The sequence below is a fragment of the Rhodococcus sp. NPDC058639 genome (assembly GCF_042717545.1).
Classification (GTDB): Bacteria; Actinomycetota; Actinomycetes; order Mycobacteriales; family Mycobacteriaceae; genus Rhodococcus.
The window spans coordinates 284496-342166 of record NZ_JBHXRF010000007.1 but is presented as its reverse complement, the minus strand read 5'-3'; the positions used below and the strand labels follow the sequence as shown (position 1 = coordinate 342166).

The 57671-nt window shown below is 66.8% G+C and carries 51 protein-coding genes and 1 tRNA gene (1 of these 52 only partly in view); 23 read left to right on the top strand and 29 right to left on the bottom strand.

Translation table 11 applies throughout. The features are described from left to right. The 6 genes from ACFWU2_RS16325 to ACFWU2_RS16300 all read left to right on the top strand — a co-directional run. Positions 1-441 carry the 3' portion of an FAD binding domain-containing protein gene (locus ACFWU2_RS16325; RefSeq protein WP_378607981.1) on the top strand. Its footprint begins 435 nt before the window's first position, so only the last 441 of its 876 coding nucleotides appear in the window; the start codon falls outside the window, past its left edge; it ends in the stop codon at positions 439-441. Next, on the top strand, positions 434-946 hold the full coding sequence (locus tag ACFWU2_RS16320; protein ID WP_378607979.1) for a (2Fe-2S)-binding protein: 513 nt from the start codon (positions 434-436) through the stop codon (positions 944-946). Before ACFWU2_RS16325 ends, ACFWU2_RS16320 begins: the two co-directional genes overlap by 8 nt. Positions 947-1014: 68 nt before the next feature. Beyond that, a complete protein-coding gene (locus tag ACFWU2_RS16315) occupies positions 1015-2379 on the top strand; it encodes a cytochrome P450 (protein ID WP_378607977.1) in 1365 nt (454 codons plus the stop codon). Positions 2380-2592: 213 nt separating this feature from the next. Further along, on the top strand, positions 2593-3615 hold the full coding sequence (locus tag ACFWU2_RS16310) for a DoxX family protein (RefSeq protein ID WP_378607975.1): 1023 nt from the start codon (positions 2593-2595) through the stop codon (positions 3613-3615). A gap of 191 nt (positions 3616-3806) precedes the next feature. Beyond that, positions 3807-6110 (top strand): HelD family protein, encoded by a 2304-nt coding sequence (locus ACFWU2_RS16305; RefSeq protein ID WP_378607973.1) that lies wholly within the window; start codon positions 3807-3809, stop codon positions 6108-6110. A gap of 145 nt (positions 6111-6255) precedes the next feature. Continuing rightward, positions 6256-6663, top strand: coding sequence for a DUF732 domain-containing protein (locus ACFWU2_RS16300; protein ID WP_378607970.1), 408 nt, complete (start codon positions 6256-6258; stop codon positions 6661-6663). A gap of 25 nt (positions 6664-6688) precedes the next feature. Here ACFWU2_RS16300 and ACFWU2_RS16295 read toward each other — a convergent pair whose 3' ends face one another. Beyond that, positions 6689-7141 (bottom strand): universal stress protein, encoded by a 453-nt coding sequence (locus ACFWU2_RS16295; RefSeq protein ID WP_378607968.1) that lies wholly within the window; start codon positions 7139-7141, stop codon positions 6689-6691. A 188-nt stretch (positions 7142-7329) separates the two neighbouring features. Beyond that, positions 7330-9489: an excinuclease ABC subunit UvrB gene (gene uvrB, locus ACFWU2_RS16290; protein ID WP_378607966.1), complete on the bottom strand. Its 2160-nt coding sequence runs from the start codon at positions 9487-9489 to the stop codon at positions 7330-7332. A gap of 101 nt (positions 9490-9590) precedes the next feature. On the opposite strand from uvrB, the gene ACFWU2_RS16285 reads away from it, so the two are divergent. Continuing rightward, on the top strand, positions 9591-10100 hold the full coding sequence (locus tag ACFWU2_RS16285) for a DUF402 domain-containing protein (RefSeq protein ID WP_378607964.1): 510 nt from the start codon (positions 9591-9593) through the stop codon (positions 10098-10100). Positions 10101-10118: 18 nt separating this feature from the next. Here ACFWU2_RS16285 and ACFWU2_RS16280 read toward each other — a convergent pair whose 3' ends face one another. Together ACFWU2_RS16280 and coaE are read right to left on the bottom strand one after the other, a co-directional pair. Further along, complete coding sequence (locus tag ACFWU2_RS16280) at positions 10119-11252, bottom strand: LLM class flavin-dependent oxidoreductase (RefSeq protein WP_378607962.1); 1134 nt, start codon at positions 11250-11252, stop codon at positions 10119-10121. 95 nt (positions 11253-11347) lie between these two features. Then, positions 11348-12565 carry a dephospho-CoA kinase gene (coaE, locus tag ACFWU2_RS16275; RefSeq protein ID WP_378607960.1) on the bottom strand — a complete coding sequence of 406 codons (1218 nt, stop codon included), beginning with the start codon at positions 12563-12565 and terminating at the stop codon, positions 11348-11350. 215 nt (positions 12566-12780) lie between these two features. Between coaE and ACFWU2_RS16270 the strand changes: the two genes are divergently transcribed. After that, positions 12781-12993, top strand: coding sequence for a hypothetical protein (locus ACFWU2_RS16270; RefSeq protein ID WP_378607958.1), 213 nt, complete (start codon positions 12781-12783; stop codon positions 12991-12993). A 196-nt stretch (positions 12994-13189) separates the two neighbouring features. Here the strand turns inward: ACFWU2_RS16270 and rpsA are convergent, their stop codons facing one another. After that, on the bottom strand, positions 13190-14650 hold the full coding sequence (gene rpsA, locus ACFWU2_RS16265; protein WP_072698949.1) for a 30S ribosomal protein S1: 1461 nt from the start codon (positions 14648-14650) through the stop codon (positions 13190-13192). Between the two features lie 232 nt (positions 14651-14882). Here rpsA and ACFWU2_RS16260 point away from each other — a divergent pair, with 232 nt between their 5' ends. Continuing rightward, positions 14883-15794 (top strand): class I SAM-dependent methyltransferase, encoded by a 912-nt coding sequence (locus tag ACFWU2_RS16260; RefSeq protein ID WP_378607956.1) that lies wholly within the window; start codon positions 14883-14885, stop codon positions 15792-15794. Between the two features lie 17 nt (positions 15795-15811). Here the strand turns inward: ACFWU2_RS16260 and ACFWU2_RS16255 are convergent, their stop codons facing one another. From ACFWU2_RS16255 to ACFWU2_RS16240, 4 genes are all read right to left on the bottom strand, one after another. Beyond that, a complete protein-coding gene (locus ACFWU2_RS16255) occupies positions 15812-16585 on the bottom strand; it encodes an amino acid ABC transporter ATP-binding protein (RefSeq protein ID WP_378607954.1) in 774 nt (257 codons plus the stop codon). Then, positions 16582-17550 carry an amino acid ABC transporter permease gene (locus tag ACFWU2_RS16250; RefSeq protein WP_378607952.1) on the bottom strand — a complete coding sequence of 323 codons (969 nt, stop codon included), beginning with the start codon at positions 17548-17550 and terminating at the stop codon, positions 16582-16584. Before ACFWU2_RS16250 ends, ACFWU2_RS16255 begins: the two co-directional genes overlap by 4 nt. A 10-nt stretch (positions 17551-17560) precedes the next feature. Continuing rightward, positions 17561-18433, bottom strand: coding sequence for an ABC transporter substrate-binding protein (locus tag ACFWU2_RS16245; protein WP_378608075.1), 873 nt, complete (start codon positions 18431-18433; stop codon positions 17561-17563). 171 nt (positions 18434-18604) lie between these two features. Continuing rightward, positions 18605-19714 (bottom strand): isocitrate/isopropylmalate dehydrogenase family protein, encoded by a 1110-nt coding sequence (locus tag ACFWU2_RS16240; protein ID WP_378608073.1) that lies wholly within the window; start codon positions 19712-19714, stop codon positions 18605-18607. Between the two features lie 37 nt (positions 19715-19751). Between ACFWU2_RS16240 and ACFWU2_RS16235 the strand changes: the two genes are divergently transcribed. From ACFWU2_RS16235 to trxA, 3 genes are all read left to right on the top strand, one after another. Further along, positions 19752-20270, top strand: a complete 519-nt coding sequence (locus ACFWU2_RS16235; RefSeq protein WP_378607950.1) for a 2'-5' RNA ligase family protein — start codon at positions 19752-19754, stop codon at positions 20268-20270. Positions 20271-20500: 230 nt separating this feature from the next. Next, positions 20501-21523: a GlxA family transcriptional regulator gene (locus ACFWU2_RS16230; protein WP_378607948.1), complete on the top strand. Its 1023-nt coding sequence runs from the start codon at positions 20501-20503 to the stop codon at positions 21521-21523. Between the two features lie 121 nt (positions 21524-21644). After that, the gene (trxA, locus tag ACFWU2_RS16225) at positions 21645-22016 is read left to right on the top strand and encodes a thioredoxin (RefSeq protein WP_378607946.1); all 372 of its coding nucleotides are present in this window, start codon (positions 21645-21647) and stop codon (positions 22014-22016) included. Positions 22017-22133: 117 nt separating this feature from the next. On the opposite strand, the gene polA is transcribed toward trxA, so the two are convergent. Then, a complete protein-coding gene (polA, locus tag ACFWU2_RS16220) occupies positions 22134-24857 on the bottom strand; it encodes a DNA polymerase I (RefSeq protein WP_378607944.1) in 2724 nt (907 codons plus the stop codon). Positions 24858-25146: 289 nt separating this feature from the next. On the opposite strand from polA, the gene ACFWU2_RS16215 reads away from it, so the two are divergent. The 4 genes from ACFWU2_RS16215 to ACFWU2_RS16200 are packed head-to-tail and all read left to right on the top strand — an operon-like array spanning position 25147 to position 29259. Next, entirely contained in the window at positions 25147-26442 is a 1296-nt protein-coding gene (locus ACFWU2_RS16215) for a branched-chain amino acid ABC transporter permease (RefSeq protein WP_378608071.1), read from the top strand. 3 nt (positions 26443-26445) lie between these two features. Beyond that, the gene (locus ACFWU2_RS16210; protein WP_378607942.1) at positions 26446-27435 is read left to right on the top strand and encodes a branched-chain amino acid ABC transporter permease; all 990 of its coding nucleotides are present in this window, start codon (positions 26446-26448) and stop codon (positions 27433-27435) included. Continuing rightward, positions 27428-28444: an ABC transporter ATP-binding protein gene (locus tag ACFWU2_RS16205; protein WP_378607940.1), complete on the top strand. Its 1017-nt coding sequence runs from the start codon at positions 27428-27430 to the stop codon at positions 28442-28444. The genes ACFWU2_RS16210 and ACFWU2_RS16205 overlap by 8 nt, the downstream gene beginning before the upstream one ends. Continuing rightward, entirely contained in the window at positions 28441-29259 is an 819-nt protein-coding gene (locus ACFWU2_RS16200; RefSeq protein ID WP_378607938.1) for an ABC transporter ATP-binding protein, read from the top strand. The genes ACFWU2_RS16205 and ACFWU2_RS16200 overlap by 4 nt, the downstream gene beginning before the upstream one ends. 75 nt (positions 29260-29334) lie before the next feature. Here ACFWU2_RS16200 and ACFWU2_RS16195 read toward each other — a convergent pair whose 3' ends face one another. Together ACFWU2_RS16195 and ACFWU2_RS16190 are read right to left on the bottom strand one after the other, a co-directional pair. After that, on the bottom strand, positions 29335-30663 hold the full coding sequence (locus ACFWU2_RS16195) for an ABC transporter substrate-binding protein (protein WP_378607936.1): 1329 nt from the start codon (positions 30661-30663) through the stop codon (positions 29335-29337). Positions 30664-30818: 155 nt separating this feature from the next. Then, positions 30819-31433, bottom strand: coding sequence for an ANTAR domain-containing response regulator (locus tag ACFWU2_RS16190; RefSeq protein WP_378607934.1), 615 nt, complete (start codon positions 31431-31433; stop codon positions 30819-30821). 111 nt (positions 31434-31544) lie between these two features. Between ACFWU2_RS16190 and ACFWU2_RS16185 the strand changes: the two genes are divergently transcribed. Together ACFWU2_RS16185 and lexA are read left to right on the top strand one after the other, a co-directional pair. Continuing rightward, positions 31545-31621: transfer RNA gene (locus ACFWU2_RS16185), tRNA-Leu, on the top strand. A gap of 118 nt (positions 31622-31739) precedes the next feature. After that, positions 31740-32378 carry a transcriptional repressor LexA gene (gene lexA, locus ACFWU2_RS16180; protein WP_378608069.1) on the top strand — a complete coding sequence of 213 codons (639 nt, stop codon included), beginning with the start codon at positions 31740-31742 and terminating at the stop codon, positions 32376-32378. A gap of 145 nt (positions 32379-32523) precedes the next feature. Here the strand turns inward: lexA and ACFWU2_RS16175 are convergent, their stop codons facing one another. Next, positions 32524-33102, bottom strand: a complete 579-nt coding sequence (locus ACFWU2_RS16175) for a dihydrofolate reductase family protein (RefSeq protein ID WP_378607932.1) — start codon at positions 33100-33102, stop codon at positions 32524-32526. A 177-nt stretch (positions 33103-33279) separates the two neighbouring features. Here ACFWU2_RS16175 and ACFWU2_RS16170 point away from each other — a divergent pair, with 177 nt between their 5' ends. The 4 genes from ACFWU2_RS16170 to ACFWU2_RS16155 all read left to right on the top strand — a co-directional run bounded on the left by ACFWU2_RS16170 (position 33280) and on the right by ACFWU2_RS16155 (position 36294). Beyond that, on the top strand, positions 33280-34524 hold the full coding sequence (locus ACFWU2_RS16170; RefSeq protein ID WP_378607930.1) for an MFS transporter: 1245 nt from the start codon (positions 33280-33282) through the stop codon (positions 34522-34524). Between the two features lie 3 nt (positions 34525-34527). Next, a complete protein-coding gene (locus tag ACFWU2_RS16165) occupies positions 34528-34893 on the top strand; it encodes an ArsR/SmtB family transcription factor (protein WP_378607928.1) in 366 nt (121 codons plus the stop codon). Between the two features lie 87 nt (positions 34894-34980). Then, a complete protein-coding gene (locus tag ACFWU2_RS16160; protein ID WP_378607926.1) occupies positions 34981-35472 on the top strand; it encodes a nitroreductase family deazaflavin-dependent oxidoreductase in 492 nt (163 codons plus the stop codon). A 315-nt stretch (positions 35473-35787) separates the two neighbouring features. Continuing rightward, positions 35788-36294, top strand: a complete 507-nt coding sequence (locus ACFWU2_RS16155; protein ID WP_378607924.1) for a hypothetical protein — start codon at positions 35788-35790, stop codon at positions 36292-36294. A gap of 93 nt (positions 36295-36387) precedes the next feature. Here ACFWU2_RS16155 and ACFWU2_RS16150 read toward each other — a convergent pair whose 3' ends face one another. Both ACFWU2_RS16150 and ACFWU2_RS16145 read right to left on the bottom strand, forming a co-directional pair. Next, complete coding sequence (locus ACFWU2_RS16150) at positions 36388-37599, bottom strand: NAD(P)/FAD-dependent oxidoreductase (RefSeq protein WP_378607922.1); 1212 nt, start codon at positions 37597-37599, stop codon at positions 36388-36390. 100 nt (positions 37600-37699) lie between these two features. Further along, positions 37700-38617, bottom strand: a complete 918-nt coding sequence (locus tag ACFWU2_RS16145; protein WP_378607920.1) for an RNA polymerase sigma-70 factor — start codon at positions 38615-38617, stop codon at positions 37700-37702. 206 nt (positions 38618-38823) lie between these two features. Between ACFWU2_RS16145 and ACFWU2_RS16140 the strand changes: the two genes are divergently transcribed. Further along, a complete protein-coding gene (locus tag ACFWU2_RS16140) occupies positions 38824-40995 on the top strand; it encodes a heavy metal translocating P-type ATPase (protein WP_378607918.1) in 2172 nt (723 codons plus the stop codon). Between the two features lie 42 nt (positions 40996-41037). Here the strand turns inward: ACFWU2_RS16140 and nuoN are convergent, their stop codons facing one another. From nuoN to ACFWU2_RS16070, 14 genes are all read right to left on the bottom strand, one after another. Beyond that, positions 41038-42639, bottom strand: coding sequence for an NADH-quinone oxidoreductase subunit NuoN (gene nuoN, locus ACFWU2_RS16135; RefSeq protein ID WP_378608067.1), 1602 nt, complete (start codon positions 42637-42639; stop codon positions 41038-41040). Next, complete coding sequence (locus tag ACFWU2_RS16130; protein WP_378607916.1) at positions 42639-44354, bottom strand: NADH-quinone oxidoreductase subunit M; 1716 nt, start codon at positions 44352-44354, stop codon at positions 42639-42641. The genes nuoN and ACFWU2_RS16130 overlap by 1 nt, the downstream gene beginning before the upstream one ends. Before the next feature lie 16 nt (positions 44355-44370). Continuing rightward, positions 44371-46263: an NADH-quinone oxidoreductase subunit L gene (gene nuoL, locus ACFWU2_RS16125; protein ID WP_378607914.1), complete on the bottom strand. Its 1893-nt coding sequence runs from the start codon at positions 46261-46263 to the stop codon at positions 44371-44373. 60 nt (positions 46264-46323) lie between these two features. After that, on the bottom strand, positions 46324-46623 hold the full coding sequence (nuoK, locus tag ACFWU2_RS16120) for an NADH-quinone oxidoreductase subunit NuoK (protein WP_378607912.1): 300 nt from the start codon (positions 46621-46623) through the stop codon (positions 46324-46326). Then, positions 46620-47441, bottom strand: coding sequence for an NADH-quinone oxidoreductase subunit J (locus tag ACFWU2_RS16115; protein WP_378607910.1), 822 nt, complete (start codon positions 47439-47441; stop codon positions 46620-46622). Before ACFWU2_RS16115 ends, nuoK begins: the two co-directional genes overlap by 4 nt. After that, positions 47441-47989, bottom strand: coding sequence for an NADH-quinone oxidoreductase subunit NuoI (gene nuoI, locus ACFWU2_RS16110; protein ID WP_378607908.1), 549 nt, complete (start codon positions 47987-47989; stop codon positions 47441-47443). Before nuoI ends, ACFWU2_RS16115 begins: the two co-directional genes overlap by 1 nt. Continuing rightward, a complete protein-coding gene (gene nuoH / locus ACFWU2_RS16105; RefSeq protein ID WP_378607906.1) occupies positions 47982-49298 on the bottom strand; it encodes an NADH-quinone oxidoreductase subunit NuoH in 1317 nt (438 codons plus the stop codon). The genes nuoI and nuoH overlap by 8 nt, the downstream gene beginning before the upstream one ends. Beyond that, positions 49295-51745, bottom strand: a complete 2451-nt coding sequence (locus tag ACFWU2_RS16100) for an NADH-quinone oxidoreductase subunit G (RefSeq protein ID WP_378607904.1) — start codon at positions 51743-51745, stop codon at positions 49295-49297. The genes nuoH and ACFWU2_RS16100 overlap by 4 nt, the downstream gene beginning before the upstream one ends. Next, on the bottom strand, positions 51742-53883 hold the full coding sequence (gene nuoF / locus ACFWU2_RS16095) for an NADH-quinone oxidoreductase subunit NuoF (RefSeq protein WP_378607902.1): 2142 nt from the start codon (positions 53881-53883) through the stop codon (positions 51742-51744). The genes ACFWU2_RS16100 and nuoF overlap by 4 nt, the downstream gene beginning before the upstream one ends. After that, positions 53880-55202, bottom strand: a complete 1323-nt coding sequence (gene nuoD / locus ACFWU2_RS16090) for an NADH dehydrogenase (quinone) subunit D (protein ID WP_378607900.1) — start codon at positions 55200-55202, stop codon at positions 53880-53882. Before nuoD ends, nuoF begins: the two co-directional genes overlap by 4 nt. Beyond that, entirely contained in the window at positions 55202-55921 is a 720-nt protein-coding gene (locus ACFWU2_RS16085) for an NADH-quinone oxidoreductase subunit C (RefSeq protein WP_378607898.1), read from the bottom strand. The genes nuoD and ACFWU2_RS16085 overlap by 1 nt, the downstream gene beginning before the upstream one ends. Next, on the bottom strand, positions 55918-56472 hold the full coding sequence (locus ACFWU2_RS16080; RefSeq protein WP_378607896.1) for a NuoB/complex I 20 kDa subunit family protein: 555 nt from the start codon (positions 56470-56472) through the stop codon (positions 55918-55920). Before ACFWU2_RS16080 ends, ACFWU2_RS16085 begins: the two co-directional genes overlap by 4 nt. A 92-nt stretch (positions 56473-56564) precedes the next feature. Next, positions 56565-56924 (bottom strand): NADH-quinone oxidoreductase subunit A, encoded by a 360-nt coding sequence (locus tag ACFWU2_RS16075; protein WP_169620050.1) that lies wholly within the window; start codon positions 56922-56924, stop codon positions 56565-56567. A 266-nt stretch (positions 56925-57190) separates the two neighbouring features. Next, entirely contained in the window at positions 57191-57610 is a 420-nt protein-coding gene (locus tag ACFWU2_RS16070) for a hypothetical protein (protein ID WP_378607894.1), read from the bottom strand. Positions 57611-57671 lie beyond the last annotated feature (61 nt).

Genomic DNA, 57671 nt, shown 5'->3' with positions numbered 1-57671 from the left:
ACGATCCCCGCCTCCGAGTTCTTCCAGGGAATGTGGACGACGGCGATGGAACCGGACGAACTGGTGACCGCCGTGACATTCCCGGTGTGGAGCGGCCGATGCGGTTGTGCGATCGAAGAATTCACCCGCCGCAACGGCGACTTCGCGGTAGCGGGTGCCGCGGTCGCGCTCCGCGTGGATGCGGACGAGCGGATCGAACGGTGCGCGGTCACGGTCTTCGGGATGGGCCCGACACCGATCCGCGCGCGAGCGGTCGAAACAGAACTGATCGGGCGCGGTGCATCGACGATCTCCGCCGAGGACGTCGGCCGCGACGCGACCGCACCTCTCGACGCGGTTCCGTCGGACGGTCACGGCACGGCCGGGTACCGACGCCGTGTCGGGTCCGCGATGGTAGCTCGCGCGTGGAACCGCGCTGTGAAGGAGGCACTCGATGACTGACGTCGACATCCGTGTCCGTATCAACGGCGCGCTCCGTCACGATCGCATACCGCCGCGCTTGACGCTGGCCGACTACCTGCGCGAGCGGTGCGGCCTGACCGGCACACATCTGGGATGCGAGCACGGCGTGTGCGGGGCGTGCACAGTCCTGTTCGACGGCGAGGCCGTGCGCGCGTGCCTGATCTTCGCGGTCCAGGCGGACGGAGCCGAACTGACGACCATCGAGGGCCTTGCCGGCGCCGACGGGGAATTGTCCCCCGTCCAGGCAGCCTTCCGGGACCAGCACGGACTCCAGTGCGGTTTCTGCACACCGGGATTCATCGTCTCGGCGACCGCATTCCTGCGCGAAAACCCGTCGCCGTCCGACGACGAGATCCGGGAAGCGATCTCGGGCAACCTGTGCCGCTGCACCGGCTACCAGGGCATCGTCCGCGCGGTACGCGCCGCGTCCGGCGACCGCGACTCCAGCGATGCGGCCGGCACCGTCCCCGCATCCGGCACCTGACGCAGACGACGAGAACACCGAGCGAACACGACCCCGCCCGAATATCCCTGTACCGCGAAGGAACAGTTGTGACCATCGATGACGCGCCCGTCGACCGGGACCGTAAGCACCCCCGGGCCCATTTCGACCGGCACACCCCGGAATACCGGCATCAGTTCGAGGAGATCACCCAGGATCTTCACGCCCGGTGCCCCCTCGCCTGGACCGACACCTATGACGGGCACTGGGTAGCCAGCGGAAGCGACGAGGTCTTCGAGCTCGCACGCAGTGCCGGCGTGTCGAACGACCACGATGTTCACGGCACTCGGCGCGGATACAAGGGGATTTCCATTCCCACCGCGCGGCGCGCGGTCATGGTGCGCGGCGGCATTCTCGAGATGGACGATCCCGAGCATCGCCTCTACCGGCAGGTCCTCAACCCTTACCTGTCCCCCGCCGCAGTGAAGCGGTGGGAACCGTTCATCGACGAAGCAGTCCACGCCGCACTCGACGAGAAGATCGAGTCCGGACGGATCGACTTCGTCGACGACCTGGCCAACATCGTGCCCGCCGTCCTCACCCTCGCCATGCTCGGCATCCCGATCGAGAAATGGTCCGTGTACAGCGAACCGGTGCACGCGTCGGTCTACACACCGGAGAATTCCCCGGACGCCGAGCGGGTGGCCGAGATGCACCGCGCCATGGGCATCGACCTGCTGTCGAATCTGGCCGACATCAAGGCGAACCCTCGTCCGGGACTCGTCAACGCGCTCGTCGAGTTGCGCATCGACGGCGAGCCGGCGCCCGACCTCGAACAGCTCGGCATGCTCGGGCTGCTGATCGGCGGGGGCTTCGATACGACGACGGCCCTCACGGCCCACTCCCTCGAGTGGCTGTCGTCGAATCCCGACCAGCGTGACGTGCTCATCCGCGACCGCGAACAGTTGCTCGATTCGGCCACCGAAGAGTTCCTGCGGTTCTTCACCCCTGCACCCGGCGACGGACGGACGGTTGCCGCAGACTGCCAGGTGGGCAGCACGGAACTGCGCGAAGGCGATCGACTGTGGCTGTCGTGGGCGATGGCCAACCGTGACTCGACGGTGTTCCCCGACCCGAACGATATCGTTCTGGATCGAAAAGGAAACCGTCACTTCAGTTTCGGACTCGGGATTCATCGTTGTGTCGGATCCAACGTCGCCCGGACCGTGTTCAAGTCGATGGTCACGGCGGTACTCGATCGCATGCCGGACTTCCGGTGCGATCCGGAAGGCACGGTGCATTACGACACCATCGGCGTGATCCAGGGAATGCGACATCTGCCCGCATCCTTCACCCCCGGCCCCCGCCGCGGACCCGGACTGGACGCCACGCTCGCCAAGCTGCAGCGGATTTGCGACGAGCAGCAACTTGCCGCTCCGGTCACCGCCCGGCCCGACATCGCTCGTATCGACTGACCCGAACGACCCTCCCCGGCATAGCGGGGGTTGTGCCCGTTGCGTATACGCAGCGGGTATTCGGGCTATCAGCGATTTCCGTCCGGTTCGAATACGGGCAAGGCGGAGAATCGGACACTCCGGTCAGGTCCGTGCGCGTCGGCGGGCATATTCCTGCCGGGGTCGGGGTACACGGGTCGCGGTGGCAACACACCCGACAACGGGAGGAATTACATGATCGTCCGGAGACTCGCGAGACCGATGCTCGCGTCCATTTTCATTGCCGGGGGCGTCGACGCCCTCCGCAATCCCGCTCCGCGGGCGAACGCGGCCCAACCCGGGCTGGATCAGGCGGTGAATGTACTGCCCGCCTCGGTCACCGATCGGCTCCCGAGCAATCCCGAGACGCTGATCCAGCTCAACGCAGCGGTTCAGATCGGCGCCGGCGCACTGTTCGCGCTGGGCAAGGCTCCTCGACTCTCGGCACTCGCCCTCGCCGGGACTCTCGTACCCAGCACTGCGGTCGGCCACGACTTCTGGAACGCACAGGACGCCGAAACGCGGTCCCGGCAGCGCACCGAGTTCATCAAGAGCGTCAGCCTTCTCGGCGGACTCCTCATCGCAGCCGTGGACACCGAAGGCAAGCCCTCACTCGGCTGGCGCGGTCGCCGCGCCGCTCGCAGCGCCCAGGCCTCGGTCGCCGCAGCACTCCCCCTGGCGGCATCCTCGGACCACGGTGCTGCGGACGCCTTCAACACCGTGGCCGAACGCGTGAAGTCCCTCACCGGAGACGCTGCCGAGCACGGCGGCCACCTTCTGGAGGTCGCGAAGGAGCGGGGTCCCGTATTCGCCGAGGTAGCCAAGGAACGCGGCAACGAGTTTCTCGAAGTCGCACGCGACCGCGGTCCGGTACTGGCCGAGCGCGCACGCCAGCGTGGCACCGGCCTGCTCGACGTCGCCAAGGAACGCGGCCCCGAGTTCGCGGACACCGCCCGTGAGCGCGGCACCGAACTCCTCGGCGTCGCCAAGGAACGCGGCCCGGAGATCGCCGAGGTCGCGCGGGTGCGCGGCACCAAGTTCCTCGACACCGCACGTGATCGCAGCAACGAATGGGCACAGCTTGCCGACGAGCGCTCGGCGGTGCTCAACGGCAAGGCCCTGAAGGCGGCAGAAAAGGCCCGGGCCAGCGCCGAGAAGGCACGCAAGCAGGCCGAGAAGGCACTCGAGAAGAACCGCAAGGCGCTCGAGAAGCGGTAACACCGGTCATCGGCACCACACCGAGCCGAGCGATTCGGCTCCAGCGGCAGGCACGCGTATCCACGGGATCCGCGTGCCTGCCGCGTTTGTGACCGGGTGTTCCCCGGCACCCGGAGCGATCCGACTAGACTTCTCGGGCACTTCCGTCGACGCCCCCACGCGTTCGATCTGTCCCTATCCGAGGAGTTCATGTGCCGGCCGATGGCGCGTCCCACCCAGACCTCGAGCCTGAGCAGGCATACGTCTCGATGCTCTACCGGCACCTCGACGACCTGCGCGACTACGCGAAGACGAGGCTGACCCGCGTGCTCCGGGAGTCGGGGGGCACCCCGCAAGCACGCTCCGAACGCGAATCGTTCACCCAGATGTACACCGAGGATCTCGCGAAGTACGACGCCGCAGAACACGGCCTGTGTTTCGGCCGCATCGACGTGCGGGACGACGAGGTCGACCACGACGGGGGCCTCGACAACCGATACATCGGACGCATAGGGATCCTGGACGAAGACAACGACTACGAGTCGCTTCTCCTCGACTGGCGGGCACCGCAGGCGCGGCCCTTCTATCTGGCCACCCCCGCAACACCCGACGGCGTGGTGCTGCGTCGCCACATCCGAAGTCGTGGACGTTCGGTGACCGCCCTGAACGACGAATACCTCGATCTCGACGCCGCGCAGGAGCACTCCGATACACCGGCGGCGGGCGGAGTCGCCGGCGAGTCCGCCCTGCTGGCGGCCCTCAACGCCGCCCGCACCGGGCAGATGCACGACATCGTGGCCACCATCCAGGCCCAGCAGGACGCGATCATCCGCTCCGAGCACCGAAGCGTGCTCGTGGTGCAGGGTGGACCGGGAACCGGGAAGACCGCGGTAGCGCTGCACCGCGCCGCATACCTGCTCTACACGTACCGTAAGCAACTCGCGAAGAGCGGCGTGCTGATCATCGGCCCGAATTCCACCTTCCTCGACTACATCGGTCAGGTGCTGCCCTCGCTCGGTGAGACGGGCGTGTTGCTGTCCACCATCGGCGATCTGTATCCGGGTGTGAAGGCCACGCTGGACGACAGCCGCGAGGCCGGTGAGCTCAAGGGCTCGTCGGCCATGGTCGACATCCTCAAGAAGGCGGTGCGGGACCGGCAGGAGGTCCCGAGTTCCCCGGTGCCCGTGTCGTTCGACACCTACCGCCTCACGCTCGACCGGAAATCGGTCTCGCGTGCACGCGGCCGGGCACGCTCGTCGCGTCGGCCACACAATCTTGCTCGTCCGATTTTCGTGTCCGCGGTCATCGAAGCGCTCGCAGACCAGCTCGCCTCCATCATCGGTACCGACTTGGTCAACGGCGGTAACCTGCTCAGCCGCGACGACATCGACGACATCCGGTCGGAGATGCGGGCGGACCGGGACATCGTCTCCGCGATCGACGCGTTGTGGCCGGAATTGACCCCGCAGCAGGTGCTCACGGATCTGCTCGCCTCACGGGAGCGTCTTGCCTCGGCCGCTCCCCACTTCTCGGAAGACCAGATCGAGGCGCTGTACCGCCCGGACAGAGCAGGACGTTTCAGCGCCGCCGATGCCCCGCTGCTCGACGAGATCGCCGAACTGCTCGGGGTCGACGACGCTGCGGAACGAGAACGCGCGTCCCGCAGGTGGCGCAGGCAGATCGCCGACGCCCAGGGCGCACTCGACATCCTCACCGGTTCGGCACCCCAAGATCTCGAGGACGACCTCGACCCCGAACTGCTCATGGCGTACGACCTCATCGACGCGTCCCAGCTCGCGGAGCGCCAGGACCACCGGGGTTACGAGACCACCGCGGAACGTGCTGCGGGTGACCGTACTTGGACCTACGGGCACGTGATCGTCGACGAAGCGCAGGAACTGTCGGAGATGGCGTGGCGGGCGCTGATGCGCCGAATCCCGAACCGGTGGATGACCCTCGTGGGCGACACCGCCCAGACCGGTGATCCGGCGGGCAGCACCTCGTGGCAGCGGGTCCTCGAGCCGTATGTCGCGAACCGGTGGAAGAAGGCCGAGCTCACCGTCAACTACCGGACGCCGGCGGAGATCATGCGGGTCGCGCACGCGGTACTCGCGGAGATCGACCCCGAACAACTCCCGCCGGAGTCGGTGCGCGAATCAGGCTACGAACCCTGGGCACGCTCGGTGGAGGCCGACAACTTGGTCGACGCGGTGCGCAGCGCACTGGACGAGGAGTCGGGACCGGGCACGACGGCCGTTCTGGTACCTGCCCGCCTGGTAGCGGAGTGGGCGCACCTCGCCTCGCCGTCGGTGACGGTGGCTGCCGTCAAGGACGTCAAGGGCCTCGAGTTCGACGCCGTGCTGCTGGTGGAGCCGTCCGAGATTTTGTCGGAATCTCCCCGCGGCATGAACGACCTCTATGTCGCGCTGACCCGAGCGACCCAGAGACTCGGCGTGCTGCACACCACCCCGCTCCCCCGGGTACTCGACGGACTCGCCGCCAAGGCGCGGTGTTGAGCAGGCGCGGTCTTGAAGTAGCAGTGTGGAAGCAGCACGATGTCGATCGGAACGATTCCGTTATGCCGGGAAGGTACGGTCCTGTGCACGGTGCCATCCGCCACGGCACCGCTGACAGAAACGTCCGGTTCGTCGACGGTGTGAGGTGAGGGTGATAGCACGGGGACGGTGGCCGATCGGCGTCGCGGCCCGGGTTCTGCTCGCCGGCGCGGCAGTACTCGCCGCTGCCGCATGCTCGGCCGGCACAGCCGACCCTGTCGAGGCGGTGGAAACACCCACGGCAGCGGCCGAGCCACCGGTGCTGGACGCGCGCGCGACACGCATGAAGGACGCGCTGGACGGTGCGGGACTGGTCGCGGATGTTCCGGACGAGACCCTGCTCGCGGTCGCGCGCGGACTGTGCGATCAGCTCGCAGCCGGAATGCCGGAGGAACGCATCCTGGAGACAGCGCGGCCGATTGCGTCGTACGCCGCGGCGGCAACGCATACGACGATGCCGGGCGGCGATGCCGCCCGGCACTATGTCGAGATCACGCGCGACACCTACTGCTGACCCCCGGGCGTTCGCGCGGGCTTTGTCAGCGGACGGTGTGCACGACCAGCACGTCGGAGGTCGCTTTCCGGGCGACGTCCGACGGCACCGAACCGAGGAGTCGGCCGGTGAGGGTGTTCAGTCCGCGGTTACCGATCACGATGAGATCGGCATCGACCTCTGCGACGAGGGCGAGGAGGGATTCCACAGGTGAACCGACAACGGGCCGTTCCACGATGTTCTTCGCGCCGGCCACGGTGGCCTTCTCCCGTGCCGTGCGGAGGATTTCGTAGGTCGGTGCAGATCCGGTGATCTGATATGCCTCGTCGCGCAGCACGTCCGCGGCGTGTGCCGTGTCCTTGGGATCGGCCGGGTAGTACGCACAGGCGATGACCAACTTGGCGCCGGCGTCTCCCGCGAGGGCAGCCGCTTTCTCCACCGCCTTGTACGACGACTCCGAACCGTCCGTCCCGACGACAATGGTCCGGTAGGCGCTCATTCGTTCCTCCATCGTGTATCCGGTCACCGGCGCGTGCCGCCGATGGTGCCGGTGGAAGAGATGCGAAACCCTCCGCCCGGCGCTGGCGTAGACAGTATCGGGACACCGGGCCACATGGGGGATTTGGGTCCCACGCCACAGGGACGCGTCCCGGAGCCGTCGCGGCCCACGGGAGCGGTTCTCCGGATCTACTTCAGACCGGCGGCGTCCATCCCCCGCAATTCCTTCTTGAGATCGGCGATCTCGTCGCGCAACCGTCCCGCCAGCTCGAACTGCAGATCACGTGCGGCCTGCATCATCTGGTCGGTGAGTTGCTGCACGAGATCGGCCAGTTCGGCTCGCGGCATCGTCGTGGTATCGCGGCCTTCGATGACGCCGGAACTCGTCGCCCGCCCGGACTCGCCCTGCGCCCGGCGTCCACGGGAGGCATTGCGGCCCGATCCGCCCACTTCGATGGCTTCGGTGTCTTCTGCTTCCTGATACACCTGGTCCATAATGTTGGCGATCTTCTTGCGCAACGGTTGCGGGTCGAGGCCGTGCTCCTTGTTGTAGGCGATCTGCTTCTCGCGCCGGCGGTCCGTCTCGTCGATGGCGCGCGCCATCGAGTCGGTGATCTTGTCGGCGTACATGTGCACCTCGCCGGAGACGTTGCGCGCCGCGCGTCCGATGGTCTGGATCAGCGACGTGCTCGAGCGGAGGAATCCCTCCTTGTCGGCGTCGAGAATGGCAACGAGGGAGACCTCGGGGAGGTCGAGGCCCTCGCGGAGCAGGTTGATGCCCACGAGTACGTCGTACTCCCCCAGGCGCAACTGCCGGAGCAGTTCGACGCGGCGCAACGTGTCGATGTCGGAGTGCAGATACCGCACCCGGATGCCGAGTTCGAGTAGGTAATCGGTGAGGTCCTCGGACATCTTCTTGGTGAGAGTAGTGACGAGCACGCGTTCGTCGCGGTCGGCCCGCTCCCGGATTTCGTGGATCAGATCGTCGATCTGGCCCTTGGTGGGTTTGACGACGACCTTCGGGTCCACCAGACCGGTCGGGCGGATGACCTGTTCGACGAACTCGCCGCCGGTCCGCCCGAGTTCGTACGGTCCGGGCGTCGCCGAGAGGTAGACGGTCTGCCCGATGCGGGAGACGAACTCCTCCCAGGTGAGCGGGCGGTTGTCGACCGCCGACGGAAGCCGGAATCCGAACTCGACGAGGTTGCGTTTGCGCGACATGTCGCCTTCGTACATCGCGCCGATCTGCGGCACCGTGACGTGGGACTCGTCGATGACCAGAAGGAAGTCCTCCGGGAAGTAGTCGATCAGCGTCGCGGGTGCGGTGCCGGCGGGCCGGCCGTCGATGTGCCGAGAGTAGTTCTCGATACCCGAACAGAAACCGACCTGGCGGATCATCTCGAGGTCGTACTGCGTGCGCATCCGCAGTCGCTGCGCCTCGAGGAGCTTGCCGCGGTTCTCGAGGTCGGCGAGGCGTTCCTCGAGTTCGGCTTCGATGTCCTTGACCGCGCGTTCCATCCGCTCGGGACCGGCCACGTAGTGGGTCGCCGGGAAGATCCGCAACGAATCGACCTTGCGGACGACGTCACCGGTGAGTGGGTGCAGGTAGTACAGCGCCTCGATCTCGTCGCCGAAGAATTCGATGCGGACCGCGAGTTCCTCGTACGCCGGAATGATGTCGACGGTGTCGCCCTTGACCCGGAACGAGCCGCGAGTGAAGGCGAGGTCGTTTCGGTTGTACTGCACGTCGACAAGCAGGCGGAGCAGGGCGTCGCGCGGAACTTCGAGTCCGACCTCGAGCTGGATCGAGCGGTCGAGGTAGGACTGCGGGGTGCCGAGGCCGTAGATGCAGGACACCGAGGCGACCACCACGACGTCGCGGCGGGAGAGCAGCGACGAGCTCGCGGAGTGCCGCAACCGCTCGACGTCGTCGTTGATCGACGAGTCCTTTTCGATGTAGGTATCGGTCTGCGCGATGTACGCCTCGGGCTGGTAGTAGTCGTAGTACGACACGAAGTACTCGACCGCGTTGTTGGGCAACATCTCCCGCAGCTCGTTGGCGAGCTGTGCGGCGAGGGTCTTGTTGGGTGCCATCACCAGGGTGGGACGTTGCAGCCGCTCGATGAGCCACGCGGTCGTGGCGGACTTGCCGGTACCGGTGGCACCGAGCAGGACGACGTCTTTCTCCCCTGCCTTCAGCCTGCGCTCGAGTTCGTCGATCGCGGCGGGCTGGTCGCCGGCGGGTTCGTATTCACTGACGACCTCGAACGGGGCGTCGGTGCGTTCGATCTCGCCCACCGGACGGAACTCGGAATGGGCGACTACAGGATGCTCACTTGCGAACGCCATGATTCCAGGGTAATTGGTCCCACCGACACGTGCGGCGGGCCGACGGGCCCGCCGATCCCCCGCCGAGGCGCAACGCCCCGCAAGGGCGGTAACGTGCGGTCATGCCGCCGCACCTTCACCCCATCAAAGTGGAACGCTTCGATGTTCCCGCGCAGACCAACACCGACCCGAAGGGCAATGTGCGACCGGTCGAGGTGTACCGGGTCGAGCCGTGGGGGCTGTACATGGCGCGGCCGGCGGACCACCACGAGTTCGGGTACGTGGAGTCCTGGATCCTGCCCTCCCGGCATCTCCGGGTGACGATCTTCCATTACCGTCCCGGGCACGAGCGCGACATGGATCGGTACGTCGATGTGGGCGAGTACTGGCGAGACGGTGACGTGTGGCATTCGCGCGATCACTACCTCGATCTTCTCGTCCGCACCGGCCGTGGCACCGCGGTAGAAGATGTCGACGAACTGTTCGCCGCCGTCGCTGCGGGTCTGCTCGACACGGACGAGGCCGAATTGGCAGTGCTGCGCGCGTTCGAAGCGGTCGACGGCATCGCCGCCCACGGTCACGACGTCGACGCGTGGCTGGCCTCGGTCGGATTGCCGATCAGCTGGCGGTGACGTCGGCACTTCCCTCGCTTATTTCCGGGCTCCGGCCCCGTCGGTCGAAGCCGGGGTGACGAGCCGGTGCGGTGACCCGGGGCCTTCGGCCACGAGCGACACGTGGGTGGGCGGATCGGACGGCACATGCGCGGGTCGCCGGCGTTCGAACTCGGTGCGGAGCACCGGCACCACCTCGCGACCCAGGATCTCGATCTGCTCGAGCACCATTTCGAGCGGCAGCCCGGCGTGGTCCACGAGGAAGAGCTGACGCTGGTAGTCGCCCGCGTAGTCGGCGAAGCCGAGGGTACGTTCGACGACCTGTTCGGGCGTGCCCACGGTCAGCGGTGTCGTCGTCGAGAATTCCTCGAGGGACGGGCCGTGGCCGTACACGGGCGCGTTGTCGAAGTACGGACGGAACACCCGCTTGGCCTCCGTTTCGGTGCTCGCCATGAACACCTGGCCGCCGAGTCCGACGACGGCCTGCTCGGCTGCGCCGTGTCCGTACTGCTCGAAGCGGTTCCGGTACAGCGAGACCATCTGCTGGGTGTGTTCCTTGTTCCAGAAGATGTTGTTGTGGAAGAACCCGTCGCCGTAGAACGCCGCCTGTTCGGCGATTTCCGGCGAACGGATCGAACCGTGCCACACGAACGGCGGGGTCTCGTCGAGCGGCATGGGCGTGGAACTGTAACCGCGCAGCGGGGTTCGGAACCTGCCTTCCCAGTCGACGACCTTCTCGCGCCACAGGCGCCGGAGCAGGTGGTAGTTCTCGATGGCCAGCGGGATGCCCTCCCGGATGTCCTTACCGAACCACGGGTAGACCGGCGCGGTGTTGCCGCGACCCATCATGAGGTCGACACGGCCACCGGACAGATGCTGGAGCATCGCGTAGTCCTCGGCGATCTTGACCGGGTCGTTGGTGGTGATCAACGTGGTTGCGGTGGAGAGGATGAGCTTCTCGGTTCGTGCGGCTACCCAGCCGAGCATGGTGGTCGGTGACGACGGCACGAACGGCGGGTTGTGGTGCTCGCCTGTGGCGAAGACGTCGAGCCCGACCTCCTCGGCTTTCAGTGCGATCTCGGTCATGGCGACGATTCGCTCGTGCTCGGTCGGGACGGCGCCGGTGGTGGGGTCCGGTGTGACGTCCCCGATGGTGAAAATGCCGAACTGCACGTCTGTACCTCCGTCAGTTAGTTGAAGTCTCAATCATCTTAACGGAGGCGGGTGCGCGGGAATTCCCGCGCATCCGTAGCCTGCAATGCCTTGGGCTATGCGCTCCAACCCGTTTCCTGCGCCCAGGACCAGGCGCGATGGTAGGCACGGTCGAACCACGGAGCCTTCGCCGCGCTGTATGCCGCGGCCGCCTCGAGCGGATCGCCGAATGCCGCCGCTGCGTCTGCTGCGGCACGCTTGACGTCGGCGTACTCGGCCGCTGCTGCCGCGTCGGCGCGCAGCCAATCGCGCAGCAACAACGCGAACTGCTGCCCGGGCCATCCGTCGACGCGCACCGCGACGCGCGCCGGCTGCCCCGGATCGGCGCTTCCGTGCAATCGCATCGCCCACATCGCCGGGTCCGTCTCGCCGCCGGCGCCGTACGAAGGTTTCGGCTGGTCGTGATCGACCTGCTCAATGCGCGGAAAACCTGCGACGGCCAGCGGCTCCGCGAGCGCGTCGGCGGCAGCGAGGTCCGGCACCGTGACCTGCAGATCGAGCGCGTCGACTGCGTCGAGCCCTGGCACTGCGGTCGACCCCACGTGGTCGATGCGCACCGCGCTGCCGCCACAGGCCACGGCGAGTCGAGCGATCAGTCGTTGCGCAGACCGATCCCATTCGAGGCGTGCCGGAACCAGTACCGGCTCCGGTGTCACCGCGGTGCGGGTGCGCACGTTGCGCTCGAACGGCACCAGACGGTCTGTCCACAGCGCCCGTACCCGGCTCACGACATCGTCCGGCTCGCCGGTGTTGTCGAGCCAGACATCGGCCACCGCGCGCCGCTGCTCTTCCGTGGCCTGCGCCGCGATCCGGGCACGAGCGTCGGACTCTGGCATTCCCCGTAGCTCCACCAGCCGGCGGAGTCGCTCGTCCTCCCCCGCGTGCACGACGGCCACCAGATGGAAGATCGGCGCCATTCCGCCTTCGACGAGCAAGGGGATGTCCTGCACCACAATCGCGTCCTCGGGTGCCGCGGCAACGAGTTCTGCGGTGCGGCGGCCGACCCTCGGATGGGTGATGGCATTGAGGACGGCTCGCGCGTCGTCGGTCGCGAACGCCTTGGCAGCGAGCGCGGGACGGTCCAACGACCCGTCGGGTAGGAGAATGTCCTCGCCGAACGCATCGACGAGTTCGGCGAGACCTTCCGAGCCCGGCTCGACGATTTCCCGCGCGATCGTGTCGGCGTCGACGAGCACCGCCCCGAGATTCACGAGTTCCTTGGCGACAGTGGACTTACCCGCGCCGATACCTCCGGTCAACCCCATTCGCAGCACGCCGCCCAGTGTTGCACCACACAACCGGAAGGGGTGAGCCGACCCGCCGCTATCACAGCACAGTCACGGAGCGGTCACAGGCAGGTCGCGAGAGCGCCCGTCCTGGGGAAACACGTCTCTCACCTGCAATAAATTCGCGGTACGCGGCTCGCCGTCGGTTATCGTCTTGTCCAAGCGTCCGACTCCGGATATCCGGTTCATCGAGAAGGCAGCCTATGCGTTCCTCCCCCTCACCTTCCGGTCGACATCGCCTCGGCATGGAACACAGTGTTCACTGCGTCCTCATCCCCGAGGTGGCCGCCGCGCTCGCCGAGCACCGGCGCAACTGGTTCACCACACTGCTGAGCAACGCGCGGCACAGTCACGCCGCCATGCGCAAGCGCGCCGCGGCGATTCCCGCGCAGTGGGCCACTCCCGCCGTGGGCTGATTCCCCCGCACAGTCGGACCGCTACGGTCACGCTCACGACGACGGCGACCCCTCCCGACGGGAGGCGGTCGCCGTCGTCGTCCGCCCTCCGAAGCAATGCCGACGCGACGTTAGGAACGGTACAGACGCCGAAATGCGGAAGACCCCGCACCGAATCGGTGCGGGGTCTTCCCTCGATCAGAGTCGATCAGATCTGTCAGGCGTTGCCGGACAGCTTCTCGCGCAGTGCAGCGAGCTGAGCATCGCTGGCCAGCGAGCCACCGGTCTGCTCGGCGGGCTCTTCGGCATCCGTCTCGGACGAGTAGTTGCTGCTGGACACGCCGGCAGCAGCCTCGGCAGCCTCGTCGGCAGCCATCTTCTCGATCTGAGCGGTGTGCATCTTGTGACGACGCTCGGCCTCCGCGTAGCGGGACTCCCACTCCTCGCGCTGCTTCTCGTAACCCTCGAGCCATTCGTTGGTCTCGGGATCGAAGCCCTCGGGGAAGATGTAGTTGCCCTGCTCGTCGTAGCTGTCGGCCATGCCGTACTTCGACGGGTCGAACTCGGCCGTGTAGTCCTCGTTCGCCTGCTTCAGCGACAGCGAGATACGACGACGCTCGAGGTCGATGTCGATGACCTTGACCATCGCGTCGTCGCCGACTGCGACAACCTGGTCCGGGACCTCCACGTGGCGCTCGGCCAGCTCGGAGATGTGCACGAGGCCTTCGATTCCCTCTTCGACGCGCACGAACGCACCGAACGGAACCAGCTTCGTGACCTTGCCCGGGACGATCTGGCCGATCGCGTGGGTCCGGGCGAACTGACGCCACGGATCTTCCTGCGTCGCCTTGAGCGACAGGGACACGCGCTCGCGGTCCAGGTCGACGTCGAGAACCTCGACGGTGACCTCGGTGCCGACCTCGACAACCTCGGACGGGTGATCGATGTGCTTCCAGGACAGCTCGGAGACGTGCACGAGGCCGTCGACACCGCCGAGATCGACGAAGGCGCCGAAGTTGACGATGGAGGACACGACGCCCTTGCGGACCTGGCCCTTCTGGAGCTGGTGCAGGAACTCGCTGCGGACCTCGGACTGGGTCTGCTCGAGCCATGCGCGGCGCGACAGGACCACGTTGTTGCGGTTCTTGTCGAGCTCGATGATCTTGGCCTCGATCTCCTTGCCGACGTACGGCTGGAGGTCGCGGACGCGACGCATCTCGACGAGCGACGCGGGCAGGAAGCCACGCAGGCCGATGTCGAGGATCAGGCCGCCCTTGACGACCTCGATGACGGTGCCCTTGACGGCCTCGTCCTTCTCCTTGAGCTCTTCGATCGTGCCCCAGGCGCGCTCGTACTGCGCACGCTTCTTGGACAGGATCAGGCGGCCTTCCTTGTCCTCCTTGGTGAGGACCAGAGCCTCGACCTCATCGCCCACGGACACGACCTCGTTGGGGTCGACGTCGTGCTTGATGGAGAGCTCACGGGAGGGGATGACGCCTTCGGTCTTGTAACCGATGTCGAGCAGCACCTCGTCGCGGTCGACCTTGACGATCGTGCCTTCGACGATGTCGCCATCGTTGAAGTACTTGATCGTGGCGTCGATGGCGGCGAGGAAATCCTCGGCGGAGCCGATGTCGTTAACGGCTACCTGCGGCGAGGTGACGGTGGTGGAGGCCATGTGTTGAGTTGCTCCGGACGGGTTGATAGTCGGTTGATGGAACTTCGGTCGGGCACGCGAATCGCACACTGCGATGAAGCGGTGATTGAATCACGGCGAGCGTCCCCGTCCGACCGATGAAGCCGAGCAGCGGACACTCGCGACCACCAGGCTACGCGCCCGCAGGGGAGCTGGGCAAACCAGGACGCCCCGCCCGCGTGCCCGCCCCCGCGAGACCTTTACGCTCGGATTCATGCCAAGCCCCGAAAACCCCTCCGGCACAGCATCTCACCAGCCCCAGCTGTCACCCGAGGAACGGCACGCATCCGCGAACGCGCTACTGGGCACCTCCAAGGTCGGGCGCCTCCGGCTCGGCTCCCGCGACAGCGAGCGCGCGAGCCGAGCGTGGTGGGATGCCGACGCCGAGGACTATCACCGCACGCACGGCGAGTTCCTCGGCGTCGACTCGGCCGCCGGCGAGTTCGTCTGGTGCCCCGAAGGACTCCACGAGGGCGATGTCCATCTGCTCGGCGACATCGTCGGGCGAGACGTGCTGGAGATCGGTTGCGGGTCCGCTCCGTGCGCGCGGTGGCTGGCCGAGCACGGCGCCCACCCCGTCGGACTGGACATCTCGATGGCGATGCTCGAGCGCGGACTTACCGCGATGGACGCCACGGACACACCCCCGGAGCGTCGCGTTCCGCTCGTGCAGGCCGGCGCCGAGAATCTCCCGTTCGCGGACGGGAGCTTCGACGTGGTGTGTTCGGCCTTCGGGGCCGTGCCCTTCGTTGCGGATTCGGCGCAGGTCATGCGGGAGGTCGCGCGGGTGCTGCGGCCGGGCGGCCGCTGGGTGTTCTCCGTCAACCATCCGATGCGGTGGATCTTCCCGGACGACCCGACCGAAAAGGGACTGGTCGCGATGTTCCCCTACTTCGACCGCACGCCCTACGTAGAACTCGACGACTCCGGCACCGCCACCTACGTCGAACACCACCGCACGATCGGCGACCGGGTGCGCGAACTCGTCGGGGCAGGACTCGAGGTGTACGACATCATCGAACCCGAGTGGCCCGAGCACCTCGACCGCGAATGGGGACAGTGGAGCCCTTTGCGTGGCGAGTACTTCCCGGGCACCGCGATCTTCTGCAGCCGCAAGCCCGGCTGAACCCGGCGCCGACGCGGCTACAGCAGGCGCGACAGGAACGCGCGGGTGCGCTCGTGCTGCGGATTCGACAGCACCTCGCTCGGGTTGCCGGCTTCGACGACGACACCGTCGTCCATGAACACGAGTTCGTCGGCGACCTCGCGCGCGAAACCCATCTCGTGGGTGACCACGACCATCGTCATCCCACCGGCGGCGAGATCCCGCATCACGGCGAGCACCTCACCCACCAGTTCCGGGTCGAGCGCCGAGGTGGGCTCGTCGAACAGCATGAGCTTGGGGTCCATCGCGAGGGCACGGGCAATGGCGACGCGCTGCTGCTGGCCCCCGGACAACTGCGCCGGGTAGGCGTCGGCCTTGTCGGACAGGCCCACGCGGGCAAGGAGTTCGCGCGCGCGCTCCACCGCCTCCGCGCGCTTGACCTTCTTCACCAGTATCGGAGCCTCGATGATGTTCTCGAGCGCCGTGCGGTGCGGGAACAGATTGAAGTGCTGGAACACCATGCCGATCTCGCGGCGCTGCCGGGCGGCGACCTTGGGCGCAAGCTCGTGGAGCTTGGAGCCGCGTTCGGCGTAACCGACGAGTTCACCGTCGACGTAGAGGCGCCCGGCGTCGACGCGTTCGAGGTGGTTGATGCATCGCAGGAAGGTGGACTTGCCGGACCCGGACGGTCCGATCATGCATGCGACCTGACCGCGTCCCACCTCGAGGGAGATGCCTTTGAGCACCTTGACGGCCCCGAAGTTCTTGCACACGCGGTCCGCACGAACCATCGGCGTTTCGGTCGAGGTCATGCGAGCCCACCTCCGGGGTGCTTCGGGGTCTTCGGCGCGGCGGCCGGCGTGTCCTGTGCGTCGGCGAGGGCCTGCAACTGGCGGTTCGTCAACTGGCGGCTCATCCCCTTCGAGTAGTGCCGTTCGATGAAGTACTGGCCCACCATCAGCACGCTGGTGATGGCGAGATACCAGGTCGCCGCGACGAGCAGCAGCGGGATGGGCTGGAAGTTCGCGCCTGAGATGTCTCGCGCTCGGCCGTACAACTCGAGGCTGTAGGGCACCGCCGCCACGAGCGAGGTGGTCTTGAGCATGCTGATCAGTTCGTTGCCCGTCGGCGGGATGATCACCCGCATGGCCTGGGGCAGTACGGTGCGTCGGATGGTCTGGGACCAGGACATCCCGAGCGCGGTCGACGCCTCGACCTGTCCTTCCGGAACCGACCCGATGCCGGCGCGAACGATCTCCGCCATATAGGCGGCTTCGTTGAGGGCGAGACCGACGACGGCGAACAGGAATGCGGCGTTGAGCCCCTGGACGTCGATGTGGACGAACTGGTGAACGAAGGGGATGCCGAGATCGATCTGCTTGTAGATCGACGGGAACAGGCCCCACAGGACGAGTTGCACGTAGACCGGGGTGCCACGGAAGACCCAGAGATACAGCCACGAGACCGACTTCAGCACCGGGTTCGGCGACAGTCGCATCACGGCGAGAAGGACACCGAGCAACACCGCGATGAGCATCGCGAGTGCCGTCAACTGCACCGTCTTCCAGGCGGCTGCGGTGATGCGGCTGTCGAAGAGATACTGGCCGTACACATCCCAGCGGTAGGCCTCATTGGTGGCTGCGCCCCACACGAACAGGCCCAGCCCGATCAGCACCAGTGCCCCGGAGATCCAGCGTCCTGGGTGCCGGAGAGGAACCGCCTGGATCGGTTCCGGTTCGGTCGCAGGCGCACCGCTCGGATGCGTGTGCTCGCTCATCGGTTCCCTCTCAGCTCGTTGCCGCATTGATCTGTGACGTGGTGATCGCCCCGACGGACATGTTCCAGCGCTCGAGGATCTCGGCGTAGACGCCGGAGTCGATGAGGTACTGGACAGCCTGTTGCAGTACGGGGCCCAGCGGTGATCCCTTCGCGACGACGAAGCCGTACGGCGCCGCGTCGAACAGCGGTCCCGCGGCCTCGAGTCGGCCCTCGCTCCGGGCGATGACGTACGCGGTGACCGGTGAGTCGGCGGACAGGGCGTCGACGCGTCCGAGGATGAGCGCATTCGCCGCTTCGTCCTGGCTGTCGTACTTGACCTTGTCGATCGGCGGGAGTCCTGCCGCGACACACGCCTCGCTCTTCGCGGGGATTTCTTCGATGTCCTCGACGGTGTTGGTCTGCACGGCGACATGCAGCCCGCAGGCGTTGTCGGGATCGACGTGCTCGCCGGTCCGTTGCGCCCACTGCACCCCTGCGTTGTAGTAGGTCACGAAGTCGACCGTTTCCTCGCGTTCCAGCGTGTCGGTGAACGACGAGGAACCCAGATCGAAGGTACGGGCCTGGACCGCCGGGATGATCCGGTCGAAGTCGGCCTCGTTGAAGACCGTCTGCACGCCCAGCACGTCGCCGATCGCCTGCGCGAGTTCGACACCGAAGCCGACGATCGTGCCGTCGTCGTCCCGGAACTCGTTGGGGGCATAGGGCACGTTGACGCCGATCTGGAGGTCGGGGTCGGAAGCCCAGTCGGGAAGCTGGGACGCGATGCTGTCGACGCGCTCGGCGCGGACACGGTCGCCCGCGGGCACGGTCGATTCCGAGTTGACGACACACCCCGTCGTGACACACAGCACCGCGAACAGGGATACAACCGCTGCCGTGATCCGTCGACCGCGGCGCGTTCCGCTCGCCTTGCGTCCGGAATATCCGGTGCTTTCGGTGGGATGTGTGTCGCCGGTGTGCCCCCTGCCGTGGGTGCGCACTGCTTCTTTCACAGAGAAACAGTATCCACTCCGGTGCCCGTGCGACCGAATCCCGCGCCGATCCCTCCGGGTTCAGAGGTCGCGCATGCGCTCGATCAGGGCGTCGGTGAACTCGGCGGTCGACGCCGTCCCACCGAGGTCGGCGGTGGCGATTCCGGAGCCGACCGTCGCATTCACGGCAGCTTCGATCCTGCGCGCGGCTGCGGCGAAGGAAGGATCGGACGTGTCCCCGAGCCTATCGAGAAGCATTGCAGCAGAAGATATCAGCGCGATCGGATTGGCCCGCCCGAGACCGGCGATGTCGGGCGCGGCACCGTGTGACGCCTGCGCCATCGTTCTGGTGCTCGAGGCGTTGACCGACGCTGCGGTGCCGAGCGAACCCGACAACTCGGCGGTCAGATCGGAGAGGATGTCGCCGAACATGTTTTCGGTCACGATGACGTCGTACCGGTCGCCGTGCCGGACCAGCAGCGCTGCCATCGCGTCGACGTGGGCGTCGTCGACCTCCACGCTCGGATAGTCGCGGCCTACTTCACGGCAGACGTCTCGGAACAGTCCTGTGGTCATCGACAGCACGTTTGCCTTGTGGACGATGGTGACGCGGCCGCGACGCTTCGACGCGAGGTCGAACGCGGTACGGGCGATCCGTTCACATGCAGCCCGTGTGACGACACCCACGGCGAGGGCGACGTCGGGGGTCGGCATGAATTCACCGCTTCCGACCGCCATGTTGCGGTCCGCGTAGAAGCCCTCCGTGTTCTCGCGCACGACCACCAGGTCCATCGCCGGTGAGACCGCCCGCACGCCGGTGAGTGCGCGGGCGGGCCGGATGTTGGCATAGAGGTCGAAGTGCTTGCGGATGCGTCCGCCCGGAGTCAGCTGCCTCCGGTACGGCTCCGGGTAGGACGCACTGTCGTGTGGACCCAGGATCCAGGCGTCGAGGCTCTCGAGCGCGTCGAGCGTCTCCTCGGGCAAGGGCGTGCCGTGCGTCTCTATCGCCTCGGCCCCGATCGGCAACGGGACCCACTCCACCCCGACTCCTCCGGCCGCGGCCACCGCCGCATCCACGACCTCCCGCGTCGCCGGGACGATCTCGTGGCCGATGCCGTCGCCTTCGAGAAGGCCGATGCGGTGTGGACGTGTTCCGGGGAGTACTGCCGGTGGTGTCGCCTCGCCGGGCATTGCGGTCTGGTCGGTCACCCGGTCATCATTGCTCACCATGGTGCAGTCGGTGGAACTGCTGCTCGACGAGAGCCTCGACGCGGCGGTGCGTGACGAGTGGACGCGCATGCTCGACGGTGGAATCGACAGTCAGGGGCGCGTCCGCTCCCCGACGAATCGGCCGCACGTGACCCTGTTCGTCTCGGCCGAGATCCCGTCCGAGGTCGAGGACGCGGTACGCGCGACCCTCACCGACACTCCCCTGGCTGTACGGCTCGGGGGTGTCGTCGTGTTCGGAGACCGGCACGCGACCCTCGCGCGCCTGGTCGTACCGTCGTCCGCGCTCCTCGATCTGCATGCGCGGGTCTTCGAACTGCTGAAAGCGTGCCCTGGGGTACCGGCACACATCCGGCCCGGCGAGTGGACCCCGCACGTGACCCTGGCCCGGCGGGTCCCCGCCGATCGCATCGGAGCGGCCCTCGTCGCGGCACGCATCGGAGGCCGCGACCTGAGCGGGACGAGCGCCGGGATCCGTCGGTGGGACGGCACGGCCAAACGCGAATGGTGGCTGGTCTGACCGCACCGCATCGGTGCTCAAAACTTGTAGTCTCCGAATTGCGTTGTCTCCAAATGGGTGTCGGGCGTTTTTCCCATGAGGGCGAGCACATCCAGAATCAGGAGTAAGACGAGGAGTAGAAGCATCAGCGAGATCATGGTTACCAGCGTCCCGCGCGCCGATACCGCGCAACAGTGGCAGAAACGACATGATTGCTCGCTTTCCTGCCACCCAGGGTGCAGACTGACGTCATGGCCGACAAACTCGAGACAGTGGTGGTCCCGGTCCTGCCCCGGACCGAGATGTTCGAACTCGGCGTCGCGTGCGAGGTCTTCGGTTTCGACCGATCCGACGACGGCCTGCCCACCTACAATTTCTCGTTGATCGCCGGGAGCCCGACTCCGTCCCGGACCCGCTTCGGGTTCACGGTCGACGCGCCCTACGACCTGGCGAAGATCGACGAGGCCGACCTGGTGGTGCTTCCCGCCGGCGGCACCGACACGGCCTCCCTCGACGATCCGTCCTTCCTCTGCGGGAATGGTGCCGACGCATCCGAACTCGAACCGCTGTTCGAGCGACTCCGTGCGGCAGTCGATCGCGGTGCCCGCGTTGCGAGCCTGTGTACCGGGGCATTCCTCCTGGGTGCGGCGGGGCTTCTCGACGGCCGGCGCTGCACCACCCACTGGCGACATGCCGATCGTCTCGCCGCCATGTACCCCGAGGCGCTGGTCGACCCCAACGTCCTCTACGTCGAGGACGGCCCGGTTCTCACCAGCGCGGGCACCGCCGCGGGCATCGACCTGTGCCTGCACATCGTCCGCACGGTGCAGGGCTCCCACGTCGCCAACACGATCGCCCGGCGCATGGTGGTCCCCCCTCACCGGGACGGTGGCCAGGCCCAGTACGTCGCGATGCCGCTCCCCGAGTACGAGTGCGAGACTTTGGGCCCGCTGCTCGACTGGATGACCGAACATCTGGAACAAGACCTGCCGGTTCCGGCCCTCGCCGCAAAAGTTCACATGTCGCCCCGCACCTTTGCGCGGCGCTTCACCGCCGAAACCGGCACCACCCCGGCACGCTGGCTGCGCGACCAGCGAGTTCTCGCTGCCCAGCGACTCCTCGAGGACTCCGACCTTCCGGTCGACGTGATCGCCGACCGTGTCGGGTTCGGTGCCGCCGCCGTGCTCCGGCAGCACTTCCTGCGGCTTCGGCAGACCACCCCCCAGGCCTATCGGCGTGCTTTCCGGGCCGCCGACGCCGTACCGGTGTCCTGACCGCCGGGCCCGATCGACGGGCCGACCACACCACACGGGCGGAACCCCTCGCGTAGCGTGGCGGGAAGAAAACGAGACGTCCGGATGTTGGACCCGTCGATACGCCGACGAAAGGATTTCCGTGGCAACCCAAGCTCTCACGCAGCAGAACTTCGATGAGGTCGTCACCAATAACGACATCGTGCTCGTCGATTTCTGGGCCGATTGGTGCGGCCCGTGCAAGCAGTTCGCCCCGACCTTCGAGGCATCGTCCGAGGAGCACCCCGACGTGGTGCACGCCAAAGTCGACACCGAGGCCGAGCAGGGCATCGCGGCGGCGGCGAACATCAGATCGATCCCGACGATCATGGCCTTCCGGGAAGGCATTCTCGTTTACAACCAGGCCGGCGCCCTTCCCCCGGCTGCGCTCTCCGATCTCGTGAGCCAGGTCAAGGCACTCGATATGGAAGATGTGCGCAAGCAGATCGCGGAAGCGCAGAACGCCCAGAACTGACCGACCCGGACCACGATCCGTCGCGGCCGCGTCTCCCCGTCACGACAACGTCCTCCCCACCCTTCGCGGGTAGGGAGGACGTTGTCGTCGTTGTCCGGTATCCGTATGTGCGGCCCGTCAGTGCGCGGCGGCATCCCAGCTGCGGCCGTAGCCGACCGAGACATCGAGGGGCACCGACAAGTCGATCACGGAGTCCATCTTCTCCCGCACGATCGCCTCGACCTGCTCGCGTTCCTCGGCGACGACCTCGAGAACGAGTTCGTCGTGCACCTGGAGCAGCATCCGGGACCGCAGGTCCGCGGCCCGCAGCGCGCGCTGCACATCGATCATGGCGACCTTGATGATGTCGGCCGCCGTGCCCTGAATCGGGGCGTTCAGCGCCGCGCGCTCGGCCACCTCCCGGCGTTGACGATTGTCGCTGTTCAGGTCGGGCAGGTAGCGGCGTCGCCCGTACAGCGTCGAGGTGTAACCGACCTTCCGGGCCTCCTCGACTACGTTGTGCAGGTAGTCGCGCACCCCACCGAACCGGGTGAAGTACGCCTCCATCTGCGCACGCGCCTCGTCCGCGGAGATCTTGAGCTGTTGCGCGAGACCATAGGCGCTCAGGCCGTAGGCCAATCCGTAGGACATGGCCTTGACCCGGCGTCGCAATTCCGGAGTGACCTCCTCGAGCGGCACCCCGAACGCCCGCGACGCGACGAACGTGTGGAGGTCCTCTCCGGTGCGGAAGGCTTCGATCAGTCCTTCGTCGCCCGAGAGGTGCGCCATGATGCGCATCTCGATCTGGCTGTAGTCGGCGGTCAGGAGCATGTCGAAGCCGTCGCCGACGACGAAGCCCTCGCGGATCTGCCGTCCCGCATCGGTTCGTACGGGAATGTTCTGCAGATTCGGCTCGGTCGACGACAGTCGGCCGGTTGCCGCGACCGTCTGGTTGAACGTGGTGTGGATCCTGCCGTCGTCGGCCACCGATTTGATGAGCCCGTCGACCGTCGTCTTCATCTTGGTCGACTCACGGTGCGCGAGAAGATGTTCGAGGAACGGGTGGCCGGTTTTGTCGAACAGGCCCTGCAGTGCGTCCGCGTCGGTGGTGTACCCGGTCTTGGTCTTCTTCGTCTTGGGCATGTCCAGTTCGTCGAACAGGACGACCTGCAGTTGCTTCGGTGAGCCGAGATTGATCTGCTTTCCGATGACCTCGTATGCGGCGTTCGCTGCGGCGGCGACGTCGGCGGCGAAACCGGACTGCAGGTCGTGCAGGTGGTCCGCATCCACGGCGATGCCGGTGGCCTCGATGTCTGCGAGCACCCCGAGCAGCGGCAGTTCCATCTCGGACAGCAACGCCACCGACTCGATGTCTGCGAGTTCGGCGTCGAGCGCCGTGGCCAGGTCGACCACCGCGCGGGCCGCGAGGATCTGGGTCTGCGCGGCCTCCTCGTCGACGGCGTCCGCATCGTCGAGCAGGGACAGCTGGCCGTCGCCGTCGTTCTCCGCACGAAGTTCCCGCTTGAGGTAGCGCAAGGACAGGTCGTCGAGCTTGAAGCTGCGCTGTCCCGGCCGGACGAGGTACGCGGCGAGCGCGGTGTCGCTGGTGACGCCCGCGAGCGTCCAACCCCTGCCACGCAGGGCGTGGATCGCCGATTTCGCTTCGTGCAAAGCCTTTTCGACGGCCGGGTCGGCGAGCCACGCGGCGAGCGCGGCGTCGTCCTCGGGAGTGAGAGCGATCGTCGTGACGTAGGCGCCTTCACCGTCAGCCGCCGCGATCGCCACAGCAGTGGCCTCGCCGCCGTACGGCGTTCCGGATCCGACCACCGACAGTCCGTGCCGGTGGCCCGCGACAGCGTGCGTGGCGAGCCAGTCACCGAGCGCACCGGGCTCGACGATCCCGCCGCGCACCTCGAAACCTTCCTCGGCTTCGGGTGCGGACGAGGCGAGCGTCTCGAAGAGCCGATCTCGCAGCACCCGGAACTCGAGGTCGTCGAACAGGCGGTGGATGCGGTCGCGATCCCAGGGCGCGAGCGCGAGCTGATCCGGAGAGTAGGGCAGAGCCACGTCGCGCACCATCTCGGTGAGCTGCCGGTTGAGCAGGACGTTGGACAGATTCTCGCGGAGCGCGTCACCCGTCTTCCCGCGCACCTCGTCGACCCTGTCGACGAGACCACTGAGGCTGCCGTACTCCCTGATCCACTTCGCGGCGGTCTTCTCTCCCACGCCCGGGATACCCGGAAGATTGTCGCTCGGGTCACCGCGCAACGCAGCGAAGTCGGGATACTGCGCCGGCGTCAGGCCGTACTTCTCCTCGACCGCCTCGGGGGTGAAGCGAGTGAGATCGGAGACGCCACGCCGCGGATACAGCACGGTGATGTCGTCGTTCACCAGTTGGAGCGCGTCGCGGTCGCCGGTCACGACCAGCACCTTGTAACCCAGGGCGTTGGCTTGCGTCGCAAGCGTGGCGATGAGGTCGTCGGCCTCATACCCCTCGATCGCCATCACGGGAATGCCCATCGCGCCGAGCACATCCTTGGTGAGCTCGATCTGACCCTTGAACTCGTCGGGAGCGGCGCTGCGCTGGGCCTTGTACGCGGCGAACAACTCGGCCCGGAAGGTCTTGCGGCTGACGTCGAAGGCCGCCGCCACGTGCGTGGGCTGCTCGTCGCGCAGCAGATTGATCAGCATGGAGGTGAACCCGTACACCGCGTTGGTGGTCTGCCCGCTGTGGGTCTTGAAGTTCTCCGCCGGCAGCGCATAGAAGGCACGGAAAGCCAGAGAGTGTCCGTCGAGCAGGAGAAGGGTCGGGCGGGCGTCGGCGTCCGCAGTGGGCGTAGTCGAGGAGGATGCACGGGTCACGCGCTCAGTCTAGGGACCGGCCCCGACACCCGTCGAAGCCCCGAGAGTGGTGACTGGGCGCCCCGGGCTCCGAAACACAGGTGTTTTCGTGAGCCACGGGAACGAAACACGTGGGAAACCGGGGATGTCGGTGCAATTCCGTTACAGACGCTAAAGTGCCCACTCACGACACCGCCCCAGGCGTCGCGCTCGACAACATTGCACCTGATTCGGGAGGACCTGCGTGGCCCCTACGGTGAGACTCCGGAGACGTCGATGGGCGTCCGGAATCCAAATCGTGCTATTGCTCATGGTGGCGGTTTTCGGCCTAGCGATAGGAGCCGGCACCGCCGCCGCCCAAGACCCTCCTGAGCCTTCGCCGACAGGCGCCACAGCACCTCCCGCCGACGCACCACCGAGTGCGGACGATGCCGTCACGGTCCGCGGCACGCTCAACAATGCGGGAGAACGGCTGGACGGCGTGACGGTCCGCGCGTCGGACGCGGCCGGCGAGGTCGTCGGCGAAACGGAGTCCGCGGACGGTGGCCGGTGGGAACTCGCGGTGCCGCCGGGGACATACGTCTTCGAGGTCATCGGCGAGAGCCTCCCCGACGACGTGACCGTGCAGTCGACCGTCACCCGCGATGTCGCCGCCGGCCAGCCCAACACCGTGATCTTCTCGTTCGGTGAGGCGCGGTCCGGATCGAATGTGGCGTTCGCGGAGACACTGATCCGCACGATTGTCGACGGCTTACGGTTCGGCCTGATCATCGCGATCGCAGGCGTCGGCCTGAGCCTGATCTTCGGGACGACGGGTCTGACGAACTTCGCGCACGGCGAGTTGGTGACGTTGGGCGCGGTCGCGGCCTGGGTCTTCAACGTCAGTTTCGGCATCCAGCTGATACCCGCGACGATCCTCGCGATCATCGTCGGCGTCATCATCGGCTGGCTCAACAACGCGCTGGTCTGGGCTCCGCTACGGCGGCGGCGCACCGGCCTGATCGCACAGCTCGTGGTGTCGATCGGTCTCGCCATCGCGTTGCGATACCTGATCCTCATCTTCTTCTCCGACCGCGCTCAGCCCTACAACGACTACCAAGCACAGCGTCAGCTCCAGTGGGGTCCGCTCGCGATCACCCCGGTCAATCTCGCGTGCATCGTGATCAGCCTGGTGGTGCTCGTCGGGGTGGCCTTGCTGCTCCAGCGCACCCGGATCGGCAAAGCGATGCGCGCGGTCGCCGACAATCGCGATCTCGCCGCGTCGTCGGGCATCGACGTCGAGAAGGTGATCCGCTTCGTGTGGGGCCTCGGCGGCGGACTCGCCGCGCTCGGCGGTGTGTTGTTCGGTCTCTCCGAGCTCGGAGGACGCGTCCAGTGGGAGATGGGCTTCAAGCTGCTCCTGCTGATGTTCGCGGGGATCATCCTCGGCGGACTCGGAACTGCCTACGGCGCGCTGCTCGGCTGTGTCGTCGTCGGGTTGCTCGTGCAGTTGTCCACACTGGTGATCAATCCCGACCTGAAGTACATCGGCGGTCTGCTGGTGCTCATCGTGATTCTGGTCATTCGCCCTCAGGGCATCCTCGGCAGCAGAACAAGGATCGGGTGACACATGGACCTCCTCGCTGTTCTCCAAGTGTCCTTCGCGCAGATGATCGGGCCGTCGGCCATTTTCTATGCGCTTCTCGCAATCGGCCTGAACCTCCACTTCGGTTACGCCGGCCTGCTCAACTTCGGCCAGATCGGTTTCGCACTCCTCGGCGGGTACGGGGTCGGCATCATGACCGTCACCTACGACCAGCCCCTCTGGGCCGGCATACTCGTCGGCCTTGCCCTGCCGGCTCTGCTGGCCTTGCTGCTCGGTATCCCGACGCTGCGCTTGCGCGCCGACTATCTCGCCATCGCGACGATCGCCGCAGCCGAGATCCTGCGGTTGGTGTTCCGTTCCACCGCCTCCGACTCCGTCACCGGATCGACGCGCGGTCTGTGGGGCTTCGCGGACCCTTTCACCGCGTTGAGTCCGTTCGACTCCGGTAAGCAGTACAACCTGCTGGGGATGCGCTTCTACGGCGACGACCTGTGGGCGATGGTGGTCGGCTGGACGCTCGTGCTGTTGCTGTGCGGCCTGGTCTACCTGCTGTCCCACAGTCCGTGGGGACGCGTCCTCAAAGCGGTCCGGGAGGACGAGGACGCCGCCCGCGCGCTCGGCAAGAACGTGTTCGTCTACAAGATGCAGGCCCTCGTGCTGGGCGGCATGATCGGCGGACTCGGCGGCATCTTCAATGCTCTGCAGACCAAATCCATCAATCCCGATTTCTACTCCACCGCGCAGACGTTCTTCGCGTTCGGCGCGCTGATCCTCGGTGGTGCCGCGACGGTATTCGGCCCGGTCCTCGGGGCGATGCTGTTCTGGTTCATCCTCACTCTCCCCGACGCGTTCCTGCGCCAGGCGATCTCCGGATCCGATCCACTGCTCTCGCTCACCGAGCAGCAGGTCGGAGCGATGCGATTCGTACTCCTGGGCATCCTCATCGCGGTGATGATGGTGTTCCGACCGCAAGGAATCCTGGGAAGCAAGCGGGAGGTACAACTCGATGCCTGACACCACCATCCGCACGCCTCTGTCGCGCGAGCAACGAGTCGCCGTGTTCGCGGATGTCCCCCATGATCCGGGAAGCCCGAAGGTTGATCCGATCCTGGTGGTGGACAACATTTCCCGGACCTTCGGTGGGCTCAAAGCCGTGGACGTCGCTCATCTCGAGATCCAGCGCGGCTGCATCACGGGCCTGATCGGTCCGAACGGGGCGGGCAAGACCACCCTGTTCAATCTCCTCACCGGTTTCGACCACGCGGATACCGGAACGTGGAGCATGGACGGCCGATCCCTCGGCCGGATGGCTCCGCACCGTGTCGCGCGGCAGGGCATCGTGCGCACGTTCCAGCTCACCAAGGCGCTGTCGAAGATGACGGTGCTCGACAACGTCCGTCTGGGGGCACGTCACCAGACGGGTGAGCGGATGGCCGGCGCGCTGCTCCCCTGGACATGGCACGCGCAGGAACGCGCCATCACCGAACGCGCCCACGCACTGCTCGCCCGGTTCAACCTCGAGCAGAAGGCCGACGATCTCGCCGGGTCACTGTCCGGCGGACAGCGCAAACTGCTCGAGATGGCACGCGCACTGATGACCGACCCCACGATCGTGATGCTCGACGAGCCCATGGCCGGCGTGAATCCTGCACTGACGCAAAGCCTCCTCGGGCACATCAAATCGCTGTGCGACGACGGCATGACCGTGGTGTTCGTCGAGCACGACATGGATGTCATCCGCGACATCTCCGATTGGGTGGTGGTGATGGCCCAAGGATCGGTGATCGCCGAAGCACCACCGGACGAACTCGCGAACAACAATGCGGTCGTCGACGCCTATCTCGGCAGCCACCACGACCAGGCACTCGAATTCGACGACGAGGGCAATCCGGTCGGCGCGACCGCAGAGTTGGCGGAGATTCTCGCCGAGGCCGAAGCACAGGTTCTCGAGTCCGGAGCCGACCTGTCCGACCCCGACGCGGTGCGCCCCACCGATCTACCAGGATCTCAGGAGAAGTCATGAGCGACACCCCGCCCACCGGGTCCATGACCCCGGCCGAATCGGCCGCGACCCCCGGCGAACACGCGCGGTTGGCCGAGGGCGCGCTCGTGCGCGCGGACGACGTCGTCGCCGGCTACTTCCCCGGCGTCGACATCCTGCGTGGCTGCAACTTCTTTCTCCGCGAGGGTGAGATCGTCGGGATCATCGGCCCGAACGGTGCCGGCAAATCTACTCTGCTCAAAGCACTCTTCGGCCTGATCCCGGTGCGGCGGGGCGAAGTCACGCTCCGGGGCGAATCGATCACCTCGGCGCCCGCGCACGTCCTCGTGCGTAAGGGCGTGGGGTACGTCCCGCAGACGCAGAACGTCTTTCCGTCGCTGACCATCGAGGAAAATCTCGAGATGGGAATCTACCTGCGGCCCAAGCAGTTCAGTGAGCAGTTCGACCGGGTCTCGACCCTGTTCCCCCTTCTCGGGGAACGCCGCAAGGTCAAGGCAGGAGCGTTGTCCGGTGGTGAGCGGCAGATGGTGGCGATGGGCCGCGCACTGATGATGGATCCGTCGGTCCTGCTTCTCGACGAACCGTCGGCGGGCTTGTCGCCGATGTTCCAGGACGAGGTGTTCATCCGCTGCAAGAAGATCAATGCTGCGGGCGTGTCGATCATCATGGTCGAGCAGAACGCGCGGCGCTGCCTGCAGATCTGCGACCGCGGGTATGTGCTCGATCAGGGCCGCAACGCCTACACCGACACCGGGTCCAACCTCATGCACGACCCCAAGGTCATCGAGTTGTATCTCGGGACTCTCGCGGGCAGCAAGGAGAAGAAGACTCCCTGACGCGGGTATCCGCCGCACACGACGGGGCCGGTCATCCGATTGGATGACCGGCCCCGTCAGGGTTCTACGTGTCTGTCAGCCACCCACGACGATGTAATCCTCGGTCGTCAAGGTGTTGTCGGGTCCGAAGACGAGACGGCCGTACGAGCCGACTCCGGGCTCACCTGCATCCACGAACGACAGCTCGCCGGTCGCGCCGTCGTAGTCGATGTCCTGTCCTGATGCGAGGAGGTCCTTGCACTGCTGGAAGGTCGTGCACTTCTCGCCGTCCTTGGTGACCGCGTTGATGTTCGCCGCGATGTCGACGCCGGCGGTGGAGCCGGCCACCTCGGCGGCTAGCGCCGACACGACAGCTGCGTCGTAAGACTCTCCGGCGTAGTTGAAGTCGATGAGCGCGGGGTCGACCTCGAGCAGACGCTGCTGGAAGGCCTCACCGGTGTCGGTGAGAGGAGTCGTGCCGGCCATGCCCGCGAGCAGGCCGTCGGCGACACTGTCGCCGAGCGCGTTGCCCATGTTCCCGTCGACACCGAAGACCGCCATGCCGTCGGACGGGCCGATGCCGACCTCGGCCATACGCGTGATGATCTTGGCCGATTCCTCGAACCCGATGATCGCCACGGCGTCGGGACCGAAGTTGGCAACCTGGTCGACCTCAGCGTTGAAGGACTGCGCGTTGGGGTCGTAGATGATCTTCTGGATCTGGTCTTCCGGGATACCGGCGTCGACGAGGTTCGTCACGGTGTTCTCGGCGAGGCCCGTGCCGTACGGATCGTTCAGCGCGAGGATCGAGACGCGCTGAGCGCCGTCCTCGGCGATGAGCTGAGCAAGTGCCTGCGCCTGCAGGGAGTCCGTGGGCGCGGTACGGAAGTACATGCCGCGGTCGGCGTAACACACGAACTGATCGGACGTGTTGGCAGGCGAGAACATGACCACGCCCGCGCTGGCGATCTTGTCGATCACCTTGAGCGAGACCGACGACGACGCCGCACCGATGATCACCTGGGTACCCGCGGCGAGTTCCCGGTCGACGGTGGCGTTCGCTGTATCGGTGGTGGTGTCGCCCGAATCACCCGGGATCAGCTCCACGGGCTGGTCCAGGACGCCACCGGCAGCATTGATCTCGTCCACTGCCAAGCGCACCGCCGCGACCTCCGGCGGACCGAGGAACGCGAGGCTGCCCGTCTCGGGGAGCAGGGTGCCGATCTTCAGCGGGCCGGTCGCCGGGGTGGCTCCGGCCGTCGCCTGGGCGGGTTCGCAGTCGGTGTCGACAGTCGTGGCGGTCGCAGAACCACCGCCGTCGGCAGAACCACCGGTGGAATCGTCGCTGTCCGAGCTACACCCCGCGAGCGCGAGTGTCACAGCACCGAGAACCGCAGCGGCGCGGACAAAGGTCCGTTTTGCCATCCAACTCTCCTTCAATTGCCTGTTCCCCCCCGGCACTGCGCCGGACGTGGGTCGAAACATAGCCGTAGAAGTGACGATTCGAACACTGCCGAAATCGTTGTGACCCGACCGTTATATTTCGGGCCTGAGAATTGATGTGGCCGTAACGAGCGGAGTCAGCCGGCCGCTTCGGAACCGAGCGTGTCGACGATAACCTCGGCGACCTGCTTCATGGTGGTGCGGCGGTCCATGGCGGCACGCTGGATCCAGCGGAACGACTCCGGTTCGGTCATGGCGTGCTTCGCCATGAGCAGGCCCTTGGCCCGGTCGATGAGTTTGCGGGCCTCGAACCGCTCCGACAGGCCGGCGACTTCACGTTCGAGTTCGCGCAGTTCGGCGAACCGGCTCACGGCCACCTCGATCGCGGGAACGAGGTCGCTCTTGGAGAACGGCTTGACCAGATACGCCATCGCTCCGGCATCGCGAGCACGCTCGACGAGGTCGCGCTGACTGAACGCTGTGAGAATGACCACAGGCGCGATGCGGCGCTGCGCGATCTCCGACGCTGCGTCGATTCCGTCCCGGCGGGGCATTTTCACGTCCATGATCACCAGATCGGGCGAGAGTTCCTCGGCCAATTCCACCGCCCGCTGGCCGTCGCCCGCTTCGCCGACGACGTCGTATCCCTCTTCGCGCAACATTTCCACCAGGTCGAGCCTGATCAGCGTCTCGTCTTCCGCGACGACGACCCTCCGGGGAGTTGCGGTGCTGTCGTGCGGCGCGGTTGTCATGATCGGCCCTTCCCATCGTGCTCTGGCGGCCCCCGCGAAGGGGTGGAACCATTGAAGGGTACCGGTGTTTGATCGCCGCGCCTGATCCCTTACAGTGGTCTCCGCAAGCACGCCCTCGTATCCCAATTGGCAGAGGAAACGGATTCAAAACCCGTGCAGTGTGAGTTCGAGTCTCACCGAGGGCACCACCACACCGGTCGACGAATGATGGTGCGGCACCACCTACGTGGTCCCGCACCATCGCCCGTTTCAGGAGTCCGACCACTCCCCTAGGATCGCCGGGTGACCGGATACGACGATCTCGACATGTTCGGCGGCCTCGACGCCTCCGCCCTTCCGCTTCGCCAGCAGCGAATTTTGGCGACCATCCGGGATTGGGTGGCCTCCCACGGCTCTGCCCCGAGCACCCGGCAGATCGCCGATGCGGTCGGCCTGAAGTCGACGTCGACGGTGTCGAAGCATCTCCGACTCCTCGAGGATGCGGGTTTCCTGCGCCGTGGCTCCGCGATGGCACGCCAACTCGATGTGCGGCCCTTCCTGGCCGGATCGTCTGCGGGCCGCTCGTCCGACAACAGGGTGTCGGTGCCCGTCGTCGGCGACATCGCGGCCGGCACACCGATCCTCGCCGAGGAGCATCCCGACGAAGTGCTCGATCTCCCCCGCGAACTCGTCGGCACCGGCACCGTGTTCGGCTTGCGCGTGCGCGGGGAATCGATGATCGACGCCGCGATCTGCGACGGCGATGTCGTCGTCGTCCGTCGCCAGGACGAGGCCCACTCCGGAGAGATCGTGGCGGCGATGATCGACGGCGAGGCGACTGTGAAGGTTTTCCGGCGCCGCAGCGGTCACGTCTATCTCGAACCCCGCAACGCCGCATACTCGGTGATCGACGGCGACAACGCGGTCGTGCTGGGCAAGGTGGTGTCGGTGATGCGGCGGCTCTGAGCGCCGGGCCGCACCGCCGCACGGTGAGGTGCCGCGCGGCGGTCGGACTCACTTCGCCTGTGCGCTCAGCCGGAACTTGCCGATCCGCTTCAGTCGCCCGAATCCCACCCGGCCGACGGCCCTTGCTTCCACAGGTCGGAGAACCCTACGCAGTCGGCCCCGCCGCCCGAGGAAGACAGCGGAGCAGAACGACGCCGGATTGCGCGAACGTCGTCGACTCCACCAATCGCAGGTTTCGGCGTCCCAGGGGCGGAAGCGGCATTCCCTTGTCGAGCAGCACCGGGAAGACCATCAGCCGGTATTCGTCGATCAGATCGTGGGAGGCGAAGGCAGAGATCGCGGTCGCCCCGGCGAAGAGGGCCAAGTCCTTACCTGGTTGTTCCTTCATCTGCGCGACCTCACGCGGGAGGTCGTCGCCGACCCGCCGGGCCGGCCTCCAGTCGGTGGCGAGTGACGACCGCGAGAGCACGTACTTCGGCAGCGAGTTCATCAGCCGCGCCTGTTCGGCTTCGATTTCCCTGTTCGACTTTTCGGCGGCGGGCCAATGCTGCGCCAGAAGTTCATAGGCCACGCGCCCGAAGAACATGCCGTCGATCCCGGCAAGCAACTCGACGATGCGAGAGTCCAGTTCGTCGTCCGCCACGTCGATCCACTCGAGTTCCCCGTTCGGTCCCGCCGTGAAGCCGTCGAGCGTCGTCATGACAGACAGAATTAGTGTGCGCATCGTCGTCGCCTTTCGTCCGGTCTCGACAACACGGACTTGCAACCCGCGGCGACCTCATCGGCCACAGCTGTACGGGCTGGATCACCCACGCGGTTCCACTCGCCACACGTGTGCGTACGTGCGCACCTATAGGCGTATCGTGGGCGGTAGCAAAAATGTGGTTCAGGAGGTAGCCGGGTGCTCGCGACCCTGCGGAACCGCACGTTCCGCCGATTGTTCACCGCGCAGGTGGTCGCGCTCGTCGGCACCGGCCTGCTGACCGTCGCGCTCGGCCTGCTCGCATACGACTTGGCCGGCGCCCAGGCCGGCGCGGTATTGGGCACGGCGCTGGCGATCAAGATGGTCGCCTACGTCGTGATCGCACCGGTGATTTCGGCGGTGACCGATCATGTGCCGCGGCGGGCGCTGCTGGTGGGTGCGGATGTGGTGCGCGCGGTGATCGCACTGGCGTTGCCGTTTGTCGATCAGCCGTGGCAGATCTACGTGCTCATCTTCGTGTTGCAGGCGGCGTCGGCGACGTTCACACCCGCGTTCCAGTCGGTGATCCCGTCGGTGCTCGTCGACGAGGACGAGTACACCCGGGGGCTTTCCCTCTCGCGGCTGGCCTACGACCTCGAGTCGCTGCTGAGCCCGATCCTCGCGGCGGTGCTGCTGTCGGTGGTGACCTACAACTATCTGTTCCTCGGTACCGTCGCCGGGTTCGTCGCCTCTGCGCTGCTGGTGGTCTCCACGACTCTGCCGATGATCGCGCCCGCCGATCGTTCGGTCCCGCTGGTGCAGCGGATCACCCTCGGGGCGCGGGTGATGTTCTCCCGGCCCCGGCTGAGGGGCCTTCTCGCACTGAACCTGTCGGTCGCAGCAGCGACCGGGCTGGTGCTGGTCAACACCGTCGTCTACGTCCGCGAACTCCTCGACGGCTCCGACACCGGTGTTGCGATTGCGCTCGGCATCTACGGGGGCGGGTCGATGTTGGCGGCATTGACGCTGCCACGGCTGCTCGCCTGGATCCCGGACCGGCGGGTGATGCTCACGGGCGCCGCCCTCCTGCCGATCGGACTGGCGGCGACGGTCGCGCTGCTGGTCGCCGACCCGGGCCGCGGCGCCGGGTGGGCGTTGCTCGCGGGGATCTGGCTCGTCATGGGCATGGGTACGTCGTTGATCAACACGCCGTCGGCGCGGCTGCTGCGGTTCGAATCCGACCCGAGGAACAGGGGTGCGGTGTTCACCGCGCAGTTCTCGCTTTCACACTTCTGCTTCTTCTTCACCTACACAATCGCGGGCTGGGTCGGGGCCACCGCGGGCCAGCCGATAGCGGCGATCACCCTCACCGTTCTCGCTACACTCGCAGGACTGGTTGCTGCCCGGGCATGGCCGGCGCGGACCGAGCCGATCACCGAGTCGGTGCCGGCAGGAAGGGCGTGAGCGATGAAGCCGGGAATCGAAGCGGCGCAACGGTCCGCGAGCCTGAGCCACCCCGTCGCACCCGACCAGGAGCGGCTCGACGCAGCAACCTCCACATTCCGGATGCTCGCCGACCCGACCCGATTCCATATCCTCTGGCTGCTCACGCAGGGCGAAGCCGATGTCACCGCCCTTACCGATGCGTGCAGGGCCTCCCGTACCGCAGTCAGTCAACACCTGGCCAAACTGCGCTTCACCGGCCTCGTCGACACCCGCAAGGAAGGTCGGCGCGTGATCTACCGCATCCGTGACGGGCACCTCGCCCGCCTCGTCCGCGAGGGCATGAACCACGCCGACCATGTCGTCACCGGCGAACCTCCACACGAATAGACCCCCGACACTCCCCGGCGGTCTGTGCGGCCGGACGATGACGTGACACTCCGTATCGACCGCGGCTCGAATCGCGCAGGAGGCACCATGAATGCAGACACGCCCGACCGCTCCGCTCCCGACGAGCAACCCCGGAAGATCCGGACCTACAGCCGGGGTCGCGCGCATCGCCTCGAGAACATCGTCATGAGCGCGTTGGTACGCGCCGGCCTCGTGCCCCACACCCACCTGCTGACCACCCGCGGCCGGCACACGGGCCGCCCTCGCACCAATCCGGTGACGGTGGTCCAGCACGACGACCGGCGCTGGCTGGTCGCGCCGTACGGGTCGGTTCCCTGGGTTCACAACGCCCGCGCGGCGGGCCACGTCCGCCTGACGCGCAGGTTCCGCAACCACGACTATTCCGTGCGTGAAATCTCGGCACACGAGGCCGGACCCGTCCTGAAGCACTATGTCGCCGTCGCCTCAGCTACCCGGGATTACTTCCACGCCGAAAAGAACGCGCCCGCGGAAGTATTCGAAGCCGAGGCACACCTGCATCCGGCTTTCGAACTTGGTCCGCCGGCACCGTCGGAGTAGCGCAGGTCGCGGCGCGCTCGCCGTCCGGCACCGCAATGGGCAGTAGTCCCGCACACGGGAGCGGACCCGGATTCTGTCGGAGGTCCCGTCTAGGGTTTTGCCGTATCGGAGATTGCCTCGCACCTCACCGACACGGAACGGACTCCCGCCATGACGCCGCCGGTCATTCCCCCCGCACCCCGATCTTGTTCCGGCGCTGCCCCCGCACGCCCGACGCGGACGCCGGGCGACGGCCTGCCGCGCGGCGCATCCAGATGCACTGCGGCCACCCCCACCCGCCGGACACTTATTCCATTCGGCCGCGACAGTGCGGGCATGCCCGTGTCCTGGGATCTGTCGGCCGGGCGCAACCTCCTCATCGCACGCGACGAGCGACTCGCCCCGCCCAGCGTCTCGCTCGACCTGGCGGCCATGAACGCGCTGTCTGGCGGCACTCATGACGTGGTCGTGTTCGATCCGCACCATCGGCACCGCTGGCTGACGGGGCTCAATGCCCGGCCGTCCGTTGCGTGTCTCTCCGCCATGACACCCGCGCAGATGTCCCGCGTGGTCACCGATCTCGCGGCCACCGTGATGGCTCGGCCTCGCCTGTTGCTCGTGGCCGACCTCGCAGCAACCGTGGCGGCGCTGGGCGCCCCATCCCGTGCCGCACTCACCGACCTGGCGGTCACGGCACGCGAGCGTCGACTGACGATTGTGGCCACCACCGCGGACACCAATCCCCGGTGGTTTCCCGAGCAACTGATCGAGGCGTTCGACGACATCGTCGAGCCGCAGGTGGTCGCCGGGCGCTACCGCGAGCCGCGACTGTGGACGCGCTGACTCCCCTGCCTGGCCATGCCATGACACCCCGGGCCGGTACGAATCTCGCCGTCGTCCGGTAACGCGACGCGCTGTGCGCCGGCGATCCTTTCCTCAGCGCGTGTCGGAGAATCGAGTGCTCTCCTCTGTGGCGGCGTGAGCAGGGCCAGCGGTACGCGCTGCAGTGTCGGACGGATGCCGGCCGCCTCTCAACAAGGCGACGGTGCCCGGACGTAGTGCCTCCACGCGAAGGCCCGCCATGGCGGCTTTCAGCCCGAGATCCTTGACCGACAGTGCGATCCGGCCGGCGAATGCCCGATCTTTCGGGGTGTCGTCCCGCTCGTGGAACTGGACGACGCCCGAGCGTCGTCCCAGGCTGATACCGATGCCGTTGAATCCCAAGTCGAGAGTCGCGGGTTCTTCGCCGGCGATACGGCTGAGAACCGTGTCGGCCGCGGTGAGCCCCATCGGAAGTGCAGACTGGCATGCCATCCGAACCGGATCTCCCGAAGGTGCTGCACAATCTCCTGCGGCGATCACACGGTCGTCGTCGATGCTCGTCAGTGTCTCGTCGATGAGGATCCGACCAAGCGTATCCGTGCTGACACCGCTCGCGCGGGCGAGTTCGGGAACCCCGAATCCGGCGGTCCAGACGGTAACCGCACTGGGCAGAACGCTATCGTCCTCGAGCGCCAACTCATCCGGGCCGACCCGGACGACACGCGCATTCTCGATCACCTCGACGTGCAGGTTCGACAGCCTTTCGTACGTTGCGCGGCGTGCTTTCTCGGTCAGCGCCGGGCCCATGACACCGCTGCACACGAGACGGACCCGACGCCCTTGCTCGGCGAGTTCCCCGGCTGTTTCGAGACCGGTGAGCCCTGCGCCGACCACTGTGATGACCGCGTCGTTGTCGAGCGTGCTCAGCGCTTGCCGAAAGCGCTCGGCGTGCTCGAATTCTGCTATCGGGAAGGCGAATTGTTCGACTCCCGGCACCGTGGCCCGCCGCGTCGCGGTGCTCCCGACGGCGTAGATCAGGTAGTCGTACCCGACGGAGCCGCCGGTGGCGAGATGAACGGTCCGCGCGGGCGATTCGATGCGGGTCACGGTGTCGACCAGCAGTTCGGTTCCTTTCCCCAGGAGTTTGCGGTAGTCGCCGCAAGCAGGATGATTTCCGACGGCGAACTGGTGGAGCCGGGTCCGTTCGACGAAGTGCGGCCGAGGATTGATCACGGTGACCGCAGCCTTCCTACTCACGCGACTGGCGGCGACCGTTCCCGCATATCCACCGCCGATCACGACGACGCGGGGGCGTGGCTGAGACATGATTTCTCCGATCCGTACGTGGCTCTGTGTCGAGCCCTCGTTATCGAAGACAAGACAGGCACGGTGTTTGTGACACGGCTGCGGAGGATCACCCGTGATTTCACGGTCGTTGCAGGTCGCGCAACTGCTGCGCGAGCACACGTACGTCTGCGACCCGTCCCAGGTGAGCGAGTTTGTCAGGGTTTATCACGACCCGGACCGCGCCGATCTTTCCGTCGACTATGTCGAAGGTCATGACCTGCACGACGGCACCACTGTTGTCCCGCACGATCAGACCCGGATGCCGGTTGATGTCTCGGGGTTCGAGCACCATGCCGATCTGCGCCATGGGCGCCACATACGAGGCGAGCAGACGCATGACCTTCTCGTCGCCGACGACAACCTTCCGCACCGCCGGCGCCTTGCCGCCGCTGTCGGCGACGAGTTGCACGTCAGCGGCCAGCAGTTCACGCAGGCCGTCGACGTCACCGTTCTGAAACGCCGTGAGAAACCTCGCGGTGAGCCGTTCATGAGCGTGCGGATCGGCATCGAATCGGACCGCGCCTCGATCGACGTGACGACGTGCTCGCACCGCAAGCTGCCTGCACGCCGCCTCCGACCGGTTGACGATCTCGGCGATTTCGGCAAAACCGAATCCGAATGCCTCGCGTAATACGAAGACGGCGCGCTCGAGGGGGGTCAGTCGCTCGAGCAGGACGAGCGCCGCCATCGACACCGATTCCGTCAGCTCTGCCGAGCGCTCCGGATCGTCGTAGGGCTCATCGAGCATCGGTTCCGGAAGCCACTCGCCCACATACTGTTCCCGGCGCGCGCGGGCCGATTCGAGCACGTTGATCGACACCCTCGTGACGACAGTGGACAGGAACGCTCGAGGAGAGTCCGCCCGGGTTTCGGATGCTTCGTATCGCACCCAGGTTTCCTGGACCGCGTCCTCGGCCTCGGCGACGCTCCCGAGGATGCGGTAGGCGATGGCGAAGAGCAGCGGACGCAGGTCTTCGAACTCTTCGACGGCAGTCACCTCTGCCCCTCCCGTTGATCCGTGTGTTCGATGACAGCACTCCGCCCGGGGTCAATGCAACGACCCTGGAGCCGACGGGAGTCGCCCAACCTGTCCCGAGGTCAACGCTCCGGGCGCACAATCGATCGAAGCGCCGTGCACATCCGCCGGGACTCCCGGTGGCGGGTCCACGCGGTGGCAGATCGACGTCGGTCGGGAGGAGACTCATGCCGCATCCGGAACCCGGTCACTCCGATCCGGACTCGGCCACGCACGCCGACCACGTGACCCACGCCGGGCATCCCGCCCATGCGGAGCACGGTGGTCAGGCGGGACACGCCGACCACGCCGGGCATATGGGACATGCGGGCCACGCCGCGATGTTCCGCCGCCGATTCTGGATCAGTCTCGTCCTGGCTGTGCCCGTGGTCGCATTCAGCCACATGGTGGCCGACCTGCTCGGCTATCGCCTGCCCGACTTCCCGGGCGCCTCGTGGATTCCGCCCGTTCTGGGCACGGTGATCTTCTTCTACGGCGGTATGCCCTTCCTCACCGGTGGCTGGGCCGAACTCCGCTCTCGCCGGCCGGGAATGATGCTGCTGATCGCCATGGCGATCACCGTCGCGTTCGTCGCATCGTGGGTCACCACGCTCGGAATCGGTGGGTTCGAACTCGACTTCTGGTGGGAACTGGCCCTGCTGATCGTGATCATGCTGCTGGGGCACTGGCTGGAGATGCGCGCCCTCGGATCGGCGTCCGGAGCCCTCGAAGCGTTGGCTGCCATGCTCCCGGACACCGCGGAGAAGATCACCGGCGACGGAACCCGCGAAGTCCCCCTCACCGAGTTGTCCACCGGCGACCTGGTGCTGGTGCGCGCCGGAGCCCGCGTGCCCGCCGACGGCACCGTCGTCGAGGGGCGTGCAGAGGTCGACGAGTCGATGATCACCGGCGAATCCAAGACTGTCGCCCGAAGCGTCGGCGACACGGTGGTCGCCGGTACCGTCACCACCGACAGTGCCCTGCGACTGCGTGTCACCGCAGTCGGCGACGACACCGCACTGGCCGGCATCCAGCGTCTGGTTGCCGACGCCCAGGCCTCCTCCTCCCGCGCCCAAGCGCTCGCGGACAAGGCCGCTGCGTTCCTGTTCTACTTCGCTGCCGGCGCGGGCGTGCTGACGTTTCTGATCTGGTCGCTGCTGGGCAACTTCGACGAGGCCGTGGTGCGCACGGTCACCGTTCTCGTCATCGCCTGTCCTCATGCCCTGGGTCTGGCCATTCCACTCGTGATCGCCATTTCCACCACGCGGGCCGCGCAGGCCGGGGTGCTGGTCAAGGACCGGCTCGCGCTGGAACGCATGCGCACCGTCGATGTGGTTCTCTTCGACAAGACCGGCACGCTGACCGAAGGCCGCCCGCGCGTCACGGCGGTCACCGCCACGGCGGACACCGGCGACGCGTACCTGCTCGCCCTGGCCGCGGCAGTCGAAGCGGACAGCGAACATCCCGTGGCCCGTGCGATCGTGGCTGCGGCCGACGACCGGGTCGCCGCGTCCGACCGCCTGAGCGCCACGGATTTCCGTTCGTTGCCGGGGCGCGGGGTGCGTGCGCTCGTCGACGGAACGGAAGTGATCGTCGGCGGCCCGGCGATGCTCTCCGACCTGCGGTTGTCGGTGCCCGACGACGTCGCGGGAGTCACCCGTGGCTGGGTCCGGCGCGGCGCGGCGGTCCTGCACGTCGTGCTGGCTGGTCGCGTGCTCGGCGCTGTGGCGCTCGAAGATGCCGTCCGCGACGAATCCCGGCAGGCGATCGACGCTCTGCACGCCCGCGGAATCGACGTCGCGATGATCACGGGCGACGCCCGGCAGGTCGCGGAGGCCGTGGCCGCAGACCTGGGCATCGACGAGGTGTTCGCCGAGGTGTTGCCCGAGAACAAGGACGCCGAGGTCGCCGAACTACAGCAGCGCGGTCGCACCGTCGCGATGGTCGGCGACGGTGTCAACGACGCGCCCGCTCTGGCGCGCGCCGATGTCGGCGTCGCCATCGGCGCCGGCACCGACGTGGCCATCGAATCCGCCGGGGTGGTGCTCGCGGCCAACGACCCACGGGCGGTGCTGTCGATCATCGAACTCTCCCACGCCAGCTATCGGAAGATGTGGCAGAACCTGGTGTGGGCCGCCGGCTACAACGTCGTCGCCGTGCCCCTCGCCGCCGGGGTACTGGCCTTCGCCGGGATCGCGATCTCACCCGCGGTCGCCGCCATCCTGATGTCGATCTCCACAATCGTGGTGGCCCTCAATGCCCAGTTGCTGCGCCGCCTCGACCTGGACCCCGTGCACCTCGCCCGCACCGGCACACCGGTGTCGCATCACCTGTCGTCGGAGCGCGTACATCGAATCTGATCGCCGGGCTCACGACCCGCCGCAGTGGTGATCCCCGGACCGCTATTGCAGGAATCCGACGGCTTGCTCCGCGAGGGAGAGCACGGGCGAAGGCATGATGCCCAGCAGAATGGTGATGACCGCCGCGAACGCCACCACCGCACCCGTCGACGTGCTCGTCGCCGCGAACTCCGGTGGGGAGTCGGGCGGATCGTTGAAGAACATCAGCACGATCACCCGGACGTAGAAGTACGCGGCGATGGCACTGGCCAGTACACCGACGATCACCAACGGCACCGCGCCTCCCGCAACCGCAGCACCGAAGACAGCGAACTTCGCGATGAATCCGCTGGTGAGCGGGATACCGGCGAGCGAGAGCAGGAACAACGCGAACACCGCGCCGAGGGCGGGATATCTCCTGCCCAAACCGGCCCACCGGGACAGATCCCACGCCTCGCCGTCCGGGTCGCGGACCAGGCTGACCACCGCAAACACGCCGACGGCACCCACGGCGTACACGAACAGATAGAACAGGGTGGCCGCCAACCCGACCGCGTTCGAGGCCACGACGCCGGTGAGCACGAATCCCGTATGGCTGATGGCCGAGTACGCGAGCATGCGCTTGACGTCGGTTTGGGTCACCGCCAGCACCGCCCCGACGAGCATCGTCGCGATGGCGACCGCCCACAGGATGGGGCGCCAATCGTCGCTCAAGCCCGGCACCGCGACGTACAGCACTCGCATGAGGGCACCGAATGCGGCGATCTTCGTCGCGGCGGCCATGAAGGCGGTGATCGGCGTGGGCGCCCCCTGATAGACGTCCGGGGTCCACGAATGGAACGGCACCGCACCGATTTTGAACAGCAACCCGACGGACAGCAGGCCGACGCCGATCAGGGCGACCGTCTCGTCTCCGATTCCCGCCGTGACCGCGTAGGCGATCCCGGGCAGTTGCACCGTGCCCGCATAGCCGTACAGGAGGGCGATTCCGTAGACGAAGAACGCCGAGGAGAACGCCCCGAGCAGAAAATATTTCAGTGCCGCTTCCTGCGAGAGCAGCCGACGTCGGCGGGCGAGTCCGCACAGCAGGTACAGCGGCAACGACAGGACCTCGAGCGCGACGAACATGGTGAGCAGGTCGCCCGACGCGGGAAAGAGCAGCATGCCGCCGATCGCGAACAGTGCCAGGGGAAACACCTCGGTACGGGTGATTCCCGCCTCGGTCGCCTCACGCTCGGCGACACTGCCGGGCAGCGCGGCGGCTTGGGGTACGAATGCGTCGGTGCGCCTCGGCGCTCCCCCACCGTCGGGTTCCGGGAGGGGCGCGGTCTCGACGCCCCGTTCCGCGACGAGCCCGATGGACAGCACCGACACCACCAGGATCGAGCCCTGCAGGAAGAGCGTGATGCCGTCGATCACGACCGCCCCGCCCACCGTCCACCCTCGGGTGCCGATCAGCAGCACGACCGATACCAGCGCGGCGATCAGTGCACCGAGACTCAGTACGACGTGCGTGGCATATCGCGCCCGGGACGGAACGAATGCCTCGACGAGAACTCCGAGGACCGCAGCCGCGAAGACGAACAGCATCGGTGCGAGCATGCCGTAGTCGATGTCGGGCGCCGGTAACGACTGTGCGAGCACGGCTCCGCTGTCGGGAAGTATCACTCGTGGGCCCCTTCCTCGGTGCCGTCACCCGAGCCGGGCTCGGCTACGGGACTGTCCGACGGAACGGTCGGCTCGGGTTGGTCCAGGTCGATGGAAATCAGCGTGGCGTCGACCGCGGGTGTGATCACGTCGAGTACCGGCTGTGGGTAGAGACCGAGAATCAGGAGTACAGCGATAAGCGGTGCCACGACGGCGATTTCGCGCGGCACCAGGTCGGTGACGCGGGTGCCCTGCTGTTCGGCGTCACCGGACGCGTCGCCGCGGACCGGGCCACCCATCATGCGCTGATAGAGCCACAGGATGTAGAGGGCCGAGAGGACCAGCGCCACGGTCGCGATCACGGCGGCCACCTCGTAGCGGGGATACGTGCCGACGAAGACGAGGAACTCGCTCACGAACGGCGCCAGACCGGGAAGCGAGAGTGTCGCCAGGCCGGCGACGAGGAACGTGCCGGCCAGGACGGGTGCCACCTTCTGCACCCCGCCGTAGGCGGCGATGGCACGGGACCCTCTGCGCGAGACCAGGAATCCCGCGATGAGAAACAGTGCTGCGGTCGAGACGCCGTGGTTGACCATGTACAGCGTCGAACCGGCCTGACCTTGCGCGGTCATCGCGAAGATGCCGAGCACGATGAAACCGAAGTGCGAGATCGAGGTGTAGGCGATCAGGCGCATCAAGTCCGTCTGGCCGATCGCGAGCATCGCGCCGTACACGATTCCCACGACCGCCAGCGTGACCACCGCCGGCGCGAAATACACCGACGCTTCCGGAAACAATTGCAGGCAGTACCGCAACATGCCGAAGGTACCGACCTTGTCGACCACCGCCATCATGAGCACCGCGGCCACCGGGGTGGTCTGTACCGCCGCGTCGGGAAGCCAGCCGTGCAGGGGCCACAACGGCGCCTTGACCGCGAAGGCAACCATGAAACCGAGGAACAGGAAGTTGAGCACGACGGGAGCGACGCCGAGGTCCCCGGCCGCTGCGGCCTCGGTGATCACCCGGACGTCGAAGGTGCCGAAACCCGGATCGCTGCCCAGCCCCGCCCGCGCGGTCACTACGTAGAGGCCGACCACGGCGGCGAGCATGACGAGACCACCGAGCAGGTTGTAGAGCAGGAATTTCACGGCGGCGCGCGACCGTGTGCCGCGGTCGCTCCCCCGGCCTCCGAAACCCGCGATGAGGAAGTACATCGGGATGAGCATGGCCTCGAAGAACACGTAGAACAGCAGCACGTCCAGTGCCGTGAACGAGACCAGCACCATCGCTTCGACGAGCAGTATCAGCGCGACGTAGGTGTGCGCGGAGCGGGGCCGCGACCGTTCTGCCCGGTCGCCGGAATCGAGATCGTGGGGATCCCGTTCGTCGGCATCCCGTTCGTCGGAATCACGGCCGTCGTTCCACCCTGCCAGCATGAGCAGTGGCACCAGGGCTGCTGTGAGCAGGACGAGCACGAGGGCGATGCCGTCGACTCCGAGCCGGTACCCGGAACCGAAAGACGGTATCCACGGCTGCGATTCGACGAACTGGAAACGGTCACCGGACGGATCGAATCCGGCGGCCAGCCCGATGCCCACGAGCAGGACCGCGACAGCCACCCCGAGCCCGAGCATCCTCGCCACGGCAGACAGCCGGGCAGGCAGAGAAAAGACGAGCAGTGCGCCGATCAGCGGGAGGACCCACAGGATCGTCAGCCAGGGCACGGTGGTCACGAGCGCTTCACCCCCATCACAGTCTCACCAGCATCAGGGCGCCGACGACGATCGTCGCGCCCGCGAACATGTAGAGGGCGTACGACCGGACGAACCCGGTCTGCAGTCGGCGCAACCGGCGGGACACACCACCGAGGACGGCTGCCGTTCCGTCGATCGTGCCGTCGATTCCGCGGCTTTCGACCTCACGGAGCACACTGACCGCCACCCACCCGGGACGCATGAAGACCGCTTCGTTCACGGTGTCGCTGTAGAGGTCCCGGCGGGCGGCAGTCGTGAACGACGACACGTCGACCGGGGCGGACTCGGGCACCGGTCGCGTCGCGTACTGCCGGTACGCCGCGGCGACCCCGACGGCGACCACACCGAGTGTGAGCGTCGTGACCAGCCACACCGGCAGTCCGCCGCCGTGGGGTGCGACCCCCACCACCGGTTCGAGCCAATGCTCGAGCGCCCCGCCGGCCACCAGCGCACCGCCCGCGGCCACCGATCCGATCGCGAGCACGATCATCGGCCACGTCATGATCCGTGGGGCTTCGTGCGGTTCGGCGGGCTGCTCCCACCGCCGTTCTCCGAAGAAGGTCATGATCATCACGCGGCTCATATAGAACGCGGTCAGCCCCGCGCCGAGCAACGCCGCGATTCCCAGTACGGCTCCCCGCACCCCGCCCTCGGCGAACGCGACTTCGATGATCTTGTCCTTGGAGAAGAACCCGGAAAACGGCGGAACGCCGATGATCGCGAGGTACCCGAGACCGAACGTGGCGAAGGTGATGGGCATGACCGTCCGCAGCCCGCCGAATCGGCGCATGTCGGTCTCGTCGTTCATCGCGTGCATCACCGAGCCCGCGCCGAGGAACAACCCGGCCTTGAAGAATCCGTGGGTGAGCAGATGCAGGATCGCGAAGGCGCATCCGGCGGGTCCCAGCCCGGCGGCGAGCACCATGTACCCGATCTGGCTCATCGTGGACGCGGCGAGTGCTTTCTTGATGTCGTCCTTCGCGCAGCCGATGATCGCGCCGAACAACAACGTGGCGGCGCCGACGATCACCACGGCGAGCCTCGCGGCTGGTGCGGCCTCGAACACCGCGTTCGCCCGGACGATGAGGTAGACGCCGGCGGTGACCATCGTCGCCGCGTGGATGAGCGCGGAGACCGGGGTCGGGCCTTCCATCGCGTCGCCGAGCCACGATTGCAGCGGCAGCTGTGCCGATTTCGCGCACGCGGCGAGCAGCAGCATCAATCCCAGCGCGGTGACGATCCCCTCGCTCGCGTCGGGTACGGCTGCGAACACCGTGTCGTAGTCCAAGGAGCCGAAGGTGGCGAACATGATCATGAGCGCGACGAGCAGTCCCATGTCTCCCACGCGGTTGACCACGAACGCCTTCTTCGCGGCCGTCGCCGCGGAGGGCTTGTGCTGCCAGAAACCGATCAGCAGATACGACGCGAGTCCCACGCCCTCCCAGCCGAGGTACAGGACGAGGAAGTTGTCGGCGAGAACCAGCACCAGCATCGCCGCGAGGAACAGGTTGAGATACGCGAAGAACTTCCGACGGGCGGCGTCGTGGGCCATGTATCCGACCGAGTAGAGGTGGATCAGCGCCCCCACCCCGGTGATCAGCAGCACGAAACACACCGACAGCTGGTCGATCCGGAGCCCGAGGTCGACCTGCAGCCCGCCGACGGACACCCAGTCGAACAGAGTCTGCCCGGTGCTGCGTGCGTCGGCGTCCGTGCCGAGCATCTGCGCGAACACGACCGCGCCGAGCACGAACGACACGATTGCGGTGCCGCAGCCGAGCAGGTGACCCCACCTGTCGCTGCGGTGCCCCGCGAGTAGTAGTACCGCTGCCCCGAACAGTGGGATCGCGGGAATCAACCAGAGTGCCGACGAGGGGAACGAGTTCATGTCCTGTGTCCTCTCGGCGCGTCGTGGTTCGTCACTCTCACCGTCCTTTGGGGGCGACCGTCAGTATTTGAGAAGATCCGCGTTGTCCACCGAGGTGGAGCGACGAGTCCGGAAGATGGTGACGATGATCGCGAGCCCCACCACCACTTCGGCTGCCGCGACCACCATCGTGAAGAAGGCGAAGACCTGACCGTGCAGGTTGCCGTGCATTCTCGCGAACGTGACGAACGCGAGATTCGCCGCGTTCAGCATGAGTTCGATGCACATGAAGACGACGATCGCGTTGCGCCGCAACAGCACTCCGGAGGCGCCGATCGTGAACAGCAACGCTGACAGGTAGAGATAGTTCTCGGGATTCACGGCCGCTCCCCCTCGTCACCGGCGCGTCGGGACTCCCCCTGCTCTGTGGGGCCCTGGATGCCGAGATCGCCCGGCCCCCAGTCCCGCCCGATCCGCCGCAACAGCGGACCGACGGAACTGTCCGCGAACGAGCCGTCGGGAAGCATCGCCGGAACATCGGCGGCGTTGTGCCGGGCGTAGACGCCCGGTCCGGGCAGCGGAGTCACCCGGCCTCCGTTGCGGAACCGTTCCTCGGAGAGTTCACGCTGGGTGCGCCGCGGACCGAGCCGTTCCCGGTGCGCGAGCACCATCGCGCCGATGGTCGCGGTGATCAGCAGAGCGCCGGTGAGTTCGAAGGCCCAGACGTAGTCCAGGAACAGCAGTACGGAGAGTTCTTCGACATTTCCGGCCGCGTCGGCGGAGTCGAAGCCGACAAAGCCCGTCACCGCTGCGTTTCCGAGTCCGCCGATCAGCAGCACCCCGAAGCCGATTCCCACCGCGATGGCGAGAACACGCTGTGCACGCAGTGTCTCGACCAGCGAATCCGACGAGTCGATGCCCACGAGCATGAGCACGAACAGGAACAACATCATGACGGCACCGGTGTAGACGACCACCTGCACGACACCGAGGAACAACGCCCCTTGCGCGATGTAGAACACGGCGAGCACCACCATGGTCATGGCGAGGAAGATCGCCGAATAGACGGCCTTCGCCGCGCCGACGACGCCGAGTGCACCGATGACCGCGACGGTCGCGAGAATCCAGAACTGCACCCCTTCCCCGGTCGAGGTGCGGGTGAGTTCCTGTGCGAGCAGCATTGTCCCCGGCGCACTCATCACTGTTGCCCTTCCGTCGGAGCCGACGCATCGCCGTCGTCCACCGGCGGGACGGTGCCGCGGTAGTAGTCCTCGTCCGTGGCCCCCGGCGACATGGGATGCGGCGGTGGCTGCATTCCGTCCTGCAGTGGCGCGAGAAGGCGATCCTTGTCGTAGATGAGATCGGTGCGGTTGTCGTCGACCATCTCGTAGTCGTTGGTCATCGTCAGGGCGCGGGTGGGACACGCCTCGATGCACAGTCCGCAGCCGATACAGCGCAGGTAGTTGATCTGGTAGACGCGTCCGTATCGCTCACCCGGCGAATACCGTTCGCTCTCGGTGTTGTCCGCTCCCTCGACGTAGATGGCGTCGGCCGGGCACGCCCACGCGCAGAGTTCACACCCAATGCATTTCTCGAGTCCGTCCGCGTACCGATTGAGTTGGTGGCGGCCGTGGTAACGCTCCGCGGTCGGGTTCTTTTCTTCCGGGTAGAACTCGGTGTTGGGCTTTTTGAACATGGTCGAAAAGGTCACGCCGAAACCGGCGAGCGGGCCGAGGAATTCAGACATTGCTCTCCTCCTGGGTTGTGGCCGGCGCACTCGCGGGCAGTTGCCCTGGCAGCGGAGGCACCGGGTAGCCACCCATCGTGGGGTCGTGCCGAACGGGCGGCACGGCTGTGCCGGTGCCGGTGTCGTTGCGGGGGTCTGCCGTGCGACGCCACCGGTACCCGAGGTACCAGAGCGAGACCGCCGAGACGACGATGCCCGCGACGACGAGCGACGCGGTGGCGGGCAGGCGCCCTTCGTCGGCGAGAAGAACGATGACGGCGACCACCATCACCCACACCACGGCGATCGGGATGAGCACCTTCCATCCCAGTGCCATGAACTGGTCGTAGCGCAGGCGGGGCAGTGTGGCCCGCAGCCACACGAATACGAACAGCACCAGCCAGATCTTCACGACGAACCACAGCAGCGGCCACCATCCGGTGTTCGCTCCGTCCCAGATGCTCAGCGGCCACGGTGCGCGCCAGCCACCGAGGAACAACGTGGTGGCCAGCCCCGAGACGGTGATCATGTTGACGTACTCGGCGAGCATGAACATCGCGAACCGGAGGGAGGAGTATTCGGTGTGGAACCCGCCGACGAGTTCGCCCTCGGCTTCGGGAAGGTCGAACGGCGCCCGGTTCGTCTCACCGACCATCGACACGCAGTAGATGAGGAATGCGGGCAGCAGGAGCAGGGCGAACCAGATCCCCGTCTGCTCGGCGACGATCCCCGACGTCGACATGGTGCCGGCGAGCAGGAAGACCGCGGCGAAACACAGTCCCATCGCGATCTCGTACGAAATGACCTGCGCCGTCGAGCGCACTCCGCCCAGCAGCGGGTACGTCGATCCCGACGCCCATCCGGCGAGCACGATGCCGTACACACCGATCGAGGTGACGGCGAGGATGTAGAGCACTGCGACGGGAAGGTCGGTCAACTGCAGCGGGGTGCGTTCCCCGAACACGGAGACCACGGGACCGAACGGAATGACCGCGAAGGCCATGAGTGCGGGGGCGGTCGCGATCACGGGCGCGAGCAGGTAGAGGGGTTTGTCCACCCCGCTGGGGATGATGCCCTCCTTGAGGCCGAGTTTGATGCCGTCCGCGACGGTTTGCAGCAGCCCCTTCGGTCCGACCCGGTCCGGTCCGACCCGCATCTGCATCCACGCCATGATCTTGCGTTCCGCGAGGATCAGCACGAGTGTGGTGAGCACCAGGAACGCGAAGATCAGCACTGCTTTGACGATCACGAGCCACCAGGGGTCGATCCCGAACATCGACAGGTCGACCTCCCGCGCGGTCGGCACGGACCGGTCGGCGGAGATGATCATTGCGGTACCTCCGTATCCGGAAGCGCGGCACGGATACCCACCACGTCACCGGCCGTCGCGGCGAGGTGTTCGTGAACGCCGGCACCGGGCGAGGCCATCGGGAGCCACACCACCCGCTCGGGGAGCGCGTCGATCACGAGCGGCAGCGTGATCTCACCGCGCTCGGTGAACACGGTGACCGATTCGCCGTCGCGGGCACCGATCTCGGCGGCCGTGGGCTCCGACAGCCGCACGACCGGTACCCGCGCGGTCCCGGCCAGATTCGGCTCGCCGTCCTGGAGCCGTCCCGCGTCCAGCAGCATCCGCCAGGTTGCCAGAACCGCTTCGCCGAGACTGGGGCGTTCGTGTTCGGTGGAGATGATGTCGGGAAGCGGTGCGTCCGGCGCCGGACGATCGCCCACACGGTCGAGTTCGGTCCGCGCCGACGCGGTGTCGGACGCACCGAGATCGATGTCCATGGCGTCCGCGATCGCGTGCAGTACACGCTGGTCGGGCATCGAGTCGGTCTCGCGCAGTGCGGTTCCGAAGGGTCGTGCCCTACCCTCCCAGTCGACGAATGTGCCGGACTTTTCGGCCACGGACGCGACGGGAAACACGACATCGGCACGGTCGGTGACCTCACTGCGGCGCATTTCGAGACTGACGACGAACGGCGCGGCGGCGAGCGCCGCCCGCGCCGCGTCCGGGTCGGGGAGATCGGCGATCTCCACTCCGGCGACGACCAGAGCGCCGAGATCGCCTGCTGCCGCGGCCTCGAGCATCGCAGTGGTGTCGCGACCGGGAACGTCCGGAAGAGCGTCCGCCGAAGGCAGATTCCACACCGCGGCGACCTCGCGCCGCGCGTCGCTGTCGGTGACGGCACGGCCACCGGGAAGCAGCGCGGGGAACGCGCCCGCATCGAGCGCGCCACGTTCCCCGGCGCGCCGCGGGATCCACGCCAGGCGCGCACCCGTGGCGTCGGCGAGCCGGGCGGCGGCGGTGAGTCCGCCCGGGGCGCCGGCGAGACGCTCACCTACGAGAACGACTGCCCCGTCGCGGCGCAGAAGGTCGGTGTCGAAATCCTGCCGGTCGCCCGAGCGCACCGCGTCGAGCAGTTCCGCCTCGGTGCCGGGAACGCACCCGAGCACGCGGGCTTGCATTTTCTTCGCCCCGGCACCCGCATACGGCGCGACGGTCCAGACCGCGGTTCGCCCGGTCCGGACGGCTTTGCGTAGCCGGAGGAACACGATGGGTGATTCCTCTTCGGGTTCGACACCGACCAGGAGCACGACCGGCGCGTTCTCGAGGTCGCGATAGGTGACACCGATGCCGCGTCCCGCGACGCGGGTGGCGAGGAACTGTGTTTCCTCCGCCGAGTGGATCCGGGACCGGAAGTCGATGTCGTTGGTCCGGAGCGCGACGCGGGCGAATTTCGCGTATGCGTAGGCGTCCTCCCGGGTGAGCCGCCCGCCGACCAGTACCCCGGCCGTGCCCTGGGCTGCTTTCAGGCCGCGCGCCGCCACGGCCAGTGCCATGGGCCAGGAGGCGGGGACGAGTTCACCCGAGTCGTCGCGGACGAGCGGGCCGGTGAGCCGGCCGGGCAGGGTGGCGTACGCGAACGCCCACCGGCCCTTGTCGCAGTTCCACTCCTCGTTGACCTGCGGATCGTCACCGGCGAGTCGCCGGAGCACCACGCCGCGACGATGGTCGGTGCGCTGTGCGCATCCGCTGGCACAGTGTTCACACACGCTCGGGCTGGACACGAGATCGAACGGCCTCGCCCGGAATCGGTAGGCGGCGCCGGTGAGCGCCCCGACGGGACAGACCTGCACGGTGTTTCCCGAGAAGTACGATTCGAACGGTTCCTCGGTGTAGATGCCGACCTGTTGCCGTGCCCCACGCTCGAGCATGTCGACGAACGGATCGCCGGCGATCTGATCCGAGAAACGGGTGCAGCGCGCGCACAGGACGCAGCGTTCCCGGTCGAGCAGCACCTGTGACGAGATCGCGATCGGTTTGGGGTAGGTGCGCTTTTCTTCGATGTACCGGGATTCGGCGCGTCCGTTGCTCAATGCCTGGTTCTGCAAAGGGCATTCACCACCCTTGTCGCACACCGGGCAGTCGAGCGGATGGTTGATGAGCAGCAATTCCATGACTCCGCGCTGCGCTTTGTCCGCCACGGGCGAGGTGGCCTGGGTCCGGACGACCATGCCGTCGGTCACCACGGTGGTGCACGAGGCCAGCGGTTTGCGCTGCCCTTCGACGTCCACCAGGCACTGCCGGCACGCTCCGACCGGGTCGAGCAACGGATGGTCGCAGAAGCGAGGGATTTGCACGCCGACGAATTCGGCCGCGCGGATCACCAATGTTCCCTTGGGGACGCGGATTTCGACGTCGTCGATGGTGACGGTGACCTGATCGTCCGCCGGGGCGGTGCCGGCCGGGTCCGTGCCGGAAGCTGTGCTCATGAAGTCTCCTCGCGTACTGCGCCGGCGGCGAGTGTGGCGCTGTGCGGATCGAAGGGGCAGCGGCCCTGTTCGACGTGTGCGCGGTACTCGTCGCGGAAGTACCCGATCGACGAGGTGATCGGACTCGTCGCACCGTCGCCGAGTGCACAGAACGCCCGGCCCAGGATGTTGTCGGAGATGTCGAGCAGTGTGGCGAGGTCCTCCTCGGTGCCCCGGCCCGCCTCGAGCCGCTCGAGGATCTGCACGAGCCACCACGTGCCTTCGCGGCAGGGGGTGCATTTCCCGCACGACTCGTGGGCGTAGAACTCGCTCCAGCGCAACACCGTCCGGACCACGCATGTCGTGTCGTCGAAGATCTGCAGGGCACGCGTCCCGAGCATCGATCCTGCGGCGGCGACACTTTCGTAGTCGAGCGGTGTGTCGAGGTGCTCGGCGGTGAAGATCGGTGTGGACGAGCCGCCCGGAGTCCAGAACTTCAGCTCGTGACCGGCACGGACACCGCCCGCGTACTCGAGCAGTTCGCGCAGCGTGATCCCGAGCGGAGCCTCGTACTGGCCCGGAGTCGTGACGTGCCCCGACAAGGAGAACAAGGCGAATCCCGGAGATTTCTCGGTGCCCATCGACCGGTACCACTCGACTCCGTTGCGGATGATCGGCGGCACGTTGGCGATGGATTCGACGTTGTTGACCACGGTGGGGCACGCGTACAGGCCCGCGACCGCGGGGAACGGTGGCCGCAGTCGCGGCTGGCCGCGACGGCCTTCGAGCGAGTCGAGCATCGCGGTTTCTTCGCCGCAGATGTAGGCGCCGGCGCCGGCGTGCACGACGAGATCGAGGTCGTATCCGGAGCCGAGGATGTCGTTGCCGAGGTATCCGGCGGTGTACGCGTCGGCGACCGCGGCTTGCAGTCGCCGCAGTACCGGAACCGCCTCACCGCGGAGGTAGATGAACGCGTGCCGCGCGCGGATCGCGTAGGCCGCGATGATCGCGCCTTCGACGAGCGCGTGCGGAGTGGCGAACAGGAGCGGGATGTCCTTACAGGTCCCGGGCTCGGATTCGTCGGCGTTGACGACGAGGTAGTGGGGCTTGTCGTCACCCTGCGGAATGAACGACCACTTGGTGCCGGTGGAGAAGCCGGCGCCCCCACGTCCGCGCAGGCCCGCGTCCTTGACCGCCGACACCACGGCGTCGGGTTCCATGCCGAGGGCGATCGGCAACGCCTCGTATCCGTGATGACGGCGATAGGTGTCGAGGGTCCACGCTTCGTCATCGCCCCAGGTCCGCGTGAGCACGGGAGTCAGAGACGTCCCGACGTTTCCTGGGTCGCTGTCGGCGTGGTCGTCGCCGTCGCGCGGCGCCGGCGGGGCGGCCATACCGCGATCGCGAGCGACGCGCAGACCGGCCAGCGAGGCGTCACCGGCGCTGCCGCCGGCTTCGAGCGCACCGTCGCGTTCGTCGGGGAATCCGGCGAGCAGCCGGGAGGTGTCGCGGAAGGTCGTGAGCGCGGCGCCGCGGGTGGGCTGCGGCGGCCGTCCCGCACGGAGGTCGTCGACGAGGTCGACCGCGGACTCCACGGAGGCGTTGTCGAACAGTTCCCAGTTGACGGTCATCACGGGGGCGAAATCGCATGCGGCGTTGCATTCGATGTGCTCGAGCGTGACCACGCCGTCCTCGGTGGTGTCGCCGTTGCCGACGCCGAGATGATCCCGCACAGTTTCGAAGATCTCGTCACCGCCCATGACGGCGCAGAGCGCGTTCGTGCACACTCCGACGTGGTAGGTGCCGGCGGGCTTGCGCCGGTACATGGTGTAGAAAGTGGCGACCGCAGCGACCTCCGCGCCGGACAATCCCAGTTGCCGGGCGCAGAATTCGAGTCCTGCGGGCGTGATGTAGCTGTCCTCGGCCTGGACGAGGTGCAGCAGCGGAAGCAGGGCGGACCGATCGTGGGGGTAGCGGCCGATGATCTCGGCGGCATCCTTCTCGAGACGGGCGAGCACGTCGTCGGGATAGCTGCGGCGTGCACCCGGGCGCACGATCGCGGCGTCTTCCTCCGGTCGCGGCCCGAGCGGAAGGAAGACCGGTTCCTGCCCTCCGGTGGGAACGGGTGTGTCTCCCTTGCGGACGTATTCGGTGCTCATCGGTCCACCCCACCCATCACCGGATCGATGCTCGCAAGCGAGGCGATCACGTCGGACACCATGCCGCCCTCACACATGGCAGCCACCGCTTGGAGGTTCGTGAACGACGGGTCGCGGTAGTGCACCCGGTAGGGCCGTGTGCCGCCGTCGCTGACCATATGGACCCCCAATTCGCCACGAGGCGACTCGACCGAGACGTACACCTGGCCCGCGGGCACCCGCAGTCCTTCGGTGACGAGCTTGAAATGGTGGATCAGTCCCTCCATGGACGTGCCCATGATCCGGCGGATGTGCTCGGGGGAATTGCCGAGACCGTCGCTGCCGCGGGTAAGTTGCGACGGCCACGCGATCTTCCTGTCCTCCACCATCACGGGGCCCGGGCGGAGCCGGTCGAGGCACTGTTCGACGATCTTCAGCGACTCCTTCATTTCACCGATCCGGATCCGGTACCTGCCGTAACAGTCGCTGCCGGTGTCGGTGACCACGTCGAATTCGTAGTTCTCGTATCCGCAGTACGGCTGTGCTTTGCGCAGGTCGTGCGGCAGTCCGGTCGACCGCAGGATGGGCCCGGTGACGCCCAGCGCCATGCACCCGGTGAGGTCGAGGTAGCCGATGCCCCGGGTGCGCGAGATGAAGATCGGGTTGTCGTCGAGAAGCATTTCCATGTCGCGGATCCTCGAGGGCAGGATCGCCAGCAGATCGCGGATCTTCGGGACCGCGTCGGAGGGGAGGTCCTGGACCAGCCCGCCCGGCCGGATGTACGCGTGATTCATCCGAAGTCCGGTGATGGTTTCGAAGACGTCGAGGATCAGTTCGCGCTCGCGGAAGCCGAACAGCATCGGCGTGGTGGCGCCGAGTTCCATACCTCCGGTCGCGAGGGCGACCATGTGCGAGGAAATCCGGTTGAGTTCCATGAGCATCACCCGGATGACGTCGGCCCGCTCGGGCACGAGGTGGGTGATGTCGAGCAGTTTCTCCACGCCGAGGCAGTACGCAGCCTCGTTGAAGAACGGCGCGAGATAGTCCATGCGGGTGACGAACGTGACGCCCTGCGTCCAGTTGCGGTATTCGAGGTTCTTCTCGATCCCGGTGTGCAGATAGCCGATACTGCATCGCGCTTCGGTGATGGTTTCGCCGTCGATCTCGAGGACGAGCCGAAGGACGCCGTGCGTGGACGGGTGCTGCGGACCCATGTTGACCACGATGTGGTCTTCGCCCGCCGCCGCGGCGGCCGTGACGACCTCGTCCCAGTCCTGGCCGGACGCGGTGAGGATAGTGTCGTCACGCGCGGCGCCGGACGTCGCTGCTGTGTCGCTCATCAGCTGTATGCCCTCCGTTCGTCCGGAGGCGCGATGGTGGCGCCCTTGTACTCCACGGGGATCCCGCCGAGGGGGTAGTCCTTGCGCTGGGGATGCCCGGACCAGTCGTCGGGCATTTCGATACGGGTCAGGGCGGGGTGACCGTCGAACCTGATTCCGAAGAAGTCGTAGGTTTCGCGCTCGTGCCAGTCGTTGGTCGGATAGATGGCGTAGAGCGACGGGATGTGCGGATCGGACTCCGGTGCAGTGACTTCGAGTCGCACGCGCCGATTGTGCGTGATGGACATGAGGGGGTACACCGCGTGGAGTTCCCGCCCGGTCTCCTCGGGATAGTGCACCCCACTGACGCCCAGGCACAGTTCGAAACGCAGCGCGGGGTCGTTGCGCAGGGTGAGAGCGACGTGCGGCAGATGCTCTCGGCGGACATGGATCGTCATTTCGTCGCGGAAGACGACGATCTTCTCGACCGCGTCGGCGAAGCCCTCACCCGCGGTGGGCCCCAGCGCATCGACGAGCGCGTCGGCCACATCGTCGAAATAGCCGCCGTAGGGCCGTGGCGAACTGCCGGGGAGGGTGATCCTCCGTACGAGGCGCCCGTACCCGGAGGTGTCGCCGCTGTCGCGGGCACCGAACATGCCGCGCCGGACGTCGATCTGTTCCCTGCCGGTCTCGGAGTCGATCTGTTCCCTGCCGGTCTCGGAGGAGTGCTCGCCCGTCATCGCCGCGGCACCGTCAACTCGATGAGCGGGCGTGCCGAGAGTGCGGCCTCCTCGGCGGCGCGCACAGCGTCCTCGCGGTTGGCACCGAGAGGCATGTGCGCAATCTTCTCGTGCAGCGCGAGAATCGCGTGGATCAGCATTTCCGGGCGCGGGGGGCACCCGGGCAGGTAGATGTCGACCGGCACCACATGGTCGACGCCCTGGACGATGGCGTAATTGTTGAACATGCCGCCCGAGGACGCGCACACCCCCATGGCGAGCACCCATTTGGGTTCGACCATCTGGTCGTAGACCTGGCGCAGCGCCGGCGCCATCTTCTGGCTGACCCGGCCGGCGACGATCATGACGTCGGCCTGCCGGGGGGACGCCCGGAAGGCTTCCATCCCGAATCGTGCGAGGTCGTAGCGGCCTCCCGCAGTGGACATCATTTCGATCGCGCAACACGCGAGGCCGAAGGACGCCGGCCACAGCGAACCCTTTCGTGCGAATCCGGCGAGGGTTTCGACCGTGCTCAGCAGAAACCCGCTCGGCACCTTCTCCTCGAGACCCATGTTCGACTCCTACCACTTCCGTCGTTGGTGTGGATCACTTTCTCGCGCAGCCACTTCGACGGCACCACCCCTCGGCGGGTGCGTCACCCCGGCTACTCCCAGGCGAGTCCTCCGCGTTTCCATTCGTAGGCGTACGCGACGAACACATTGACCATGAACAGCCCCATCGCGAGCAGTCCGAACACGCCCAGCGCGTCGAAATTCACCGCCCACGGATACAAGAAGACGATTTCGATATCGAAAATGATGAACAGCATGGCCGTGAGGTAGTACTTGACGGGAAAACGTCCACCGCCCACGGGCTGCGGTGTCGGATCGATACCGCATTCGTACGCTTCCAGCTTGGCCCGGTTGTAGCGGCTCGGGCCGGCTATCGACGCGACGACCACCGAGAACACCGCGAACGCGACAGCGATCGCTCCCAGCACCAGGATCGGTACATAGACGTTCATCGCCACCTCCGGTTCCGCTGACGTCTCCCGGTCGTGCCGTAGTCACAGAACCTTCGTCCCCGGGTGCCCGAGCCCGGCAATCCAGGACAACTCGGTCACATGTGAGCTACCGCACACACACTAGTAGCGTTCGTGCCGCACTTGTCAGCGATTTCGGATGCAGAATTCCGTCGCGCGTGTCCGCTCGGGAGCAAGGTGCGGATGGGGTAGGTTCGTCCGCGCCGTTCGGTACTGAGCGGTCGGTTCGGTAGCGGTTCCCCGGCGCTTCAGCGGTCGGTCGGGCGCAGCAGCCGTACCACTTCACGAGCGAGCGTCAGCGGGTCGATCGGACGCGTGACGACCGCCTCGGCACGCGACCAGGACGCGAGCCACGCATCATCGGCTCTGCCCGTGAGCACCACGATCGGCGGGCACGGATCGATCTCGTCCTTGAGTTGTTTCGCGATGCCCAGTCCGCCCGCGGGCGCCGCCTCACCGTCGAGTATCGCGAGGTCGACTTCCCCCGCGTCCATGTGTGCGATCACCACCGGCGCAGTGGCCACTTCGAGGTACTCGAGCGGGGGCAGGTCGGGGTGCACCCGGTCTCCGAGCGCAGACCTCAACTGGGCGCGCACACCCGCGTCGTCGCTGTAGAGGAGTATCCGCAGCGGCGCGGAGGGACTGGTGCTGTTGGGCGCGGCGGTCACGCGCCCGATGCTAGAGGCTCCTCAGACGGGGCGGGCGCATCCGGCCGTAGCCGCCGGGCGT

Bases quoted from the DNA above. Each gene is read 5' to 3' on its own strand.
- ACFWU2_RS16165 (WP_378607928.1), top strand. From the start codon at position 34,528: ATGAAGCCGGGAATCGAAGCGGCGCAACGGTCCGCGAGCCTGAGCCAC.
- ACFWU2_RS16200 (WP_378607938.1), top strand. From the start codon at position 28,441: ATGAGCGACACCCCGCCCACCGGGTCCATGACCCCGGCCGAATCGGCC.
- ACFWU2_RS16100 (WP_378607904.1), bottom strand. From the start codon at position 51,745: ATGAGCACAGCTTCCGGCACGGACCCGGCCGGCACCGCCCCGGCGGAC.
- ACFWU2_RS16235 (WP_378607950.1), top strand. From the start codon at position 19,752: ATGGTGCAGTCGGTGGAACTGCTGCTCGACGAGAGCCTCGACGCGGCG.
- lexA (WP_378608069.1), top strand. From the start codon at position 31,740: ATGTTCGGCGGCCTCGACGCCTCCGCCCTTCCGCTTCGCCAGCAGCGA.
- nuoF (WP_378607902.1), bottom strand. From the start codon at position 53,883: ATGAGCACCGAATACGTCCGCAAGGGAGACACACCCGTTCCCACCGGA.
- ACFWU2_RS16140 (WP_378607918.1), top strand. From the start codon at position 38,824: ATGCCGCATCCGGAACCCGGTCACTCCGATCCGGACTCGGCCACGCAC.
- ACFWU2_RS16215 (WP_378608071.1), top strand. From the start codon at position 25,147: ATGGTGGCGGTTTTCGGCCTAGCGATAGGAGCCGGCACCGCCGCCGCC.
- ACFWU2_RS16240 (WP_378608073.1), bottom strand. From the start codon at position 19,714: ATGCCCGGCGAGGCGACACCACCGGCAGTACTCCCCGGAACACGTCCA.
- rpsA (WP_072698949.1), bottom strand. From the start codon at position 14,650: ATGGCCTCCACCACCGTCACCTCGCCGCAGGTAGCCGTTAACGACATC.
- uvrB (WP_378607966.1), bottom strand. From the start codon at position 9,489: ATGGCGTTCGCAAGTGAGCATCCTGTAGTCGCCCATTCCGAGTTCCGT.
- nuoI (WP_378607908.1), bottom strand. From the start codon at position 47,989: ATGTCTGAATTCCTCGGCCCGCTCGCCGGTTTCGGCGTGACCTTTTCG.
- ACFWU2_RS16310 (WP_378607975.1), top strand. From the start codon at position 2,593: ATGATCGTCCGGAGACTCGCGAGACCGATGCTCGCGTCCATTTTCATT.
- ACFWU2_RS16210 (WP_378607942.1), top strand. From the start codon at position 26,446: ATGGACCTCCTCGCTGTTCTCCAAGTGTCCTTCGCGCAGATGATCGGG.
- ACFWU2_RS16285 (WP_378607964.1), top strand. From the start codon at position 9,591: ATGCCGCCGCACCTTCACCCCATCAAAGTGGAACGCTTCGATGTTCCC.
- ACFWU2_RS16255 (WP_378607954.1), bottom strand. From the start codon at position 16,585: ATGACCTCGACCGAAACGCCGATGGTTCGTGCGGACCGCGTGTGCAAG.
- ACFWU2_RS16160 (WP_378607926.1), top strand. From the start codon at position 34,981: ATGAATGCAGACACGCCCGACCGCTCCGCTCCCGACGAGCAACCCCGG.
- nuoL (WP_378607914.1), bottom strand. From the start codon at position 46,263: ATGAACTCGTTCCCCTCGTCGGCACTCTGGTTGATTCCCGCGATCCCA.
- ACFWU2_RS16115 (WP_378607910.1), bottom strand. From the start codon at position 47,441: ATGAGTGCGCCGGGGACAATGCTGCTCGCACAGGAACTCACCCGCACC.
- ACFWU2_RS16190 (WP_378607934.1), bottom strand. From the start codon at position 31,433: ATGACAACCGCGCCGCACGACAGCACCGCAACTCCCCGGAGGGTCGTC.
- ACFWU2_RS16155 (WP_378607924.1), top strand. From the start codon at position 35,788: ATGCCCGTGTCCTGGGATCTGTCGGCCGGGCGCAACCTCCTCATCGCA.
- ACFWU2_RS16175 (WP_378607932.1), bottom strand. From the start codon at position 33,102: ATGCGCACACTAATTCTGTCTGTCATGACGACGCTCGACGGCTTCACG.
- ACFWU2_RS16195 (WP_378607936.1), bottom strand. From the start codon at position 30,663: ATGGCAAAACGGACCTTTGTCCGCGCCGCTGCGGTTCTCGGTGCTGTG.
- ACFWU2_RS16085 (WP_378607898.1), bottom strand. From the start codon at position 55,921: ATGACGGGCGAGCACTCCTCCGAGACCGGCAGGGAACAGATCGACTCC.
- ACFWU2_RS16150 (WP_378607922.1), bottom strand. From the start codon at position 37,599: ATGTCTCAGCCACGCCCCCGCGTCGTCGTGATCGGCGGTGGATATGCG.
- nuoH (WP_378607906.1), bottom strand. From the start codon at position 49,298: ATGATCATCTCCGCCGACCGGTCCGTGCCGACCGCGCGGGAGGTCGAC.
- ACFWU2_RS16075 (WP_169620050.1), bottom strand. From the start codon at position 56,924: ATGAACGTCTATGTACCGATCCTGGTGCTGGGAGCGATCGCTGTCGCG.
- ACFWU2_RS16205 (WP_378607940.1), top strand. From the start codon at position 27,428: ATGCCTGACACCACCATCCGCACGCCTCTGTCGCGCGAGCAACGAGTC.
- ACFWU2_RS16250 (WP_378607952.1), bottom strand. From the start codon at position 17,550: ATGAGCGAGCACACGCATCCGAGCGGTGCGCCTGCGACCGAACCGGAA.
- ACFWU2_RS16230 (WP_378607948.1), top strand. From the start codon at position 20,501: ATGGCCGACAAACTCGAGACAGTGGTGGTCCCGGTCCTGCCCCGGACC.
- ACFWU2_RS16260 (WP_378607956.1), top strand. From the start codon at position 14,883: ATGCCAAGCCCCGAAAACCCCTCCGGCACAGCATCTCACCAGCCCCAG.
- ACFWU2_RS16270 (WP_378607958.1), top strand. From the start codon at position 12,781: ATGCGTTCCTCCCCCTCACCTTCCGGTCGACATCGCCTCGGCATGGAA.
- ACFWU2_RS16295 (WP_378607968.1), bottom strand. From the start codon at position 7,141: ATGAGCGCCTACCGGACCATTGTCGTCGGGACGGACGGTTCGGAGTCG.
- ACFWU2_RS16080 (WP_378607896.1), bottom strand. From the start codon at position 56,472: ATGGGTCTCGAGGAGAAGGTGCCGAGCGGGTTTCTGCTGAGCACGGTC.
- nuoD (WP_378607900.1), bottom strand. From the start codon at position 55,202: ATGAGCGACACAGCAGCGACGTCCGGCGCCGCGCGTGACGACACTATC.
- ACFWU2_RS16320 (WP_378607979.1), top strand. From the start codon at position 434: ATGACTGACGTCGACATCCGTGTCCGTATCAACGGCGCGCTCCGTCAC.